At 73.5% G+C, this 57,214-nt stretch carries 51 protein-coding genes, 1 tRNA gene and 1 other RNA gene (1 of these 53 cut by a window edge); 21 read left to right on the top strand and 32 right to left on the bottom strand.

The window, feature by feature from the left end; all coding sequences use genetic code 11:
• Positions 1–7 precede the first annotated feature (7 nt).
• From mptB to E1165_RS04705, 4 genes are all read right to left on the bottom strand, one after another.
• Positions 8–1,408 (bottom strand): polyprenol phosphomannose-dependent alpha 1,6 mannosyltransferase MptB, encoded by a 1,401-nt coding sequence (mptB, locus tag E1165_RS04690; RefSeq protein ID WP_207916572.1) that lies wholly within the window; start codon positions 1,406–1,408, stop codon positions 8–10.
• 186 nt (positions 1,409–1,594) lie between these two features.
• Positions 1,595–2,110, bottom strand: coding sequence for a helix-turn-helix transcriptional regulator (locus tag E1165_RS30625; protein WP_165945137.1), 516 nt, complete (start codon positions 2,108–2,110; stop codon positions 1,595–1,597).
• Positions 2,111–2,839: 729 nt separating this feature from the next.
• Positions 2,840–4,453: a hypothetical protein gene (locus tag E1165_RS04700; RefSeq protein ID WP_132388071.1), complete on the bottom strand. Its 1,614-nt coding sequence runs from the start codon at positions 4,451–4,453 to the stop codon at positions 2,840–2,842.
• A 331-nt stretch (positions 4,454–4,784) separates the two neighbouring features.
• Positions 4,785–5,390 carry a helix-turn-helix domain-containing protein gene (locus tag E1165_RS04705; RefSeq protein WP_132388073.1) on the bottom strand — a complete coding sequence of 202 codons (606 nt, stop codon included), beginning with the start codon at positions 5,388–5,390 and terminating at the stop codon, positions 4,785–4,787.
• A gap of 89 nt (positions 5,391–5,479) precedes the next feature.
• Here E1165_RS04705 and E1165_RS04710 point away from each other — a divergent pair, with 89 nt between their 5' ends.
• Positions 5,480–7,153 (top strand): methyltransferase domain-containing protein, encoded by a 1,674-nt coding sequence (locus E1165_RS04710; protein ID WP_132388075.1) that lies wholly within the window; start codon positions 5,480–5,482, stop codon positions 7,151–7,153.
• A 13-nt stretch (positions 7,154–7,166) separates the two neighbouring features.
• Here the strand turns inward: E1165_RS04710 and E1165_RS04715 are convergent, their stop codons facing one another.
• Entirely contained in the window at positions 7,167–10,193 is a 3,027-nt protein-coding gene (locus tag E1165_RS04715; RefSeq protein WP_132388077.1) for a bifunctional [glutamine synthetase] adenylyltransferase/[glutamine synthetase]-adenylyl-L-tyrosine phosphorylase, read from the bottom strand.
• Position 10,194: 1 nt separating this feature from the next.
• Positions 10,195–10,962, bottom strand: a complete 768-nt coding sequence (locus E1165_RS04720; protein ID WP_132388079.1) for a type 1 glutamine amidotransferase — start codon at positions 10,960–10,962, stop codon at positions 10,195–10,197.
• Between the two features lie 142 nt (positions 10,963–11,104).
• Here E1165_RS04720 and E1165_RS04725 point away from each other — a divergent pair, with 142 nt between their 5' ends.
• Together E1165_RS04725 and E1165_RS04730 are read left to right on the top strand one after the other, a co-directional pair.
• Positions 11,105–11,980: an LD-carboxypeptidase gene (locus E1165_RS04725; protein ID WP_371687302.1), complete on the top strand. Its 876-nt coding sequence runs from the start codon at positions 11,105–11,107 to the stop codon at positions 11,978–11,980.
• 109 nt (positions 11,981–12,089) lie between these two features.
• Positions 12,090–12,542 carry a hypothetical protein gene (locus E1165_RS04730; protein WP_132338884.1) on the top strand — a complete coding sequence of 151 codons (453 nt, stop codon included), beginning with the start codon at positions 12,090–12,092 and terminating at the stop codon, positions 12,540–12,542.
• 103 nt (positions 12,543–12,645) lie between these two features.
• Here E1165_RS04730 and E1165_RS04735 read toward each other — a convergent pair whose 3' ends face one another.
• The 4 genes from E1165_RS04735 to glnA all read right to left on the bottom strand — a co-directional run bounded on the left by E1165_RS04735 (position 12,646) and on the right by glnA (position 15,700).
• Positions 12,646–13,017, bottom strand: coding sequence for a VOC family protein (locus tag E1165_RS04735; RefSeq protein WP_132338882.1), 372 nt, complete (start codon positions 13,015–13,017; stop codon positions 12,646–12,648).
• A gap of 98 nt (positions 13,018–13,115) precedes the next feature.
• The gene (locus E1165_RS04740) at positions 13,116–13,808 is read right to left on the bottom strand and encodes a YafY family protein (RefSeq protein WP_132388083.1); all 693 of its coding nucleotides are present in this window, start codon (positions 13,806–13,808) and stop codon (positions 13,116–13,118) included.
• A gap of 36 nt (positions 13,809–13,844) precedes the next feature.
• Positions 13,845–14,270 carry a DUF350 domain-containing protein gene (locus tag E1165_RS04745; protein ID WP_132388085.1) on the bottom strand — a complete coding sequence of 142 codons (426 nt, stop codon included), beginning with the start codon at positions 14,268–14,270 and terminating at the stop codon, positions 13,845–13,847.
• 80 nt (positions 14,271–14,350) lie between these two features.
• Positions 14,351–15,700: a type I glutamate--ammonia ligase gene (gene glnA, locus E1165_RS04750; protein ID WP_132388087.1), complete on the bottom strand. Its 1,350-nt coding sequence runs from the start codon at positions 15,698–15,700 to the stop codon at positions 14,351–14,353.
• Between the two features lie 213 nt (positions 15,701–15,913).
• Between glnA and E1165_RS04755 the strand changes: the two genes are divergently transcribed.
• The 3 genes from E1165_RS04755 to E1165_RS04765 all read left to right on the top strand — a co-directional run bounded on the left by E1165_RS04755 (position 15,914) and on the right by E1165_RS04765 (position 19,284).
• Positions 15,914–17,674 carry an NAD+ synthase gene (locus E1165_RS04755; protein WP_132388089.1) on the top strand — a complete coding sequence of 587 codons (1,761 nt, stop codon included), beginning with the start codon at positions 15,914–15,916 and terminating at the stop codon, positions 17,672–17,674.
• Between the two features lie 196 nt (positions 17,675–17,870).
• Positions 17,871–18,716 (top strand): 3-methyl-2-oxobutanoate hydroxymethyltransferase, encoded by an 846-nt coding sequence (gene panB / locus E1165_RS04760; RefSeq protein ID WP_132388091.1) that lies wholly within the window; start codon positions 17,871–17,873, stop codon positions 18,714–18,716.
• A gap of 67 nt (positions 18,717–18,783) precedes the next feature.
• Positions 18,784–19,284, top strand: a complete 501-nt coding sequence (locus E1165_RS04765; protein ID WP_132388093.1) for a hypothetical protein — start codon at positions 18,784–18,786, stop codon at positions 19,282–19,284.
• Between the two features lie 107 nt (positions 19,285–19,391).
• On the opposite strand, the gene E1165_RS04770 is transcribed toward E1165_RS04765, so the two are convergent.
• The 3 genes from E1165_RS04770 to E1165_RS04780 all read right to left on the bottom strand — a co-directional run bounded on the left by E1165_RS04770 (position 19,392) and on the right by E1165_RS04780 (position 22,110).
• Positions 19,392–19,835, bottom strand: a complete 444-nt coding sequence (locus tag E1165_RS04770) for a VOC family protein (RefSeq protein WP_132388095.1) — start codon at positions 19,833–19,835, stop codon at positions 19,392–19,394.
• 73 nt (positions 19,836–19,908) lie between these two features.
• Positions 19,909–20,607, bottom strand: coding sequence for an NADPH-dependent F420 reductase (npdG, locus tag E1165_RS04775; RefSeq protein ID WP_132388097.1), 699 nt, complete (start codon positions 20,605–20,607; stop codon positions 19,909–19,911).
• Between the two features lie 69 nt (positions 20,608–20,676).
• A complete protein-coding gene (locus tag E1165_RS04780) occupies positions 20,677–22,110 on the bottom strand; it encodes an RNB domain-containing ribonuclease (RefSeq protein ID WP_132388099.1) in 1,434 nt (477 codons plus the stop codon).
• 72 nt (positions 22,111–22,182) lie between these two features.
• On the opposite strand from E1165_RS04780, the gene E1165_RS28815 reads away from it, so the two are divergent.
• From E1165_RS28815 to E1165_RS04805, 4 genes are all read left to right on the top strand, one after another.
• Positions 22,183–23,214, top strand: a complete 1,032-nt coding sequence (locus tag E1165_RS28815; RefSeq protein ID WP_165945139.1) for a hypothetical protein — start codon at positions 22,183–22,185, stop codon at positions 23,212–23,214.
• A 270-nt stretch (positions 23,215–23,484) separates the two neighbouring features.
• A complete protein-coding gene (locus tag E1165_RS04795) occupies positions 23,485–23,913 on the top strand; it encodes a hypothetical protein (RefSeq protein ID WP_132388103.1) in 429 nt (142 codons plus the stop codon).
• Between the two features lie 629 nt (positions 23,914–24,542).
• Positions 24,543–25,016 (top strand): hypothetical protein, encoded by a 474-nt coding sequence (locus E1165_RS29715; protein WP_243704586.1) that lies wholly within the window; start codon positions 24,543–24,545, stop codon positions 25,014–25,016.
• 52 nt (positions 25,017–25,068) lie between these two features.
• Positions 25,069–25,584, top strand: coding sequence for an NUDIX domain-containing protein (locus E1165_RS04805; protein ID WP_132388105.1), 516 nt, complete (start codon positions 25,069–25,071; stop codon positions 25,582–25,584).
• Between the two features lie 156 nt (positions 25,585–25,740).
• Here E1165_RS04805 and rnpB read toward each other — a convergent pair.
• Positions 25,741–26,158: RNase P RNA component class A (gene rnpB / locus E1165_RS04810), an RNA gene on the bottom strand.
• A 131-nt stretch (positions 26,159–26,289) separates the two neighbouring features.
• Between rnpB and E1165_RS04815 the strand changes: the two genes are divergently transcribed.
• Complete coding sequence (locus E1165_RS04815; protein WP_132388107.1) at positions 26,290–27,051, top strand: sulfite exporter TauE/SafE family protein; 762 nt, start codon at positions 26,290–26,292, stop codon at positions 27,049–27,051.
• Positions 27,052–27,160: 109 nt separating this feature from the next.
• Here the strand turns inward: E1165_RS04815 and mctP are convergent, their stop codons facing one another.
• From mctP to E1165_RS04850, 7 genes are all read right to left on the bottom strand, one after another.
• On the bottom strand, positions 27,161–28,816 hold the full coding sequence (gene mctP / locus E1165_RS04820; protein WP_132388109.1) for a monocarboxylate uptake permease MctP: 1,656 nt from the start codon (positions 28,814–28,816) through the stop codon (positions 27,161–27,163).
• A gap of 58 nt (positions 28,817–28,874) precedes the next feature.
• Positions 28,875–29,147, bottom strand: coding sequence for a DUF3311 domain-containing protein (locus tag E1165_RS04825; protein WP_132388111.1), 273 nt, complete (start codon positions 29,145–29,147; stop codon positions 28,875–28,877).
• Between the two features lie 213 nt (positions 29,148–29,360).
• Positions 29,361–30,497 (bottom strand): bifunctional RNase H/acid phosphatase, encoded by a 1,137-nt coding sequence (locus E1165_RS04830; RefSeq protein WP_132388113.1) that lies wholly within the window; start codon positions 30,495–30,497, stop codon positions 29,361–29,363.
• A 3-nt stretch (positions 30,498–30,500) separates the two neighbouring features.
• Positions 30,501–31,238, bottom strand: coding sequence for a zinc ribbon domain-containing protein (locus E1165_RS04835; RefSeq protein WP_132388115.1), 738 nt, complete (start codon positions 31,236–31,238; stop codon positions 30,501–30,503).
• A complete protein-coding gene (locus tag E1165_RS04840) occupies positions 31,228–32,064 on the bottom strand; it encodes a Nif3-like dinuclear metal center hexameric protein (RefSeq protein WP_371687303.1) in 837 nt (278 codons plus the stop codon). The genes E1165_RS04835 and E1165_RS04840 overlap by 11 nt, the downstream gene beginning before the upstream one ends.
• A gap of 122 nt (positions 32,065–32,186) precedes the next feature.
• Positions 32,187–32,762 carry a flavoprotein gene (locus tag E1165_RS04845; RefSeq protein WP_132388119.1) on the bottom strand — a complete coding sequence of 192 codons (576 nt, stop codon included), beginning with the start codon at positions 32,760–32,762 and terminating at the stop codon, positions 32,187–32,189.
• 16 nt (positions 32,763–32,778) lie between these two features.
• A complete protein-coding gene (locus E1165_RS04850; protein WP_132388121.1) occupies positions 32,779–34,005 on the bottom strand; it encodes a helix-turn-helix domain-containing protein in 1,227 nt (408 codons plus the stop codon).
• Positions 34,006–34,251: 246 nt separating this feature from the next.
• On the opposite strand from E1165_RS04850, the gene E1165_RS04855 reads away from it, so the two are divergent.
• The 3 genes from E1165_RS04855 (at position 34,252) to E1165_RS04865 (ending at position 35,624) form a co-directional block, all read left to right on the top strand.
• Positions 34,252–34,923: a bifunctional DNA primase/polymerase gene (locus tag E1165_RS04855; protein WP_132388123.1), complete on the top strand. Its 672-nt coding sequence runs from the start codon at positions 34,252–34,254 to the stop codon at positions 34,921–34,923.
• 49 nt (positions 34,924–34,972) lie between these two features.
• A complete protein-coding gene (locus tag E1165_RS04860; RefSeq protein ID WP_132388125.1) occupies positions 34,973–35,164 on the top strand; it encodes a hypothetical protein in 192 nt (63 codons plus the stop codon).
• A 202-nt stretch (positions 35,165–35,366) separates the two neighbouring features.
• Positions 35,367–35,624, top strand: a complete 258-nt coding sequence (locus E1165_RS04865; RefSeq protein ID WP_132388127.1) for a DUF3040 domain-containing protein — start codon at positions 35,367–35,369, stop codon at positions 35,622–35,624.
• A gap of 75 nt (positions 35,625–35,699) precedes the next feature.
• On the opposite strand, the gene E1165_RS04870 is transcribed toward E1165_RS04865, so the two are convergent.
• The 3 genes from E1165_RS04870 to E1165_RS04880 form a co-directional block, all read right to left on the bottom strand.
• Positions 35,700–36,662, bottom strand: a complete 963-nt coding sequence (locus E1165_RS04870; RefSeq protein WP_132388129.1) for an SWIM zinc finger family protein — start codon at positions 36,660–36,662, stop codon at positions 35,700–35,702.
• Positions 36,659–39,898 carry a DEAD/DEAH box helicase gene (locus E1165_RS04875; protein WP_132388131.1) on the bottom strand — a complete coding sequence of 1,080 codons (3,240 nt, stop codon included), beginning with the start codon at positions 39,896–39,898 and terminating at the stop codon, positions 36,659–36,661. The genes E1165_RS04870 and E1165_RS04875 overlap by 4 nt, the downstream gene beginning before the upstream one ends.
• Positions 39,899–40,012: 114 nt before the next feature.
• Positions 40,013–40,354 carry a DUF664 domain-containing protein gene (locus E1165_RS04880; RefSeq protein WP_243704587.1) on the bottom strand — a complete coding sequence of 114 codons (342 nt, stop codon included), beginning with the start codon at positions 40,352–40,354 and terminating at the stop codon, positions 40,013–40,015.
• Between the two features lie 149 nt (positions 40,355–40,503).
• Between E1165_RS04880 and E1165_RS04885 the strand changes: the two genes are divergently transcribed.
• The gene (locus E1165_RS04885; protein ID WP_132388133.1) at positions 40,504–40,701 is read left to right on the top strand and encodes a hypothetical protein; all 198 of its coding nucleotides are present in this window, start codon (positions 40,504–40,506) and stop codon (positions 40,699–40,701) included.
• Between the two features lie 33 nt (positions 40,702–40,734).
• On the opposite strand, the gene E1165_RS04890 is transcribed toward E1165_RS04885, so the two are convergent.
• Complete coding sequence (locus E1165_RS04890; RefSeq protein WP_132388135.1) at positions 40,735–41,883, bottom strand: polysaccharide pyruvyl transferase family protein; 1,149 nt, start codon at positions 41,881–41,883, stop codon at positions 40,735–40,737.
• A 447-nt stretch (positions 41,884–42,330) separates the two neighbouring features.
• Between E1165_RS04890 and E1165_RS04895 the strand changes: the two genes are divergently transcribed.
• Together E1165_RS04895 and E1165_RS04900 are read left to right on the top strand one after the other, a co-directional pair.
• Complete coding sequence (locus tag E1165_RS04895) at positions 42,331–43,266, top strand: phosphotransferase (RefSeq protein ID WP_132388137.1); 936 nt, start codon at positions 42,331–42,333, stop codon at positions 43,264–43,266.
• Positions 43,267–43,322: 56 nt separating this feature from the next.
• The gene (locus tag E1165_RS04900) at positions 43,323–44,066 is read left to right on the top strand and encodes a 3-oxoacyl-ACP reductase family protein (RefSeq protein ID WP_132388139.1); all 744 of its coding nucleotides are present in this window, start codon (positions 43,323–43,325) and stop codon (positions 44,064–44,066) included.
• A gap of 96 nt (positions 44,067–44,162) precedes the next feature.
• On the opposite strand, the gene E1165_RS04905 is transcribed toward E1165_RS04900, so the two are convergent.
• The 5 genes from E1165_RS04905 to E1165_RS04925 all read right to left on the bottom strand — a co-directional run bounded on the left by E1165_RS04905 (position 44,163) and on the right by E1165_RS04925 (position 49,094).
• Positions 44,163–44,960 (bottom strand): alpha/beta fold hydrolase, encoded by a 798-nt coding sequence (locus tag E1165_RS04905; RefSeq protein WP_132388141.1) that lies wholly within the window; start codon positions 44,958–44,960, stop codon positions 44,163–44,165.
• A gap of 201 nt (positions 44,961–45,161) precedes the next feature.
• Positions 45,162–45,233, bottom strand: a tRNA-Val gene (locus E1165_RS04910).
• A gap of 83 nt (positions 45,234–45,316) precedes the next feature.
• Positions 45,317–45,784, bottom strand: a complete 468-nt coding sequence (locus E1165_RS04915; protein ID WP_132388143.1) for a peroxiredoxin — start codon at positions 45,782–45,784, stop codon at positions 45,317–45,319.
• 79 nt (positions 45,785–45,863) lie between these two features.
• Complete coding sequence (locus tag E1165_RS04920) at positions 45,864–46,301, bottom strand: DUF3052 domain-containing protein (RefSeq protein WP_132268254.1); 438 nt, start codon at positions 46,299–46,301, stop codon at positions 45,864–45,866.
• 111 nt (positions 46,302–46,412) lie between these two features.
• Positions 46,413–49,094 carry a transketolase C-terminal domain-containing protein gene (locus E1165_RS04925; protein WP_132388145.1) on the bottom strand — a complete coding sequence of 894 codons (2,682 nt, stop codon included), beginning with the start codon at positions 49,092–49,094 and terminating at the stop codon, positions 46,413–46,415.
• Between the two features lie 226 nt (positions 49,095–49,320).
• Between E1165_RS04925 and E1165_RS04930 the strand changes: the two genes are divergently transcribed.
• On the top strand, positions 49,321–50,982 hold the full coding sequence (locus tag E1165_RS04930) for an alkaline phosphatase (protein WP_132388147.1): 1,662 nt from the start codon (positions 49,321–49,323) through the stop codon (positions 50,980–50,982).
• Positions 50,983–51,030: 48 nt separating this feature from the next.
• Here E1165_RS04930 and E1165_RS04935 read toward each other — a convergent pair whose 3' ends face one another.
• Complete coding sequence (locus E1165_RS04935; RefSeq protein WP_132388149.1) at positions 51,031–51,435, bottom strand: YjbQ family protein; 405 nt, start codon at positions 51,433–51,435, stop codon at positions 51,031–51,033.
• 203 nt (positions 51,436–51,638) lie between these two features.
• On the opposite strand from E1165_RS04935, the gene aceE reads away from it, so the two are divergent.
• The 3 genes from aceE to E1165_RS04950 all read left to right on the top strand — a co-directional run bounded on the left by aceE (position 51,639) and on the right by E1165_RS04950 (position 56,856).
• The gene (gene aceE, locus E1165_RS04940; RefSeq protein ID WP_132388151.1) at positions 51,639–54,377 is read left to right on the top strand and encodes a pyruvate dehydrogenase (acetyl-transferring), homodimeric type; all 2,739 of its coding nucleotides are present in this window, start codon (positions 51,639–51,641) and stop codon (positions 54,375–54,377) included.
• A 248-nt stretch (positions 54,378–54,625) separates the two neighbouring features.
• Positions 54,626–55,915 carry a choice-of-anchor B family protein gene (locus tag E1165_RS04945; RefSeq protein ID WP_132388153.1) on the top strand — a complete coding sequence of 430 codons (1,290 nt, stop codon included), beginning with the start codon at positions 54,626–54,628 and terminating at the stop codon, positions 55,913–55,915.
• Positions 55,912–56,856, top strand: coding sequence for a hypothetical protein (locus tag E1165_RS04950; RefSeq protein ID WP_207916568.1), 945 nt, complete (start codon positions 55,912–55,914; stop codon positions 56,854–56,856). The genes E1165_RS04945 and E1165_RS04950 overlap by 4 nt, the downstream gene beginning before the upstream one ends.
• A 120-nt stretch (positions 56,857–56,976) precedes the next feature.
• On the opposite strand, the gene E1165_RS04955 is transcribed toward E1165_RS04950, so the two are convergent.
• Positions 56,977–57,214, bottom strand: the 3' portion of a protein-coding gene (locus E1165_RS04955) for an SRPBCC family protein (RefSeq protein ID WP_132388155.1). The gene runs 209 nt beyond the window's last position; the window shows 238 of its 447 coding nt (coding positions 210–447); the start codon falls outside the window, past its right edge; the stop codon is at positions 56,977–56,979.

Here is a 57,214-nt window from a genome sequence, read left to right on the forward strand (position 1 = left end):
CCTCTCCTCAGTCGGCGGGGGCCGGGCGGCGGGCCGCCCGAGCCGACCGTACCAACCGCACGGCGACCACGATCACCAACAGCGTCATCAGCGGCGCACCGGGAAACTTGGTGTACCGGGCCAGGCCGGTGCCGTCGGCCAGCACCAGGAACGACGAGACCAGCGCCACCAGGCTGAACCAGCCGGTGCGGTGCGCGGTGGCGGCGAGCACGGTCAGCGGCCACATCCAGTACCAGGGATGGAAGAGCGGGGCAAGGGCGACGGTGGCGGCCAGCGCCAGCCCGGCGTGCCACAGCGGGTCCCGGGTCCGGGCCCGCCACCACAGCCTCACCAGGAGCACCGCGAGCACCAGCACGCCGATCGCCCGGGTCACCGGCAGCGCGTCCACGTGTGCGCCGAAGAGCGCGGCGACGTACCCGGCGGTCTGCCCGACCGCCGTCGGCGGCGAGGTCCAGGCGACCACCAGGGCGCCCTGTTCCAGACCGGAGATCCAGCCGAAGTTGAGGCCCGCGGCCAGCGTCGCGCCGACCACCGTGGCGAGCGCGCCGCCGACCACCGGGCCGCCGTCGCGCAGCAGCCCCTTGACCGAGTACGGCCCGGAGATCGCGGCCAGGGCGGCGAACGGCACCGTGACCAGCGCGGTGACCTTCACCCCGCCGGCAAGGCCGAGCAGCACCCCCCCGGCCAGCAGCGGCCAGAAGCGGCCGGGACGGGACACCACCACGGCCAGCCCGGCGACCAGCAGACCCACCATCAGCGCGTCGTTGTGCGCGCCGGAGACCAGGTGCACCCCGACCAGCGGGGAGGCCAGCGCCAGCCAGAGCGCACGGCCGGTGGGCACGCCGCAGCGGCGGGCCAGCACCGGCAGGAACGCGGCGGTCAGCCCGACGCCGACCACCGCGGCGAGCCGGAACAGCGCGATGCTGGCGTACAGCGAACCGGTCGCCCCGACGATCGCGCCGGAGAGCATCACGAACAGCGGCCCGTACGGCGCGGGGGTGTCCCGCCAGATGTGGGAGATGGTGTCCAGCCAGGGGCAGGGCAGCGCCGACACGCCGTGTTCGTACGGGCTGATCCCGGCCGCGTAGCTGGCGCCCTGGCAGGTGTACGCGTACACGTCGCGGCTGCCCAACGGCGGAGCGACCAGCAGTGGGATCAGCCAGAGGCCGGCGGTGACCAGCGCCCACCGGGCCGAGGGCACCCGGTCGCGCAGCGTCCACCAGGCCCAGCCCATCAGCGCGGTTCCGAGCAGCCAGGCGGCGAGGATCAGCGGCCCGTGCCGGCCCTGCCAGATGCTGACCGGGGTGGGGCGCAGGTCCCCGTCGGGCAGCGCACCTCCCAGGTACGCGGCCACGGCGAGCAGGACGGAGCCGGCCAGTCCGACCCAGCGCGAGAGGTGGTGAGGCACATCGGACATGCTGCCAGTACCGTGGTCGCGGACCGGAGGTGGGCCGGTGGCCCTATCGGGTGTTGGCTGAACATCGCCGCACCTGATCTCGGTATGGCCGCGCTGGTACTGATGATCGACGCTAACGCCGTGGTGGCGGCATGCCCCCGTCCGCCGGTCAAGATGCCAGTCCCGTGGCGATCGAAGCTAGGGACTCCTCGTAGCCTCCTCCCACAACGCCACAAGGTCAGGGGTCTCTTCGGCACAGGCGGCAACCAGGTAGAGAAGAGCATGCTTCGGAAGCGGTTCCTGCCCGTTCAGCCATCGCTTCCAAGTGTGGCGACTGAGGTCGGTTATCTCCTCCAAGCGAACCACATCCAGTCCTGATCGGTCGACCAGGCGCCGGACGTGGGCCACCAGCCGACAGGTCTCCCCGGAGAAAGGACGGGACCGCTGACGGGGCGCACTGTTCAGGAGAGCAACAGCAGCCAGGCGTCGTACCCCCGGCCCGGCCGCGTGAGTCCTGACCGCTTCCTTCCACAGCGCAACCAATCGGCCGCTGTCGCCGCCGCAAACGGCACTCATGCTCTCCACCGCCTGCCGCGGCGGCAACTGCTTGCCGTTGAGCCAACGCTCCCAGGATGACCTACTGTAACTGGTCCGTTGACCCAGTCGGGTGAGACTCAATGACGCATTGTCTTTGAGGAACCGCAGCTCAACCACCAGACGCTCCGCCGCTTCCGAAAGACCTGCGGGCAAACTCCTCCACAAATCCCAACCCCCGTTTCACGGTCGGTGCATGAGCTGGCTGGAACACCGCATCCCTCGATGTCCCAAAACTTTCCAAAAGTCTAGCGGGACGACCATGACCACGCCAGACTGTGTCACATCAGCACACTCTGCGGCAATTTTCGGCCATTATTTCTCCCAATAAAGCACCGGGGAATCCCCAGAGTGCGCAGACAAATAACGAGCAGGAAGATTAGGAGACCAGGAATGTTGAGAAGGCATCGTTTCGCCTTGGCAGCCACGGTGTTCGCCGTCCCGTTCGCACTCGCGGCACCCGGTACCGCGCAGGCACATGGGACATGCGTGCCTCTGCCCGACCGGGGGACGGGTTGCGTCAACACCAGCCACACTGCCGCTTCCGCTTGCGATTCAAATGATGAGGGCTGGGGAGTGCGGACGTGGTACAGAACGAGCAACGGCATCACCGACCATGTCGGAGACGCGAACGGCGCCAGTAGTGGCTGTGGCTCCGAGCCTCCCCTGGGCGGCGGATTCATCACCTCGTACCGGGTGTGCGCCGGCCCGAACAACACGGACCGCGAATGTTCCCAGTGGTTCACCGCCTGAGGAACTTATCCGCCGCATGAGCTTTACGCCTGTCGACGAACAGTGTGTTCGTCGACAGGCGCAGCGCCTATCCCTCACCGGCGCGCGCAGCTTCAGTCAGCAGTGGCCCGCCGGCAGAAGGTCGCTAAAGATTGAGAAGTCGCCCGGGGTGCGGACCCGGACCTCCGTCCACCCACCAGGGCCGGGCCGTAGGCATCCGTCCCCACCCGGCAGCGAGAGCCAGCGCGACCACCGTACGCGGACCTGTACGTCTCCGACCCGGTCGCTGGTGAACCGCACCCGGGCCTGATCGGCGGAGACCAGCCGGCCCGGAGCGCTCACCAACGGTGCGGGATCGGACACGACGTACAGCCGCCAATCCGGGTTGCGCCATACCTCGCGCAGGTAGGGCTGGCCGGCGAGGACCAGTTCGGCCTCGTCCCGCGCCCAGCGGTCTGGTGGAGCCTCGGGCGCGACAGCGACGTACTGGACGGCGTTGGCGCGGAGCCACCGCGCGTATGAGTCAGTCGTCAATCGATCCTTGTAGAAAAGGGCGTTGCGGTCGGTGTCGACCTGCCGTTCCCAGCCCCGGGCCAGCGAAACCGTCGGCGGGACGTATGCCGACTCCCAGTGGTCGCGCAGCGGCACCACCTCGACCCGACCCACCGGTTGCCGTCGGGCCAACTCGTCCGTGAGTGGCCGGTAGAACGTGGCGGCGCTCTCCGCGGAGCCGGCGCGCGTCACGTCGCTGACCATCACCGGGTTCTGCCACCAGACGAGGGCGACGAGCAGCCCGGCCAGCCACGGTCCGCGCACCGTGGCGTACCCGGCGAGCAGGGGTAGCCCGAAGAGCATGGGCAGTCGCAGGGCGTTGGAGCCGATCGGGCTGGGCAGGTAGAAAGCGGCGACCAGCAACACCACGGTGAGCAGCGCGCCGATGCGGAGCACCCGGCGTCGTCGGCCCACGAGGACGTACACGAGCACGGCCAGCGCGACGTTGATCCGCATCGACTCGGCCGAGTACGGCTGGGTGCCGCCGTTGCCGAACAGCACGGCCATCGGCGCGAGCGCAAGTGCGGGGGTGAGGCAGAGGACGAGGCCTTCAGCCAGCGGGCGGTCGGCCCGCCAACCGAGCGGCAGCGGCCGTCCCGGGCCGTCACCGCGACGCAGGGCGGCCATCAGCAGCGCGGTGCCGGCCAGTCCGGTGAACAGCCCGGCGACCGGGCTGGCCCAGGTGGTGAGCGCGGCGAGCAGGACGGCCACGGCGAGCCGCATCGGCCGGGTTACGCGGTCCGCGCTCACCACGCAGAGCGCGAGGAATCCGAATGCGAGTCCGACCGCGAAGGTGATCCGGCCGCTGGCCAGATTCCCGACCAGCACCACCGCGCCCAGGATGGCGCCGAGCATGGGCCGTCGGGCCCCGGACCGCGCGAACAGCCACGCCAGCGCCGCCGACGAGACCACCGCGGCCACCGCCCCGAGCGGGCGTACGCCGACTAGCGCGCCGAGCAACTGGGTGTAGAGGCTGTAGCCGAACTGGTGGACTCCGCCGTACCAGGAGAAATCGACGGGAGTAAAACCGTGCCGGGCGGCAAAGCCGGCCCGGGCGACCTGGGCCGACAGGTCGGTCCCCATTGGGGGGGCGAGCAGGAACGCGACGGCGAGCACCACCGACACCGCCAGCGCCGTGAGAACGGGACGCGCGGGCTGCTCACGGCTGGTCGTCGGCACCGAGCATTCGTACCACGGTTCGCGTGGGAGCCCACACCGACCCGGTGCCGCTGGTCGCCGCGCCCGGGGGCCTGACGCCCCGGACGGGTCGCCGACGCAGCAGGCCGAACATCTGTTGAGCAGCCTGTGGCACTTGAGTACGAATGCGGGTCAACAAGCTGCTGCCGGCAGGCAAAGTCCTGAGCACAAGCTATCCGCAGCGCAACGCCATCCACCGGTGACGCACATCTGTACTCAAGTGCTGTAGCGACTACCAATGCCCACCGGCCGACGTCGACCGGTCGGCAAAGGGCGGCATCCGGCTGGCGGAATGCGACGAGGGCGGCGGCGATCAGGCGGGCGAGGAGCGGGCGCGGACGTGCAGCCGTTCGCCCTGTGGTCCGAAGAGGCTGAGGATCTCCAGCGGCGTGTCGAACGGGTTGCCGAACCAGTGCGGCGTGCGGGTGTCGAACTCGGCCACCTCCCCCGCCTCCAGAGTCAGTTCGTGCCGACCGAGCATCAACCGGCACCGACCGGAGAGCACGTAGAACCATTCGTACCCCTCGTGCACCTGCTGTTCCGGCTCCCGGGTGGCCGACCGCGGCGGGTAGATCATCTTGTACGCCTGGACGCCGCCGGGCCGGCGGGTCAGCGGCAGGATGGTCACCTGCCCCCGGCGCACCGGCCGGGGCCGGACCCGGGGATCTCCGGTCTCCGGCGCGCCCACCAGGTCGTCCAGCGGCACGCGATGGAACCGGGCCAGCGCCAACAGCAGCTCCAGGGTGGGCCGGCGGCCCCCGGACTCCAGCCTCGACAGGGTGCTGACCGAGATCCCGGTGGCCGCCGAGAGTTGGGCCAGGGTCACGTTCCGCTGCTGGCGCAGCGCCCGCAGCCGTGGCCCGACGGCCGTCAGGACCTCGTCCGGGGCATCCGGGGTGGGGAAAGCGTCCTCCGTCATCCCGTGAGTTTGCCATCCCGGCAACATTTCTTGTCACCACGGCCGGCGACCCGGACGATCCGGAGCACCGAACGGAAGTGGAGACGACGATGACAGACCTGTACGACGTGGTGGTGGTTGGCGGCGGAGCCGCCGGGCTGAGCGGAGCCCTGGCCCTGGGCCGCTCCCGCCGGTCGGTGCTGGTGGTGGACGGCGGCGCACCCCGCAACGCCCCCTCCGCCCAGGTGCACAATCTGCTGACCAGCGACGGGGTGCCCCCGGCCGAGCTGTACGCGAGGGGCCGCGCCGAACTCGCCCGGTACGGCGTCGAGGTGACCGACGGCACGGTGGCCACGGCCCGCCCGTCGGACGCCCCGGACGGCCTCCGGTTCCTCGTGGAGCTGGCCGACGGACGACGGGTGCTCGCGCGCCGGCTGCTGGTGACCACCGGGCTGGTCGACGAGCTGCCCGAGGTCGCCGGGCTCGCCGCACGGTGGGGCCGGGACGTGCTGCACTGCCCGTACTGCCACGGGTGGGAGGTCCGCGACCAGGCCGTCGGCGTGCTCGCCAGCGGTCCCACCGCCGTCCACCAGGCTCTGCTGTTCCGCCAGCTCACCGACGACGTGGTGCTGTTCGCGCACACCGGGCCGGCGTTGCCACCCGAGCAGGCGGAGCAGCTCGCCGCGCGGGGGGTGCGGGTCGTCGAGGGCGAGGTGACGGCGGTGGAGGTGACCGACGACCGGCTCACCGGCGTGCGGCTCGCCTCCGGCGCGGTGGTACCCCGGCAGGCGCTGGCGGTGGCGCCCCGCGTGCGGGCACGGGCCGACCTGCTCGCCGGGCTCGGCCTCGCAACGCAGGAGTTCGTGGTGGCCGGGGCGGTGATCGGCGACCACGTCCCGGCGGATCCGCAGGGCGCGACGACCGTGCCGGGGGTACGGGTCGCGGGCAACGTGACCAACCCGATGGCCACCGTGCCCGTCGCCATGGCAGCGGGTATGCAGGCCGGCGCGGCGCTCAACGCCGAACTGGTCACCGAAGAGACCGACCGGGCGGTCGCCGCCCGCCGCGCGGCCACGGCCGCCGGGCCTACCGCCGAGGCGACGGACGGCGGACGGAGCGCCGAGGCTACGGCCGGTGACCCGGCGGCACCGGCGGACGGGCTGATCGACGCGGAGACCGCCCGGCACTGGGACAAGCTCTACGCCGAGCGGGAGCGGCGGTGGAGCGGCCGGCCCAACGTCCGGCTCGTCGAGGTCGCCGAGGCGCTGCCGTCCGGCACCGCGCTGGACCTGGGGTGCGGGGAGGGCGCCGACGCGATCTGGCTGGCGCGGCGGGGCTGGCGGGTGACCGCGGTCGACGTCTCCCGTACCGCGCTGGACCGCGCGGCGGCCGAGGCCGCCGCGGCCGGGGTGGCCGACCGGATCGACTTCCGGCAGCACGACCTGGCCCGGACCTTCCCGGCGGGCAGTTACGACCTGGTCTCCGCCCAGTTCCTCCAGTCGATGATCGAGTTCCCCCGGACCGAGGTGCTGCGGGCCGCGGCCCGGGCGGTGGCACCGGGCGGCCGACTCCTCATCGTCGAGCACGGCGCCCCGCCGTCGTGGTCCCGGACGATCCCGCCGCACGTGCGGTTCGCCACCCCGGAGGAAACCCTGGCCACGCTCGACCTGGACCACGACGGCTGGCACCCCGAACGGCTGGACGCGCCGGTGCGGGAGGTGACCGGGCCGGACGGGCAACCGGCCACCCTGGTCGACCACCTGGTGCTGGTACGCCGCCGCTGACAGCGTGTGCGGGTCAGGACTCCATGACCCGCCGCATCGCCGCCCGGGACCGGCGGCCGGTGCGCAGGTACTCGTCGAGGAACGCGCCGGGGTCGTCGCGGCCGAGCAGCCGCACCGCCCCGGCCAGCTCCACGCCGTGTCGGGGCAGTTGGTCACCGGCCCGGCCCCGGACCAGCATCAGCGCGTTGCGGACCTGCGCGGCCAGGGTCCAGCCGGCGGCCATCTCCGCGGCGTCGGTCGGGTCGACCAGGCCGGCGTCGCGGGCCGCCGCGAGCGCGTCGAGGGTACGCGTGCCGCGCAGTCCCGGGTGCGCTCCGGCGTACCGGAGCTGGAGCAGCTGCACCGCCCACTCGACGTCGGCCAGGCCACCCCGGCCGAGCTTGGTGTGGGTGGCCGGGTCGGCGCCCCGGGGCAGCCGCTCGGTCTCCACCCTGGCCTTGATCCGGCGGATCTCCACCACCTGCTCGTGGGTCAGCCCACCGGCCGGGTAGCGGATCGGGTCGACCATCGCCTGGAACTCGGCGCCCAGGTCGGCGTCGCCGCAGACGAACCGGGCCCGCAGCAGCGCCTGCGCCTCCCACACCTTGGACCAGCGGGCGTAGTACTGGGCGTACGCGGCGAGGCTGCGCACCAGCGGCCCCTGGCGGCCCTCGGGCCGCAGGTCGGCGTCGACGCCGAGCGGTGGATCGGGGGCGGGCATGCCGAGCAGCCGGCGTAGCTCCTCGGCGACGCCGTGCGCGGCGGCGCTGGCCGCGCTCTCGTCCGCCCCGGGGGGCGGGTCGTAGACGAAGAGCACGTCGGCGTCGGACAGGTAGTTGGACTCGTAGCCGCCGAGGCGGCCCATGCCGATGACCGCGAAGCGCAGGCCGGGCAGCGCGGCTTGGGCGGCCCTGGCGGTTCGCAGCGCGGCGGCCAGGGTGGCGTCGGTGACGTCGGCCAGCGCGGTGCCCACGGCGGTCACGTCGGCCAGTGGCGCGGCCGGCGCGCCTCGCTCGGGGCGGGGGGCGAGCCCACCGGCCCGGCTGAGCACGTCGGCGCAGGCGATCCGGACCAGTTCCCGGCGGCGCAGCGCACGGATGGCGCGGGTGGCCTCGACCGGGTCGTCGTGCCGGGCGGCGGCGGCCGCGAAGCCGTCGCAGAGCACCTCCCGGGGGCGCGGCGCCAACTCGCTCTCCTCGGCCAGCAGCCGCAGCGCCTCCGGTTCCCGGGCCAGCAGGTCGGCGGCGTACCGGGAGGAGGAGAGTACCCGGGCCAGCCGGCGGGCCACCGGGCCGGAGTCGCGCAACACCCTCAGGTACCAGGGGGTGGAACCGAGCTTGTCGGAGACCTGCCGGTAGTTGAGCAGGCCCCGGTCCGGCTCGGGGGCGTCGGCGAACTCGCTGAGCAGCACCGGCAGGAGGGTGCGTTGGATGGCGGCGGTGCGGCTGACCCCGCCGGTGAGGGCCTGGAGGTGACGCAGCGCCCCGGCCGGGTCGGCGAAGCCGAGAATCTCCAGCCGGTGGCGGGCCGCCTCCGGGGTCAGCCGCAACCCGTCGGCCGGCACCCGGGCCACCGCCTCCAGCAGGGGCCGGTAGAGCAGCTTGGCGTGCAGCCGGCGTACCTCGGTGGCGTGCGCGACCCAGTCGGCGCGGAAGCTCTCCACGGTGCTGCGGCCCGGTGTGGCGGTGTACCCGAGCGCGGCGGCGAGCCAGCGCAGCGCGGCCGGCTCGGTCGGCACGGTGTGGGTCCGGCGCAGGCCCTGCAGCTGGAGGCGGTGCTCGACGCCGCGCAGGAAGCGGTACCCGCGCAGCAGCGCCTCCCCGTCGGCGCGCCCGACGTAGCCGCCGGCCACCAGGGCGCGCAGCGCCGGCAGGGTGCCGGCGACCCGCAGCGACTCGTCGCCGCGGCCGTGCACCAGTTGCAGCAGCTGGACGGCGAACTCGATGTCGCGCAGCCCGCCGGGGCCGCGTTTGATCTCGCGTTCCAGCTCCTTGGGCGGGATGTTGTCGATGATCTTGCGGCGCATGGCGCGGACGTCCTCGACCGCCTCGGGCCGCTCGGCGGCCCGCCAGACCAGCGGGGCCAGCGCGTCGATCCACGCCCGGGCCAGGTCGAGGTCACCGGCGGCCGGCCGGGCCTTGAGCAGCGCCTGGAACTCCCAGGTGCGGGCCCAGCGCTGGTAGTAGGCGAGGTGGCTGGCGAGGGTACGCACCAGCGGCCCCCGGTTGCCCTCGGGGCGCAGCGCGGCATCGACCGGCCAGGCGACCAGCCCGCACACGCCGATCAGCCGGGCGGCGACCCGGGTGGCGACGGCCAGGTCGGCGTCGTCGGCGGCCACGAAGATCACGTCGACGTCGGAGACGTAGTTCAGCTCGTCGCCGCCGCACTTGCCCATCGCCACCACCGCCAGCGGGGGCCGGGGGGTCCCGTCCGGCAGTTCGCCGACGGCGAGTTCGTACGCGGCGGCGAGGGTGGCGTCGGCCAGCGCGGAGAGCGCCCCCATGGTCTGCTCCAGCCCTCGCCCGCCGGTCAGGTCGGCCGCCGCGATCCGCAGCAGCGCCAGCCGGTACGCCTGCCGCAGCACCGCCACCGGCTGGGTGGACGCGGTGAGCCGCCCGGCGAGGTCGAGGTCGAGCCGCCCCTCGGCGATCGGGGCCAGCCCGTCCGGGGCGGTGGCCAACACGGTCCACTGTTGCGGGTTGGCCACCAGGTGGTCGCCGAGGGCCGACGAGGCGCCGAGCACGGCGAGCAGCCGGCGGCGCAGCCCCGGGTCGGCGTGCAGCGCGTCCAGCAGCGCCGGCCGGGCGGTGTCGTGGTCCGGGGCTCCGTTGCCCCGGCGTTCCGCCTCGACCATGCGGTGGAGCTGACGTAACGCCAGGTCGGGGTCGGCGGCCCGGGACAGCGCGGCGAGCAGCTCGGTGGCGGGCTCGTCGACCGGTTCCTGCTCGTCGGTGCGCCACAGCCCCAGCCCGTCCGGGCCGAGCAGGTCCGCCGCCCGCGCCCCGCCGTCGCCCTCGGCGAACCCGTAGCGGGCCAGCCGTCCCCTGGTCGGTCGGGTCATCTCAATGCCCGAGCAGGGGCAGGCTGGGGCGGACGGTGGCGTCGTCCAGCTCGCCCAGGGCCAGGGCGGCGAACCGGATCGCGAACGGCTGCCAGACCTCCTCGACGTCGGCCATCACCCGGTCGCAGGCCGCCACCACCAGTTCCGGGTCGTAGCCCAGCTCCGCCAGGAGCGTCGAGTCGCGGGCCCAGTGGGCGATCATGGCGGTGTCGCACTCGATGTGGAACTGCAGGCCCCAGGCCCGGTCGCCGAGGCGGAACGCCTGGTGCGGGTGGCGGGTGGAGGCGGCCAGCAGGGTCGCTCCCCGGGGCAGTTCGGTGATCTCGTCGACGTGCCACTGGAGCACGTCGGGAATCAGCGGCACGTAGCGGAAGAGCGGGTCGTGCTCGGCGGCGTCCCGCTTGCCGACCACGCCGGGGCCCACCTCGGGGCCGGAGGGGCTGCGCTCGACCTGGCCGGCGTGCGCGGTGGCCAGCAGCTGCGCGCCGAGACAGACGCCGAGGGTGGGCACCCGGTGCCGGACGGCCTTGCGCAGCAGCCCTTCGAGGGCCGGGAACCAGGGCGCGCCCGGCGTGCCGTCCGGCAGCGGGTACGCCCGCTGGTCGCCGCCGAGCACCACCAGCGCGGCGTACCCGGTCAGGTCGGCGGGGAGCGCGTCGCCGGAGTGCGGGCGCAGCACCCGCAGGTCGAGACCTCCCTCGGTCAGCCACTCCCCCAGCCGGCGGAGGTCGTCGGTCGGGTCGTTCTCGATCACCAACGCGGTCGCCACGACGTCGAGGCTAGCCGGTGGCCCCGGACGGGTGCGCCGCGCAGTACGCCGACCGGTGAGCCGCCCTCGGCGGCTAGGCTCTGCCGTTGTGCCCACCGACGACTGCGTACGCCCGCCGGTCCTGCGTCCCGGTGACACGGTGATGCTGGTGTCGCCGTCCGGTCCGACCCGCCCGGAGCGGGTGGCCCGGGGAGTCGAGCTGCTCACCGGCTGGGGGCTGCGCCCGGTGCCGGCGCCGAACGCGTACGCCCGGCGCGGCTACCTGGCCGGTGACGACGCGCTGCGCGCCGCCGACCTGAACACCGCGTTCGCCGATCCACGGGTACGCGGGGTGGTCTGCACCCGGGGCGGCTACGGCGCGCAGCGGATCGTCGACCTGATCGACATGGCCGCGGTCCGTCGGGACCCGAAGGTGGTGGCCGGGTTCTCGGACATCACCGCCCTGCAGTTCGCGCTCTGGCGGGGGGCCCGGCTGGCCGGCGTACACGGGCCGGGAGCGGCCTGGCGGGACGACCGCACCCCGCTGCGTTCGGCGGAGTCCCTGCACGCCGCGCTGATGACCACGAATCCGGTGACGGTGCGGGCGGTCGCCGAGGAGGAAACCTACCGGGTACGGATTCCGGGGCGGGCGGAGGGGACGCTGCTCGGCGGCAACCTCTGCCTGATCACCGCCTCGATCGGCACCCACGACCTGCCGGACCTGCGCGGGGCGGTGCTGCTACTGGAGGAGGTGCAGGAGCCGCCGTACAAGGTCGACCGGATGCTCACCCAGCTGCGCCGGGCCGGCGCGCTGGACGGGCTCGCCGGGGTGGCGGTCGGCCAGTTCACGGAGTGCGCCGACGGCTGGGACACCACGGTCGTCGACGTGTTGACCGAGCGCCTGAGCGACCTGGGTGTCCCGGTCCTCGGCGGCCTGCCGATCGGTCACGGCCTGGGCCAGCTCACCGTCCCCGTCGGCACCCCGGCCGTCCTGGACGCCGATGCCCGCACCCTCACCGTCTCCCCCGCCGTCCACTGACGCCCTTGGGTGGATTCTCAGCTGGGTGACAGGGTGGGCACGGGCACAGTTCAGCAAGCGGAGTCACTGTCGGTCACGGCATCGCACACCGATCACATGGAGGAACCGGATGGCCCGCACGATCTCGAAGAAACACCTGCTGGCCGGGCTGGCCGCCGCTGGCGTGCTCGGCGTGGGCATCGCCGTGCCGACCGTGGCGTTCGCGGAGAACCCGACGCCGTCGCCGAGCGCCAGCAGCGGCGAGAAGGACAGCGGCCGGCAGGAGCGCCGGGCGCAGCGGCAGGCCGAGTTCGCCGAGGCGCTGGCCAAGGAACTGGGCGTGCCGACCGAGAAGGTGACCGCCGCGTTGGAGAAGCTCCGCGAGCAGCACAAGGCGGACCGGCCGCAACGCCCCTCCGCCGAGGAGCGGCAGGCCAGGCTCAAGGAGCGGCTCGCCCAGGCTGTCAAGGACGGCAAGCTGACCCAGGAGCAGGCCGACGCGATCACCAAGGCCGTCGAGGCAGGCGTCTTCCCCGGCGGCGGCGGTCACGGTCCGGGCGGCCGGGGCCTCGCCGGCAAGTAATCTCCCTCCCCTCCCCTCGCGTCCGGTCCCGCCCCTGCGGCGGGACCGGACGCCCCCTCGGCTGACCGGACTCGGGGCCGGCAAGGTGGCCGGTCACTGCCGGTCAGGCGGTTACCGGCGGGGTGAAGACGCCGAGATGGTTGCCGGCCGGGTCGAGCAGGTGCGCGAAGCGGAGCCCGCTCGGCGCCGTGCGCACCGGCATCAGCACCTTCCCACCGGCCGCCTCGGCCCGGCGGCAGGTTTCCGCCACGTCGGCCACCTCCGCGTAGAACACCGCGTAGTTCGGCGAGCCGTCCTCGGTGGCCCGGATCGCCCCGCCGATCCCCTGCTTGCCACCGGCCCCGGTCACCCGGTACGACCGGCCCGGCGCGCCCTGCTCCTCGAACGTCCAGCCGAACAACTCACCGTAGAAGCGCTCCGCCTCGTCCGCGCGGTCGGTGCCGATCTCGAACCAGGTGACGGGCGTGGTGGACATGTGCGACCTCCTGTCTGGGCACCGGCCGGGCGGCCGGCGTCGTCAGACAGCCTCGGGGTGGCCGGCGACACCGTCCTGTCGGTGTTTACCGGCGGATGTCAGAGCAGGCTCAGCGACCGGACCCGCTCGGTGGGGATGTCCAGGTCCGCCGGGCGCCACCGGCGGGTGACCGGCTCCGGAAGCGGCGTCACGGCCAGGATCCGGTCGGTACGGAAGCAGCGCAGCGCGTCGCGCAGCCGGCACCAGGCGAGCAGGTACCAGTGCGTGGGGTTGCCGAGATAGCCCAGTGGCTCGACCTCGCGCACCGAGTCGGTGCCGGCACGATCGGCGTACCGCAGGCGCAGCACGCGGCGCGCGGTGACCGCGTCGGCGACGGCGGCCGGGACGGGCGTGGCCGGCCCGCCGCCGACCAGATGGACCCGGCCGGCGAGCCGGTGCGCCTCGGCCGCGTCGGCGGCCGGCAACACCGCGAGCAGCTTGCGCAGCGCGCTGGCGCCCGCCGCGGCGAACGGGGTGCCGCCGAGGCGGTGCAGCGCGAGGGCCATCGCCACCGTCTCACCGGCGGTGAGGTTGACCGGCGGCAGGGTACGGGCACGGTCGACGACGTAGCCGCCGGTGCGGCCGGGCTCGGCCCAGATCGGCACACCGCCGGCCTGCAGGGCGGCGATGTCCCGCTCGATGGTGCGGGTGCTCACCTCGAAACGCGCGGCCAGCCAGCGGGCGCTGCGCGGCCGGGGCGACACCGCCCGCAGCTCCTCCACCAGGGCGTAGAGACGGTCGGTCCGGTTCACCCCGGGCAGGCTAGACCCGGGGTACGACAGCCGGCGTCAGGCGATGCAGGCGCAGACGATCAGCGCGGCACCGAAGTGCGTGGCGGCACTGACCCAGGCCGCCGGGTGCGGCTCGTCCGAGCAGACGATCTCACCGAGCCGCCCGGGGGTGAGCAGGTCGAGCACGAAGAACGCCAACGCCATGATCAGTAGGCCGACCAGCCCGAAGATCACCGTGGAGGCGAGCCCCTTGGCGAAGTCGCTGTAGCTGGTGAGGATCGCCGTGAAGACGATCCCGGCGATGCCGAGCTGGTTGGCGGCCAGCAGCAGCGCCGCGTTGCCGTTGCGCCGCACCCAGATCAGCTCGCGCAGCTTCCCCGGGGTCAGCACGTCCACCAGCAGGAACCCGGCGGCCATCAGGATCACCCCGACGACCCCGTAGACCACGCTCTGCCACGCTCCGCTGAGCAGATCCTCCAGCACCTGACCGCCTCCGCCCGTCCACCGGCCGGCGGGGTGCCGGCACGGTGAACGAGACGATAGTCCTCCGACGCAAGGATGATCTAGAGCGAGAGGTAGCGCTGCCGCTCGTACGGGGTGACCTCGCGGCGGTACTGCTCCCACTCGGCGCGCTTGTTGCGCAGGAAGAAGTCGAAGACGTGCTCGCCGAGCACCTCGGCGACCAGTTCGGACCCGGCCATCACGTCGATCGCCTCGGCCAGGTTCTCCGGCAGGGCCTCGTACCCCATGGCCCGGCGCTCGGCGCTGGACAGCGACCAGACGTCGTCCTCGGCGCCCGGCGGCAGCTCGTAGCCCTCCTCGATGCCCTTGAGGCCGGCGCCGAGCATGACCGCGAAGGCCAGGTAGGGGTTGGTCGCCGAGTCCAGCGAGCGGACCTCCACCCGGGCCGAGTTCGGCTTGCCGTACGCGGGCACCCGCACCAGCGCCGAGCGGTTGAGGTGCCCCCAGCAGACGTACGCCGGGCTCTCGGTGATCCGGTCCGGCAGCGCCTGCGGGAAGAGCCGCTTGTAGGAGTTGACCCACTGGTTGGTGACGGCGGTGTACTCGCGGGCGTGGGCGAGCAGGCCCGCGATGAACGACTTGGCCACCTTGGAGAGCTTCATCGGGTCGCCGGCGTCGTGGAACGCGTTGCGCTCCCCCTCGAACAGCGACAGGTGGGTGTGCATGCCGCTGCCCGGCTGGTCGGTGAAGGGCTTCGGCATGAAGGTGGCCTGCACCCCGGTGGAGAGCGCCACCTCCTTGACCACGTGCCGGAAGGTCATGATGTTGTCGGCGGTGGTCAGCGCGTCGGCGTAGCGCAGGTCGATCTCCTGCTGGCCGGGGGCGACCTCGTGGTGGCTGAACTCCACCGAGATGCCGATCCGCTCCAGGGCCAGCACGGCCTGGCGGCGGAAGTCCCGCGCCACGGCGTGCGTGGTGTGCTCGAAGTACCCGCCGGTGTCCACCGGCACCGGCACCGAGCCGTCCTGCGGGCCGTTCTCCAGCAGGAAGAACTCGATCTCCGGGTGGGTGTAGAAGGTGAAGCCCTTCTCGGCGGCCTTGGAGAGCATCCGGCGCAGCACGTGGCGCGGGTCGGCCCAGGACGGGCTGCCGTCGGGCAGCAGGATGTCGCAGAACATCCGGGCGCTCTCGCCGCTGACCCCGCCCTCGAAGGGGAAGACCTGGAAGGTGGTCGGGTCGGGCATGGCGACCATGTCGGACTCGAAGACCCGGGCGAAGCCCTCGATCGCCGAGCCGTCGAAACCGATGCCCTCCTCGAAGGCCGCCTCCAGCTCGGCGGGGGCCACCGACACGCTCTTGAGCGTGCCGAGCACGTCGGTGAACCACAGCCGGACGAACCGGATGTCCCGCTCTTCCAGCGTACGGAGGACGAACTCCTGCTGACGGTCCACTTCCCCAACCTCTCACGACGTACGTCCGGTGCCGGCCCGGTCTGATCGCCCAGTCTCCACCGGCCTGGTTAAGCAGACGTTACGCGACCTGCCGGCGCGCGTCCTGCGGTGTCCCGCCCGGCGGATCATGCCCGGCCACCCGCCCCCGCCGGGTGGCCGTCGTCTCGTCCGCCGCCGCTGATTGGCGCGGGCCGGCTGGGGCAAGATGAACACATGCCCACCCTGCGTCTCGCCCTGTCCCAGGTCAACCCGACCGTCGGGGACCTCGCCGGCAACGCCGCGCTGGTCCGCGCCTGGACCCGTAAGGCCGCCGACGCCGGCGCCCAGCTCGTCGCCTTCCCGGAGATGATGCTGACCGGCTACCCCGTCGAGGATCTGGTCTTCCGCCGCTCGTTCGTGGCGGCGTCGAAGGCCGCGCTGGACCGGCTCGCCGCCGACCTGGCCGGCGACGGTCTGGGCGACCTGCCGGTGGTGGTCGGCTACCTCGACGCCGACGGCCCGCCCCAGGTCGCCGGGGACGCCCAGCCGGGCCGGGGGGCCCGCAACGCCGCCGCGCTGCTGCATGGCGGCGCGGTGGTGACCACCTACTTCAAGCACCACCTGCCCAACTACGGCGTCTTCGACGAGGACCGCTACTTCGTCCCGGGAGACGCGTTGACCGTGGTGCGGGTCGGCGGCGTGGACGTCGCGTTGACCATCTGCGAGGACCTCTGGCAGGCCGGTGGCCCGTTCGCGGTGGCCGGGCAGGCCGGCGTCGGCCTGGTGGTCAACATCAACGGCTCGCCGTACGAGCTGAACAAGGACGACATCCGGCTGCCGCTGGTACGCCGCCGGGCCGCGGAGGCCGGCGCCACCATCGCGTACGTCAACATGATCGGCGGGCAGGACGAGCTGGTCTTCGAGGGCGACTCGATGGTCGTGGCCGCCGACGGCACGCTGCTGGCCCGCGCCCCGCAGTTCGTCGAACACCTGCTGGTCCACGACGTCGAGCTGCCCGAGGCGGGCCCGCCCGGCCCGGAGGCCGAGGAACTCGCCGACGGGATGCGGGTGCTGCGGCGTACCGTCGCGGCGATCCCGCCTGCCCCGGTGGGCCCGGCGGCCGACGGTGGGACGATGGCGCCGGTCGCCGACGAGGCCGAGGTGTGGCAGGCGTTGGTGCTCGGCCTGCGTGACTACGTCAACAAGAACCACTTCCCCTCCGTGGTGCTCGGCCTCTCCGGCGGCATCGACTCGGCGGTGGTGGCGGCGCTCGCCGTCGACGCGCTCGGGCCCGACCGGGTGGTGGGCGTCTCCCTGCCCAGCCAGCACTCCTCGGAGCACTCCCGGGTCGACGCGGAGGAACTGGCCAAGCGGACCGGGCTGGACTACCGGATCGAGCCGATCCAGCCGATGGTGGACACGTTCCTGGCCAACCTGTCGTTGGCCGGGGTGGCGGTGGAGAACCTCCAGGCCCGGGTGCGGGGCGTGGTCCTGATGGCGCTGTCGAACCAGGAGGGGCACCTGGTCCTCACCACCGGCAACAAGAGCGAGCTGGCGGTGGGCTACTCCACCCTCTACGGCGACTCGGTCGGCGGCTTCAACCCGGTCAAGGACGTCTGGAAGACGCTGATCTGGCGGCTGGCGAAGTGGCGCAACGCCGACGCCGCCGCCCGGGGCGAGACCCCGCCGATCCCGGAGAACTCCATCGGCAAGCCGCCGTCGGCCGAGCTGAGCCCCGGCCAGCTCGACAGCGACAGCCTTCCCGAGTACGACGTGCTCGACCCGATCCTGATCGGCTACGTCGACGGCGACCTGGGCCGGGACGGGCTGGTCTCCTCCGGGCACGACCCGGCGGTGGTGGACAAGGTGCTCCGGCTGGTGGACATCGCCGAGTACAAGCGCCGCCAGTCCGCCCCGGGCACGAAGATCTCCATGAAGGCGTTCGGGCGGGACCGCCGGCTGCCGATCACCAACCGCTGGCGGGAGAACGGCTGACTTCTCCCGGCTGCGCGACCCACCGGTGGCCGCCGACGGGTTCGTGGTCGTGGCGGGGTCCGGCACCCGGGCCCCGCCCCGGCACGTCCGGGAGTGACATCCTGCACTGCACCCTGCCCGGAGGGGGTCGCCCGGTGCGACGATCGCGGCAGGTACCCGGGGACCGCGACAGCGGCCTCGAGGAGAGGAGACAGTCATGGTGGAGTCCACCCCGACCGAGGTGACCGCCCTCTACGGCGGCCCGGCGACCCGACGGGTCCGCACCCGCGACCTGATCGCCGCCAAGGAACGCGGCGAGCGCTGGGCCATGCTCACCTCGTACGACCAGTACACCGCCGGTGTCTTCGACGCCGCCGGCATCCCGGTGCTGCTGGTCGGCGACTCGGCGGCGAACAACGTGTTCGGCTACGAGACGACCCTGCCGGTGACCGCCGAGGAGCTGCTGCCGCTGGTGCGGGCCGTGGTGCGGGCGACCCGGCAGTCGCTGGTCGTCGGCGACCTGCCGTTCGGCTCGTACGAGGAGGGGCCGGCGCAGGCGCTGCGCACCGCGGTGCGGTTCATGAAGGAGGGCGGCTGCCACGCGGTGAAGCTGGAGGGCGGACGGCGGTGCGCCGCGCAGATCGCCGCGATCGTGGGCGCCGGCATCCCGGTGATGGCGCACATCGGCTTCACCCCACAGAGTGAGCACACCCTGGGCGGCTACCGGGTGCAGGGGCGCGGTGACGCGGCCGACGACGTGCTGGCCGACGCCCGGGCGGTGGCCGAGGCGGGCGCGTTCGCGGTGGTGCTGGAGATGGTGCCGGGCGAGGTGGCCAAGCGGATCACCGCCGAGCTGGACATCCCGACCGTCGGCATCGGCGCCGGGCCCGACACCGACGCGCAGGTGCTGGTCTGGCAGGACATGGCGGGCCTGCGCACCGGGCGGGCGCCCCGGTTCGTCAAGCGGTACGCCGACCTGGCCGGGGCGCTGGCCGACGCGACCCGCCGCTTCGCCGACGAGGTACGCGGCGGCGAGTTCCCGGCCGCCGAGCACACCTTCTGACCGCCACGGGCCGGGACGACGGGGACGGGTACGCACGGACCGGGGCAAACCGCTAGGGTGCCCGTCCGTGACTCGTGCTCGTTTCTCAACTGTTGTCCTGACCTCTGTTTCCCTGCTGACGCTCGCGGCGTGCGGCGGGGAGGAGCCGTCGACGACGGCCGCTCCCACGCCGTCCACCACCACCTCCGCCACCGCGGACACCCCCTCCGCCACCGGGTCCTCGGCTGCCGCCGCGGACCCGGCGAGCGACAAGAAGCTCTGCGAGGCGGCGAAGAAGATCGGCGACGAGTCGAAGGCGGCCGTCGTGAAGGCCGTGTCGTCGGGTCAGGACCCGACGCCGTTGATGAAGAAGGCCTACACCGACATGGCCGAGGGGATGGTGGCGACGGCCGCGACCGGCGGTTCCGGCAGCGAGGTGGCGACTGCCCTGGCCGCGTTCGGCACGGAGGCCGGCAAGGTGGCGGGCGCCGCGGACATGACCGCCGCCGCGGACGGCGCCGGCCTGAGAAAGGCCAGTGCGGACGCCAACGCCGCCTGCAAGCAGGTCGGCGTCAACGTCAACTTCTGATCCCGGGCCCCGCCGGTCGCGGCGTGCCGACAGGTCGGCCCGCCGCGCGACCGGCGGGGCCCGCCCACTGCGGCGCTCTCCCCGCGTCCCGGCCCGCCGATCAGGGATCAGCTGACGCAGAACTCGTTGCCCTCCGGATCGGCGAGCTGCACCGAGTAGTAGTCGTTCGTCGGATCGTCCATCGCCCCGAGCACCCGCGCCCCGAGCACCACCAACCGGTCCACCTCGGCGTCGACCCGGGCCCGCCGCTCGGGCAGCGGCACCGTCCGGCCGCCGCCGGGCCGAAGGTCGATGTGGAGCCGGTTCTTCACCGACTTGGCCTCGGGCACCGGCTGGAACCAGATGGGCGGCCCCCCGCCGGCGGGATCCTCGATCCGATCCTGGCAGTCACCCTCGGGCAGCTCCGCCGCGGGCACCCCCACCGACAGGTACCACGCCCGCCAGGTCGGGAAGCCGCTCGGCGGAGGCTGCGGACGGTACCTCAGCGCCGCCGCCCAGAACCCGACCAGCCGGGACGCGTCCCGGCAGTCAACCGTCAGTTGCCACGTCATGCGAACACCCTGACATCCACCTACGACAGCGGTTCTCGCACGGATCCGGGCAGGATCCGCGCGGCGTCGGTCATCAGAGATCGGTGACGCGGATGCCGGCGTGTGCCTTGTAGCGCTTGTTGATGGCGATCAGGTTGGCGGTGAACGCCTCGATCTGGTGGGCGTTGCGCAACCGGCCGGCGTAGATGCCGCGCATGCCGGGGATCCGGGCGGCCAACGCCCCGACGATGTCGACCAGTTCCCGGTCCTCGGTGCAGATCAGCACGTCGAGCTCGATGCGGTCGATCTCCGGGTCGGCCAGCAACGGGGCGCTGACGTGGTTGAACGCGGCGCAGACCCGCGAGTCGGGCAGCAGGGCGGCGGCCTGCTGCACGGCGCTGCCCTCCGCCACCGGCAACGCGTACGGGCCCTGCTTGTCGAAGCCGAGCGGGTTGACACAGTCGACCACGATCGTGCCGGCGAGCGGTTCGGCCAGAGCGGCGACGGTGGCGGCGTGCCCGTCCCACGGCACCGCGATGACGGCCACGTCGCTGCGGCGGGCGACCTCCTCGTTGCCCGCCCCGGTCACCTCGGTCCCGGCCGGCACCCCCGGCAGGGCCGCGATCTCGGCGGCGGCCTCGGCGGCGCGCTCGGCGGAACGGGAACCGATCAGCACCGTCTGCCCGGCCCGGGCGAACCGGTAGGCGAGACCCCGCCCCTGGTCGCCGGTGCCACCGATGATGCCGACGGTCAGCCCGGAGACGTCGGGCAGCGTGGTCGCGTCGTAAGCCATACGATCATCCTCGCAAACGGTCCCGCCGGGCAGCAGCGCCCGTCACTGTGACAAACCCCGCCCCGAGGGTCAGTCGTGGGCGAAGATCACCGTGCGTCGGGCCGGGTCGGCGGTGACCAGTCGGACCTGGATCCGCTCGCCCAGCGGCAGGTGGCCGACGCACCGGGCGCGCACCGGCGGGTCGTCCAACGCCACCGTGCCGCCGGGCTGCCGGCCCGGCCTCGACTGCCCGTTGGGCGGGGCGTCCACGTCGAGCACGGCGGCGGCGAAGGTCTCCCCCACCCGGTGCGCGAGCAGCACCGCCTCGGCCAGCTCGATCGCGCCCCGGGTGGCGGCGCCGGCCGTGCGGTCGGTCGCGGCCATCACCTCGGGCAGCCGGGGCAGCGCCGCCCTGGCCCAGTCGGGCACCGGCCGGCCCTCGTGCAGGGCCAGGCAGACCTCCGTCGCGTACCGGTCGGCCAGCCGCCGCAGCGGGGCCGTGACGTGGGCGTACGCGGCGGCGACGCCGCCGTGCTCCGGCTGCTCGGGCGGCTCTCCGTCGAAGGCCGTGTACGCGGCCCCGCGCATCAGCTCGGCCGCCTGGTCGACGAAGGCGGCGGCCCGGGACCGGGTGGTGTCCAGCCCCGCCAGCAGCTCGCCGATGCTGGTCCCGTTCAACCAGGGCACGCCCAGCGCCGTCGCCGCGGCACGAAGCCGGGCCACCGCCTCGGGCTTCGGCGGCGGCATGGTCCGTAGCAGGCCGATCCCGCCGGCGAGCATGATGTCGGCGGCGGCCATCCCGGTGAGCAGGGAGATCTGGGCGTTGTGGTCCTCCATCGGCACCGGGGGGCGCAGCACCAGCCGCCAGCCGTCACCGTCGGGTTCGACGTCCTGCTCGGGCAACGGCAGGTTGACCGCGCCCCGGCGCAGTCCCCGGGCGGTGAGCAGAGCGCCGATCTCGGGCAGCAGGGCGATCGGCTCGGGCAGCGTCCCGGTCTCGGCGGCGGCCTGCACCCCGACGTAGTCGAGCTTGGCGCGGCTGCGTACCCGGGCGCGTTCCAGCGCGACGGCGACGGTGTCACCGTCGGCGTCGAGGTCGAGGGTCCACACCACCGCCGCCCGGTCGACGTCGGGCAGCAGGCTGGCCGCGCCCTCGCTGAGTGTGTGCGGGTGCAGCGGCACGTTGCCGTCGGGAAGGTAGACGGTCTGCCCACGCCGCCAGGTCTCCGCCTCCAGCGGACCGCCGGGGCGGACGTGGGCGGCGACGTCGGCGATGGCGTACCGCACCCGGAAGCCGCCGCCGGGGCGGCGGCTCAGGTGCATCGCCTGGTCGAGGTCACGGGAGGTCGCCGGGTCGACCGTGACGAAGGGCACGTCGGTGCGGTCGACCCGGTCGGGCGGCGGGGCGGCGGCCGCCTCGTCCGCCTCGCGCTGCGCCGCGGCCGGGAAACCGTCCGGCAGTCCCAGCTCGCGGCGCAGCGCACCGAAGTCGATGCGGGGCGCCAACACACGTCGGATGACCACGGGTCAATCCTGGCAGCCCCGCCGATGATCCGCTCTCCGGCACAGGGGCGGTCGTCTCCGTACGGTCAGCCGGTGGCCTTCCGGGCGCGCGAGCGGGTACCGGTCGGCGCGGCGGCGCGGGCGGCTGCGGTACGCGACGGGGCCTTGCGGGCGGTGGTCTTCTTCGCGGGCGTGGTCTTCGCCGCCGCCTTACGGGCGGTGGTCGACGACGTGGCGGTCGCCCTCTTCGCCGGCGCCTTCCCGGCGGTGGTCTTCGTCGCCGGCGCCTTCCTGGTGGTGGTCTTCGTCACCGGCGCCTTCTTCGCCGCCGTGGTGGTCTTCTTCGCGGCGGCCGTGGTCGTCTTCTTCGCCGTGCCGGCGCTCCTGCGGACCGCGGCGGTGGCCTTCCTGCCGGTGGAGGTCACCTTCCGGGCGGCCGCGGTGGACTTCGCGGTGGTGGTCTTCTTCGCCGCGCCGGTGGTCTTCCGGGCGGCGGTGCCGGCCTTCTTCGCCGTCGCCGTGGTCTTCTTCGCCCCGGCGGTGGTCCTGGTGACGGCCTTCTTGGCCGGAGCCTTCTTCGCCGTCGTCCTGGTCGCCGGGGCCTTCTTCACGGCGGTCTTCGTCGCCGCCGTGGTCCTCTTCGTCGCCGGCGCCTTCGTCGCCGCCGTGGTTCTCTTCGCCGCCGTGGTTCTCTTCGCCGCCGTGGTCCTCTTCGCCGCCGTGGTCTTCTTCGCCGCCGTGGTCTTCTTCGCGGCGGTCGCCGTGCTCGCCGGGGCACGCCCGGTCCCAGCACCCGCGGCGCTCGGTGACGTCTTGCCGGCCGGCGCCCTCCGGGCCGTCACGGTGGCCGGTACGGACCGGCGTGCCACGGTGGTGCCGGCGCGCCGCTCCGCCGCGGCGGACTTCCTGGCGGCCGGGCGGGTGGTGGCCTGTTGTGCTTCGGCCATCTCGGTTCCCTCCTTGGGGACATGCGCTCGCGTGCCTCGCCTGGAGGCACGGAGTTCCTCGACGCGGGCTGTCCCGCGCCGCCTATCTGCCCTCCCCGGCCCAGCGGGCGTCCTCGGCCTCCCACGCTTCGTTACGCTCCCGCACCTTCTGCAGGGCGTTCTCCGCGTCGGCGGCTGAGGCGTACGGCCCGAGAACGTGCCGGGCGGGACACACGTCGGCATCGGTCTCGACCCGGTGGTGTCGCGTGCACCAGTAGTAGTGCCCGCCACGTCCGCTGTCGTTCATGAGATCACTGTGCACCGAGAGCAGCCCGGCCGCCACCGGATCGGACAAATACGCGCCGGCTTCCACATTAGACCTGCTCACGGGCCTGCGGGCGGGAACAACGGAACCGGCCCGCGGAGGACGGGGCAGCCGGGAAGCCGGTCGGTGACGCAGAATCCCGGGGTGCGTTTCGGGGGAGGAAGATCGGCGTGGACGCGACACGGCCTGATCGCCGGGGCTGTCGCGGTGGTGCTGACCGCGGTCGGGACGGTGGCGACGCCCCTGCTGCGGGACCGCTCGCAGCAACGCTTGGAGCAGCGGGCCGCCCGCGAGGTGATCGCGACCGCCCAGTGGACGCGCACGCAGTTGCTGGCCGACCCGGCGGCCGGGCAGGCGACGCTGCGCGGGATCGCCGACCGCGCCGACGGCGTCGAGGTGCTCACCCTGGAGACCGGCGCCGCCGGCGTCCGGCTGGTTTTCCGGGTTCGCGTGGCGAAGACCGCGTCGAGCGTCTTCGGGTGGCAGCGGGCCACCGCGTACGGCTGCTTCGCGCAGGTGGTGGGCTCGGGCCCCGGTCCGGCGGCGCTGGAACGGGTGCCGTGCCCGTCGTGACCGGCTCCGCTGAACGGCCGGTACCACGGCGCAGCCGGCACCGGCAGGATCGGCGGTCGTGACCAGGACGACGGCCGGGACGGGATCCTGTCCGCGCTGCGGTGCGACGACCGTTTCGGTGCGCGAGGCGTTGCCCTGGTGCGCCCGCTGCGAGTGGAACCTGGACGGCTACGACCAGGACCGGCAGGCGCCGGAGTTCGGCTGGTCGTGGGCCGACCGGCTGACCCGGCAGCAGTACGCCGCGCTCGTGGATCGCCCGCTGGACGCGACCGGGCTGGGGGTGGCCGGGGTCATCACCGCGTTCGTCTCGCTGCTGCTGGCCGCCGGAGTGGTGGCGATGGCGGCGGCGCTGCTCTTCGCGTACCCCTTCCCGAACCTCGCCGTCGTCGCCGGGCTGGCGTTGCTCGGTCTGGCGGTGGTGCTACGGCCCCGCCTCGGGCGGTTGGACCGGGAGAGGGAGGTGCTCTCGCGGGATCAGGCACCGCAACTGCACGCCCTGGTCGAGGAGGTGGCGGCGGCGATCGGCGCACCGGTGCCGCACGTGGTCGGCGTCGACGGGAGCATCAACGCGTACGCGACGTCGATGGGGCTGCGCCGGCGACGGGTGCTCTGCCTGGGACTGCCGCCAGATGCTGTCGTGGCTGTTGTCCCGGCTGCTCTTCGCCGGTCACCTGCTCCTGGTGGTGACGGCGCTGCGGGACAGCCAGCGGGCCGAGTACCTGGCCGACGAGATGTCGGCCAGGGCCGCCGGCACCGCCGGAGCGACCGGCCTGCTCGACGTCCTGCTCAGCGGCGAGTCGGTGGCGTTGGTCGTCCGTCAGGCATCGCGCGCCGGGCACGGACCGGCGACGTGGCGGGCGGGCGTGGCGAGGTCGCTGGCCGGAGCCGGCGAGCGACTGCCCCTGCTGCGCCAGCTCTCCCTGCGCGAGCAGGTGTCGCTCTTCGCGTCCCACCCGCCCGCCGGTCTGCGGCACCGGATGCTCACCGCCCGCGCCGGGCAGCACCCTCGGGTGGTGGTCACCGAGACCCGCGCGGAGCGGATCGACGCGGAGTTGGCCCGGCACTACCAACGGGTGAGCCGCGACCTGGCCTGGTCCGGCTGACACCCCGCCGCCTGCCGACACAGGGCGCGACCGCGGGGGCTAGGGTCGCCGGATGGGCGTACCGGACTACATCCGTCGGATGCGCAGGCACGTCGGCCACGATCTGCTCTTGCTGCCGAGCGTGAGCGCCGTGGTGTGCGACGACCGCGGCGCGCTGCTGCTCGGCAGGCGGACCGACGACGGCCGCTGGTCGGTGGTGAGCGGGATCGTCGAGCCGGGTGAGCAGCCCGCCACCGCCGTGGTGCGGGAGGTGGCGGAGGAGACCGGGCTGCGCGTCGAGCCGATCCGGCTGAGCAGCGTGGTCTCGCACCCGCACACCTATCCGAACGGGGACCGCTGCGAGTACCTCAACCTCGGCTTCCACTGCCGGCTGATCTCCGGCACCGCGCGTGTCAACGACGACGAGTCGCTGGCGGTGGAGTGGTTCCCGCCGGACCGGCTGCCCGAGTTGGACGCGCACGCCCGCCTGGTCGTCGCCCACGCCCTCGGGGCCGGATCGGCCACCTGGTACCTGCCCGCCGGCTCCACCTGGGACGAGGTGGCGGTCGGTCAGTCGATGAGCCAGTAGCAGCTCGCAGTCCAGGATCAGGCCGCTCCCAGGCCGTCGGGGCCGTCACGTCACCAGGGCGTCGGACGCCGGCCCGAAGATGATTGATGATGACCGGCAATGCCCGAAGAAACACCAGGCCAACCGTCACTTGGTGGCGGCTGGCCTGGTGGGCGACGGACGAGTCGACCTGTACGCCGGATTCTGTGCCCGGCGCGTACCCCTCGCGGGGCCCGCGCCGGCGGCGGTCATCCATCTCGGCCTGCCGTCGCCGACAGGCTCGTGCGGCCTACCCGCAGACATCGGGCGGGCAGCCCTCGAGCGTCTGCGCCGGGCCGTCATCTTGCGGTGACGGCCCTTTCTTGGCCTTGCTCCGGGTGGGGTTTACCGAGCCACCCCGGTCACCCGGGGTGCTGGTGGGCTCTTACCCCACCGTTTCACCCTTACCGTCCCGTTACGGACCGGCGGTCTGTTTTCTGTGGCACTGTCCCGCGGGTCACCCCGGGTTGCCGTTAGCAACCACCCTGCCCTGTGGAGTCCGGACGTTCCTCGGCGGCGGGCCGTGGCCCGCCGACGCGACCGCCCGGTCGACTCGTCCGTCGCGTCCTCATCCTAACGACGGGACAGGCAGCCCGGATTCCACCCCGGGCCGAGAGGAGCGAAGCACAACGGGGGTGGCGGTGCGGCGGATCGGTCAGGTCGGGCGGGTACTAGCCTCGGGGCATCATGGATCTCTCCGACGCCACCCTCCTGCTCACCGCCGGCCTCGCCGCCGGTGCGGTGAACGCGGTGGCCGGCGGCGGCTCCCTGATCACCTTTCCGGCGTTGATCGCGATCGGGCTGCCGCCGGTGCCGGCGAACGTCAGCAACTCGGTGGCGGTCTTCCCCGGGTACGTCGCCAGCGTGGCCGGCAGCCGGACGGACCTGCCGCCCGGCCGGTCGCTGTGGGCGCTGCTGCCCACCGCCGTGGTGGGCTCGGTGGCCGGCTGCCTGCTACTGCTGGCCACCCCGGCCCGGGCGTTCGAGCTGGTGGTGCCGTTCCTGGTGCTCGCCGCCACGGCCATGCTCGCCTTCCAGGATCCACTACGCCGCATGGTCGGGCACCCGGCCGACCTCGGCCCGCGCCGCCGTACCGTCACCGTGCACGCCATGGTCGCGGTCGGCACAACGTACGGCGGTTACTTCGGCGCGGCGCTCGGCGTGATGCTGGTGGCCAGCCTGGCCCTGGTGCTGGACGCGACGCTGGCCCGGGTGCTGGCCGTGAAGAACCTGCTCTCCGCCGTGGTCGGGCTGACCACGCTGGTGGTCTTCGCGCTCTTCGGCCCGGTGAACTGGGCGGCGGTCGCGGTGGTGGCCCCCGCGACGCTGCTCGGCGGGTACGCGGGCGCGCGGCTGGTCCGCCGACTGCCGCCGGTGGTGCTCAGGACCCTGATCGTCGTCTTCGGCACGGTCGTCGGCCTGTACCTGCTCTGGAGCGCGCTGCGCTGAGCGGCACCCCGTTCGCGGAGCCAGCACCCGCGACGGGCGACGCGGCCGGCACCGGGGCCGGCCGCGAACGCCCGTCGCGGGTGCGCCGGTGAGACCCGGCGGGCACCGGTCAGGCGACCGGTTCGCGGGCCGGGTCGGCGTCGCCTGCGGCACCGGGGGTGACCCGTGGGTCCCCCTCGTCGGCGAAGTAGTCGTCCGGCTCGGTGCCGTCGGCCCCGTCGGCGACCTTCGCCGCCCGCAACGCCAGCGTCACCAGCGCCGCCACCGCCAGGTTCACCAGTACGGCCACGATGCCCACGTAGATGGTCTTCTTCGTGTCGAACCCGAAGTCGGCCAGCGGGAACGCCGAGCCGCCGAAGTGTTTCCGCCCGGTCGCCGCGTTCGGGATCTGGTACAGCATCCACATGCCCAGGCCCATGCCGGCCACCCAGCCGGTGACCAACGCGCCCCGGTGCAGCCAGCGGGTGTACAGGCCCAGCGCCACCGCCGGCAGGGTCTGCAGGATGATCACGCCGCCGATCAGCTGGAGGTCGATGGAGAACTGCGGGTCGAGGAAGACGATGCAGGCCACCGCGCCGACCTTCACCACCAGCGAGGTGATCTTCGAGACATTGGCCTCCTGCGCCGGGGTGGCGTCCCGCTTCAGGTACTCCTTGTAGATGTTGCGGGTGAACAGGTTCGCGGCCGCGATCGACATGATCGCCGCCGGCACCAGCGCGCCGATACCGATGGCGGCGTACGCGACACCGGCGAACCAGTCGGGGAACTGCTGGTCGAACAGGACCGGCACCACCGTGTTGCTGTCCACCGTGCCCTCCCGGGCCCCGGGCAGCGGCTTCACCCCCGCCGCGACGGCCATGAACCCGAGCAGCGCGATCAGGCCGAGCAGCAGGCTGTACGCCGGCAACGCCGACATGTTCCGCTTGATCACGTCGCGGTTCCGGCTGGCCAGCACGCCGGTGATGCTGTGCGGGTAGAGAAACAGCGCCAGCGCCGAACCGAACGCCAGGGTCACGTACTGGAGTTGGTTGTCGGCGCTCAGCAGCACCCCGTCGTTCGGGTTCGGCGAGGCGGCGAACTTCGCGTCGGCGGCGTCGAAGATCGCCCCCCAGCCGCCCAACCGCTGCGGCAGCCAGAGCACCGCCACCAGGATCACCACGTAGATCAGGCTGTCCTTCACGAACGCGATCAACGCCGGCGCCCGCAGCCCGGACTGGTACGTGTACGCGGCCAGGATCGCGAAGGCGATGATGATCGGCAGGTGCCGGGCGAGAGCGGTGTCCCCGGTTACCCCCATCGTCTTCAGCACCGCCTCGATACCGACCAACTGCAACGCGATGTACGGCATGGTGGCGACGATGCCGGTGACCGCCACCAGCAGCGCCAGCACCGGCGAGTCGAACCGGCGACGCACGAAGTCGGCCGGGGTGACGAAGCCGTGCCGGTGCGAGACCGACCAGAGCCGGCACAGTACCAGGAACACCAGCGGGTAGATGACGATCGTGTACGGCACCGCGAAGAAGCCGGCCGCGCCGGCGCCGAACATCAGCGCCGGAACCGCGACGAAGGTGTACGCGGTGTAGAGGTCGCCGCCGACCAGGAACCAGGTGATCCAGCCGCCGAAGTTGCGCCCGCCCAGTCCCCACTCGTCGAGATGCGCCATGTCCCTGGGCGCGCGCCACCGGGCCGCGACGAACCCCATCGCGCTGACCAGCAGGAACAACCCGGTGAAGATGATGATCTCGGTCAGGTGGTCACGCCACACCAGCGAACCTCCTTCGTTCGCGACCACGGGGCTCGCCGGCCCGGTTCGCTCCTCGCGCTCACCGGTCACCCCGGTTCTTCGTCATCTGGTAGACCAGCGTCGTCGTGGCCACCCCGAGCAGGATGTAGGCCAGTTGCAGCCAGTAGAAACGCGGGAAGCCGAGGAACCGGGGCGAGTCCGCGTTGAACAGGGCCGGGATCAGGGGCACCACGATCGGGACGAAGAGCAACCAGTTCCAGGGACTGTGGTCCTTGGCCCTGGACGACGTCGTCGGGTCCGTCGTCGTGGCGTCGGACCCTGACCGGGCCGGCGGCGTTACGGGATCACTCATCTGCCCTCTCCGAAGGTCGCGGTCTGCTGCGATCGGGCGGAGAGTAGCCGTACGGTCACCCGGCCCACCGGGTCGGCCGATGCAGGGTGCGCCGAACGGCGATCCCGCTGCGCCGAACGACGTACGGATCCGGCAGGACTGCGGAGCAGATCGCCCGGCCGGCACGACCGGCTCTCCCGCTGCGACGGGGAACGGCCGGAGGGCGCAGCCGGGTCAGCGGGCCGCGAGGTGCGCGGTGTCGTTGACCGACCGGACCGCGACGCCACCGTCGGGCCACATGTCGAACACGGAGATCCCGGCCGCGTCCAGGTAGAGCCGGTGCAGGAAGGCGTCACCGGCGGCGAGGGCGTCGCGCAGCGCCAGCTTGATCGGCGAGACGTGCGAGACGACCACCACGGTCTCCCCCGGGTACGCGCGACCCAGCTCCGCCACGGCCTTCGTCACCCGGGCACCCACCGTGGCGAACGACTCGCCGCCGGGCGGGGCGACCCGGGTGGAGGCGAGCCAGGCGTCCAGTTCGCCCGGCCAGCCCTCGCGTACCTCGGCGAAGGTCCGGCCGTCCCAGTCGCCGAAGTCGCACTCGATCCAGTCGTCCTGCCGCCGCACCGGGAGGTCGCCGAGGGCCGCGGCGATCGCCTCGGCGGTGGCCGTACACCGGGACAGCGGCGAGCTGAGCACGGCCGCGACGGACGGGGCGAGCTGGGCCACCCGGGCGGCGGTGGCCCGCGCCTGCGCCCGGCCGGCCTCGGAGAGGGGGACGTCGGCGCGGCCGGCGTAGCGTTGCTGGACGGTCCACTCGGTCTCGCCGTGCCGGACCAGGATCAGCCGGGTGGCCGTGAAGCTGGGCCGCGGCTCCCAGGACGGCTTGGCGGTCGCCGGGTCGCTGCCGGTGGTCCGGGCGGCCGCCGTGCCGGTGGCCGGTTCGGTCACCGCCGTGCCGGCGGCCGCGTCCATCGCCGCGTTGGCCAGTGCGTCGGCGTGCCGGTTACGTTCCCGGGGAATCCAGCTGAACCGGACCCGGTCGAACCGGTCGACCAGCGCGGCGGCCTGCGCCGCCAGCGGGCGCAGGCCCGGATGCTTGATCTGCCAGCGGCCACACATCTGCTCGACCACCAGCTTGGAGTCCATCCGGGCCTCGACGTCGACCGCGCCCAGCTCGGCGGCGGCCTCCAGACCGGCGATCAGCCCCCGGTACTCGGCGACGTTGTTGGTGGTCGTCCCGATCGCCTCGGACCGTTCCGCCAGCACCTCGCCGGAGTCCCGGTCGCGGACCACCGCGCCGTAACCGGCCGGCCCCGGGTTGCCCCGGGATCCGCCGTCGGCCTCGACGACGACCGCGCGCACCGCCACCGGCTACAGCCCCGACTCGTTGGTACGCACCATGATCCGACGGCACTCCTCGCAGCGGACCACCTCGTCCGGAGCCGTCTTACGGATCCGGGCGAGGTCCGCGCCGGAGAGGTCCAGCCGGCAACCGCCACACCGCCCGGCGGTGAGCAGCGCCGCGCCCAGCCCGCTGTCCTCGCGGATCCGGTCGTAGAGGGCGACCAGGTCGGCGGGGAGGTCGGCGACGAGCGGCCGGCGCGCGGACTTCTTGAAGTCCTCCTCCCTGGCGATCTCGGCCAGGCTGTCGTCCCGGCGCCGCTCGGCCACCGCGCGCCGCTCGCGCGCGGCGGCCAGCTTGGCCTCGATCCCGTCGAGTACGCCCTGCGCGGTCTCCCGCTGCTCCATCAGCTCCAGCTCGGCGTCCTCCAGGTCGCCCTGGCGGCGGTTGAGCGAGACCAGCTCGTGCTGGAGCGCCTCCAACTCCCGGGCCGGCCCGGTGCCGGCGGCGAGCCGGTCCTCGTCCTTGGTCTTGCGGGCCCGGACCTGGTCGATGTCCTTCTCCAGCCGGGCGATGTCCCGGTCCAGGTCGTCGACGGCGACCTGGGCGCGGACCCGCTCGTCCTCCAGCGCGGACAGCTCACGCGCGAGGGCCTCCAGCTCGGCCCGCTCCGGCAGCGTCCGGCGGCGGTGGGCCAGCTGGGCGAGGGCGGTGTCGATGGCCTGCAGGTCGAGCAGGCGGCGCTGGACCTGGGGTTCAGCCTTCACGGTGGAGCTCCTTGTCGTCCGGTGCGGGCGCGGCGGCGTGCAGGGTCCAGGGATCGGTGTCCAGATCGGACACGAAGGTCTCGACGCCGAGCTCGGCCCGCAGGTGGGCGGCCAGGTCGTCCAACCAGGGTCGTTCGGTCGCCCAGTGGGCGGCGTCCAGCAGCGCCGGGCCACCGGCGGCGAGGTGTTCGCCGGCCGGGTGGTGCCGCAGGTCGGCGGTGAGGAAGGCGTCCACCCCGGCGGCGGTCGCCGCGGCCAGGAAGGAATCGCCGGAGCCGCCGCTGACGGCCAGCGTACGCACCAGCCGCCTCGGGTCGCCGGCGGCGCGGACGCCCCACGCGGTGGCGGGCAGCACGGCGGCGGCGTGCCGGGTCAGCTCCGCCAGGGTCATCGGGGTGGGCAGCTCACCGACCCGGCCGATGCCCCGGCCCTTCCCCTCGGCCGGGGAGCCCGGGGCCGGCCGGTGCAGCGGACGAAGCCCGGTCAGCCCGAACCGGGCGGCGAGGGCGTCGGAGACACCCGGGTCGGCGACGTCGGCGTTGGTGTGCGCGACGTACAGGGCCACGTCGGCGCGGATCAGGTCGTGCACGATCCGCCCCTTGTACGTGGTCGGGGCGACCGAGGAGACGCCGCGCAGCAACAGCGGATGGTGCGCCACGATCAGATCGGCCCCGGCGGTGAGCGCCTCGGCGACCGTCTCGGCCACCACGTCGACCACGCACGCCACCCGGCGGACGACGGCGGCGGGCTCGCCGAGCACCAGGCCGACCCGGTCCCACTCCTCGGCCCAGGCTGACGGGTAACGGCGCTCCAGCGCCGCCACCACGTCGGCGACGGTCGGCGTTGTTGCGCTTGTGCTCACGGCCGGTCAGCTTACCGGCGAGGGCCGGGAGTACCGTCACGCCCACCGCCCGTGTTCCCCGGCACGGCCGCGTGCCGGAGAGCCGGTCAGGCTGCGGCGCTGCCCCACCGGTCGGGCAGCGCCGCCACCGCGGCCTCCCACGGGAAGGCGTGCAGGTGTCGTTCGGCCGCGCCCGGCGGGTGCAGCGGGAAGACGTGGTCGCCGAAGAGCACCGTCGTGCCCCACTCCCGTAGCCGGGACAGCCCGGCCTGGAACGCCGGATGGGCGGCCATCGCCGTGTTGGTGAACGGGACGACCACCACGGGCAGACCCTTACCCTGCCCCTCGACCAGCAGGCCCAGGGCCAGAGTGTCGGTGATCCCGGCCGCCCACTTGTTGACCGTGTTGACCGTCGCCGGGCAGACGATCATCGCGTCGGCCGGGGGCAGCAGGTCGGGATCGCCGGCGTTCTTGTAGTGGGCGCGTACCGGGTGACCGGTCAGCCGCGCCAACGCCGCCCGGTCGACGAACTTCGCGCCGTCGGGCGTGGTGACCACGCAGACGTCCCAGCCGACCTGCTGGGCCAGCTCCACCAGGCGTCCGACGTGCCGGGCCAGCGGCGAACCGCAGGCGATGACGTAGAGCACCGGCAGGTGCTCGCTTCGAGGGTGCGGACCGTTCATCCGGCCGGCACCGCGCTCATACTCCAACTCCCATGTGCTCAGCCAACTCGGCAATCGGCGGAGGCGGCGCACCACGTGTGCGACGCAGCACGTCCGACATCACCTCGTGGGCGATCGGCCGGCACCGGATCTCCGAGGGGGCGAGCCGGTCGCCACGCAGCAGCATATCGCCGGCGTTGGCCACGTCGCCGATCTGGGCGTACCCGCGGGCGATGTCGAGCAGGTGGTGCGCCCGGCGCTCCGGCAGCAGCGCGTTGAAGGCCGGTTCCGGGATGCCTTGGTGGATCTCCACCGCCCGGCCGCCGTCGCCCAGCTCGACGGCGGCGGCGGCGCGGTGCAGTTCGAGGTTGGTCGGGCCGAACGACGTCCAGTAGTGGTTCTGGTCGCCGCCGAGCAGCGTTGCCGCCTCGTGGGCGCCGTTGAACAGGTCGTCCACGGTCGCCGAGTCGCCGATGCGGGCCGCCGCCATCGCGCCCTGGAGCAGCAGCATCCCGTACACGGAGAGGCGGTCCGGTTCCGCGTCGTGCGGGCCGCCGGGGGCCAGCCGGTTGGCGATCGTGACGTTCAGCTCCAGGGCGGGACGGGCCCGGCCCATCGCCACCAGGGCGTTGCAGACCCGGGTGGTGGCGATCCCGGCCAGCAGCTGGTCGTCGGCGCGCTGGGCGACCGCCATCGACCGGTCCGCGGCCAGCCAGGCCAGCTCGCACTCGCCCAGCTTGCGCAGCACCGAGGAGGCGATCTGGTAGACCTGCCCGAGCAGGTGCGCCGCCTCCTTCGCCTGGTCGCCGCCGTAGCCGGCGTCGGCCGCCTGGGCGTCACGCAGCAGCTTCGGCAGGGCCCGGGTGAGCATCCCGTAGCGGCCGTACTGGTAGGTGAGCCAGGCGTGGTTGACGGCCTTGCGCATGTCGACCAGCGGCGGCGGGTACGGCGCGGCGTCGAAGTAGGCGCTCATCGAGTCGTACCGCTCCAGGGCGGCCCGGATCTCCTGCACCTCGATCTGGTCGATGCAGTTGAGCGCGTCGGTCCGCCGCTCCGGATCCTTGCCGAGCAGTAGCTGCACGTCGACCTGGAGGATGTCGGCTATCTCGTAGAGGACGGAGAACTTGTCGAGCCGGCGCACGCCACGCTCGACCTTGTCGACCCAGCTCTTGGACTTGCCCAGCCGGTCGGCGAAGACCTGTTGGGACATCTTGCGCCGCGCGCGCCAGTAGGCGACCCGCCGACCTATGGGTAGCTCGTCCATCCCCTTCTCCTCCCCCTCGTCCGTCCGGTGGACCCGGACGCTCCCCCCGTCGGCGCGACGATCCGCCCGTCTCAGGTTTTCGCTGGTCGCACAGGTTGTACGTCGGCCATACGGCCAGTCCTCGTACCTTTCGTGCAAGTTGCACGAGCCGTTCGACAGCTCAACGATCGCGGGTCATGGCAGTGACGGTGCTCGACATGTCGCCTGGTGGGACGTCCGGGTCGGGGCGAGGGGAGATCACGGAGAATGTGGAGGAACGTCGGACCACGGGTCGCTCAACTGCCGTCGATCGAGCGGGTCCGGTTGCGCCGGATCGCCGTGCGGTACGCCATCCACGGCTGGCCGGTGACCCCCGGCGCCTGTCTGGCCAGGAGCCGCTTCGTCTGCGGCCGGGCCGGCTGCCCGACCGTCGGTTGCCATCCGGCGTTGGAGGACTGGGAACACGCCGCCAGCGCCGACCCCGCCCGGGTGGCCAACTGGTGGCGCAGCCGGCCGCACGGCGTGCTGCTTCCCACCGGCCGGGCCTTCGACGTGCTGGAGGTGGCGGCCCACCTGGGCCGGCACGTCCTCGACGCGATCCCGAGGCATCCGGCCGGCGCCGGTGTCCGCGGCCCGGTGCTGGTCACCCCGACCGGGCGATGGATGTTCCTGGTCCGCCCCGGCGACCCGCTGCGACCCGAACTCGACCACTGCTTCCAGGTGGTCCGCCACGGGCCCGGCTCGTGGATCGCCGCGCCGCCGACCCGGCTGCCGGAGGGGCCGGTGCGCTGGGCGGTCGCCCCGGAGCAGGCACAGTGGCGGCTGCCCGACTCGTACCTGGTACAGAACGCCCTCATCGGCGCGCTGCGGGCCTCCGGGGTGACGCTCACCCCGGAGCTGCTGCCCGGCCAGCTCCCGCTGCCCCGTCGCGGTCACTGATCCGACCGTCCGGGCGGCGTCCCCCGGCGACGGCGAGGTCGTTGAACCGGTGACGGACGATCGGGCGGAGCGGGGGTACGAGATGGCCAGGGACGACGCGGCACGGCACACCGGCGGCACCGAACCGCCGCCGCACCACCGGCGGCCCTACCGCTGGTCGGGCACCCGTCCGGGCGGCTCCCGCCCGGAACGCGCCCGACCGGCCGGCGGGCCGTCCGGCAGCCGCCGCCCCGCCCGCTGACCCCGCGAGGGCGCAAACCGGACAGGCGACGCGACGTACGGCGTACCGCGGTGTCAGGTGACCCGGACGCCCCGGTTCGCACCGTCGTGCGAACATCGCGATCCCCGACCTGGCGGGAAAGTAGCAGCGGCAGGAGGGCGTGAGTCGCCGCCACAGCGGGTAAGCCGCCGGACCGCTGAAGCCGTGAGGGGAAGGCATCGCCATGCTCAGCAAAGAGGATCAGCGCAGATTCGAACAGATCACCCGGCAGCTCCGGGAGAGCGACCCGAAGTTCTTCGCGAGACTCGACCATCGGGCTCGGGCCCGGCGCGGGCGCTGGCTGATGCTGCTGACGATCGTGCTCTGGGCGTCGCTGCCGGCCATGACCGTGCTGGCCGGACGGTTGGCCGGCGTGATCTGCGCCCTGGTGCTGACCGTCAACGCCGCCCTGATGTGGCGCTTCCGCCGCCGCTGGCTGTGACGGCGGCAGGCCGGGAGGCCGGACACCGGCGTCCACGCCGGACCTGATCGTCCACGATCCCGCACGGGCCACAGGTCAGGCGTCGCCGAAGGCCCGGTACGCGCGGCGCAGCCGCTCCAGCAGGCCGGGGCCGCCGATCGCCGGGCCGGGTGCGCCGAGCTGCCGCAGCAGCAGTTCCGGACCGGTGGCCAGGGTGGGCGGACGGTCCGGCAGCGGCACCGGCGGCAGCCAGAACCGGTCCACCGAGTCGGTCAACGGGGTCGCGGGCAGGCCGGCCAGCACGCGGAAGGCACCGGCCGCGGCCTGGTCGTACCCGGTCGCGGCGTCCGGCGCGCTGGCCTGCCGCGCACCTGCGGGTGCCGGCGCGGCACCGGCACCGTCCGGGTGCGACGGTGCGGTGGCGCGGGCGCGCAGCGCACGCAGCCGGTCGAGCAGGGCCGCCCGGCTGCGACCACGCCAGTGCAGCAGCTCGAACGGATCGGCGTCGAACGCCTCGGCGAGCAGGTAGAAGGCCGCCGCCAGGTGCTTGCACGGCACCGCGGCGTCGGGGCAGTCGCACCGCTGGGCCAGCTCCCGCACGCCACCGGGGAAGAGCGGGGCGCCCGCGTCGGCGAAGACCTGCTCCAACTCGGCCGGGAGGTCGCCGGCGAGCAACCGGGCACTGAAGAACGCCTGCGCGGCGAGATCCCGCTCGACCCGTTCCCAGAGCGCTGCCGGGAAGGTCGGCAGCTCGATGGTGACCCGGTACGGCGCGGCCCGGGAGCCCTGCACGGTCGCCTCGACCCGGCCGGGTGCCACGTCGAGGCGGAGCACCTGGCCCCGGCGCGCGTACGCCCGGCCGCGGGTGAGCCGGGTGCCGAGCGCGAACGACTCCAGCACCTCCAGGAAGCGACGTGACCACCAGGAGACGCCGATCGCTCCCCGGGTGCTGCGTGCCCTCAGTCCACCGTCGACGCGGCGTGGTCGGCCGAAGTCGGCGAACCGACCCGCTCCGGGCGGCGCGCCGGAGGGGCGAGGCGTCTCCCCCTGGCGGCTCACTCGGCCACCGCCCCGGCCTCCAGGGCGAACAGTTCGCGTAGCTGGGCGGTGGAGAGTTCGGTGATCCACTGCTCGCCGCTGCCCACCACCGAGGTGGCCAGGGCGCGCTTGTCGGCGATCATCGCGGCCACCTTCTCCTCCACCGTGCCCGCGCTGACGAACTTACGGACCTGTACCCGGCGGCGTTGGCCGATCCGGAACGCCCGGTCGGTGGCCTGGTCCTCCACCGCCGGGTTCCACCAGCGGTCCACGTGCACCACGTGGTTGGCGGCGGTGAGGGTGAGCCCGGTGCCGCCGGCCTTCAGCGACAGCACGAAGACGGCCGGGCCGTCCGGGGACTGGAACCGGGTGACCATGGCGTCCCGGTCGGCCTTGCCGACCCCACCGTGCAGGAAGAGCACCTCCCGGCCGAACCGGGCGGACAGGTGGCCGCGGAGCATCCCGCCGAACTCGGCGTACTGGGTGAAGAGCAGGGCCTTCTCCCCGGCGGCGAGCACCTCGTCGAGGATCTCCTCCAGCCGTTCCAGCTTGCCGGAACGGCCGGGCAGGGCGGAACCGTCGCGCAGCAGTTGGGCGGGGTGGTTGCAGACCTGCTTGAGTCGGGTCATGGTGGCCAGCACCAGCCCGCGGCGCTCCATCCCGTCGCTGGACTCGATCCGCGCCAGCATGTCGTCGACGATCGCCTGGTACAGCGAGGCCTGTTCGGCGGTGAGGTTGCAGAGCACCTCCATCTCCAGCTTCTCCGGCAGGTCCGAGATGATCGAGGAGTCGGTCTTGAGCCGGCGCAGTACGAACGGGCCGGTCATCCGGCGCAGCCGGGCGGCGGTGGCGGCGTCGCCGTGCCGCTCGATCGGCACCGCGTACGACTGCCTGAAGCTGGACGCCGGGCCCAGCAGCCCCGGGTTGGCGAACTGCATGATCGACCAGAGGTCGGCGAGGCGGTTCTCCACCGGGGTGCCGGTGACGGCGATCCGGTGCCGCGCGGGCAGCGACCGGACCGCCTCGGCCTGCCGGGTCGAGGCGTTCTTGATCGCCTGTGCCTCGTCGACCACCACCCGGTGCCAGGCGACGGAGGCGAGCGCGACGGCGTCGCGGGCGGCCACCGAGTACGTGGTGAGGACCAGATCGGCGGCGTGCACCGCGTCCTCGAACTCCGCGCCCCGGGCCCGGTCCGCGCCGTGGTGCACGTGCACCCGCAGGCCGGGGGTGAACCTCGCGGCCTCCCGCTGCCAGTTGCCGACCAGCGACATCGGGCAGACCAGCAGCGTCGGACCGGCGTCCGGCGGATCCCCGGCGAAGAGGGCGAGCATCTGCACCGTCTTGCCCAGACCCATGTCGTCGGCGAGGATCCCGCCCAGGCCGAGGGACTGGAGGAAGGCCAGCCAGGCCAGCCCACGCCGCTGGTACGGCCGCAGTGTTCCCTTGAAGGCGGGCGGTGGGTCGAGCGGGGTGAGTCGCCGCTCGGCCTCCCCGGCGAGCAGGTCGCCGAGCGGCCCGTCGGCGGTGACCTCCAGCACCGGCAGCGCGTCCGGCCGGTCGCTCCCGGCGAGGCCGAGCCGGAGCAGGTCGGCGACGGTCAGCTCGCCGGAGGAGCGCAGCAGTCGCAGCCCGGCGGCGAGCCGCTTCGGGTCCAGCTCCACCCAGCGTCCGCGCAGCCGCACCAGCGGTGTCTTCAGCGCGGCGAGGGCGGCCAACTCGTCGGCGTCGACGGTCTCGTCGCCGAGCGCCACCTCCCACCGGTAGTCGACCAGCGCGTCCAGGCCGAGGCCGCCGGAATTGGCGGCCACCGTGCCCGGGGCGGTCCGGCCGCGTGCCCGCAACCGGGCGCCGAGCCGCGCCGACGGGCGTCGCCACCAGGACGGCAGCAGCACCCCGAAGCCGGCGGCGTGCAGCACCGGGGCACCGTCGCGCAGGAACCGGTGGGCGCCCTCGGCGTCCAGTTCCAGCTCCTCCGGTGTCGCGGTGCGCAGCGCGGCGTCCAGCTCCGGCCAGAGCCGGCCGGCCCGGCCCAGCTCGGCCAGCAGGGTCTCCTGCGGGCTGTCCAGCGGCCCGGCCAGCGCGGGGACGGTCTCCGGTGCCCGCCACACCTGCCCGGCGTCGACGTGCAGGCCCGGCTCGTCGGCGGCCTGGAGGCCGAACTGGATCCGCCAGCGGCCGTCGGTGCGGACCACCGTGGCCGGGTCCGCCGGCACCACCACGAGCGGATCGGTGATCTCCTCGGGCTCGGGCTCGACCAGGCGGAAACTGGCCCGCACCGCCCCTCCGGCGGCGTCCCGCTGCCAGGCGTCCAGCTCGGCGCGGAGGGTGCCCAGCGCGTCCGGGGTGGCGGTGAACCCCCGCTGCGGGCCGCTCAGCGCGGTCAGCCAGCAGCCGGCCGCGGTGTCGCGCCGCCCACCCCGGGCCAGGTCGGCGTCGGCGAGGACGATCCGGGCGGCGGCGTCGGTCAGGGCGTCCAACGCGTCGGCGACCAGTGTGCCGGGATCGGGCGGTTCGCCGCCGGGTGCGGCGGCGCGGGCGGCCGGGGGCAGCGCCAGGGCCAGCGAGCGGGTCCAGGCGGCGTCGGCGCCGGTGAGCAGTGGCCGCCACGTCGCCCAGGCCGGCAGCCGGCCGTCGGCGACGCCGGGCCGCCGCCACGGCCCGGTCGCCGGGTCACCGGCCGACCGGTTCCGGCCACGCCCGGTCGGGGGCCCGACCGGCCCGTCCATCCGGTGCGGGGCCGCGCCGCCGGGCGTGGCGGGGTTGGCGCCGAGCAGGGTGGCCGGCGGGGTCGGCGGCCGGTCGGCGAGGCTCGGCAGCAGCCGGCCCCGGGCCACCAGGTCGACCGCGAAGTCGGCCAGTTCGGCGAGGTGGCGCAGGGTCGCGCCGGGCACGGCGGCGAGGTCGCCGAGGGTACGCAGCACCGCCAGCGCGGCGTCCGGGTCGTACGCCAGCACGGGAGCGCGCCACCCGGCGAGGGTGACCGGGCCGCGTACCGGCTCGGCGACGGCGGTCCGGACCAGCTCGGGCGAGTCCAGCGGCGAGCCGGCGCGGGTGGGCAGGGTGAGCAGCACGGAGCCGGCCACGGCCGGCCCGTCACCGAGCGCGGCGGCCAGCGTGGCGTGGCCGGCGGCGAACGGATGCCGGCGCTCGCGCGGCGCCCGGCCGGGCCGGCGGGGCACGCTGGCCGGCAGGGAGGTGTCCTCGGCCCAGACGGCGAGGCCGACGCCGACCAGCCACACCCCGTGGATGACCAGCACACGCTCCCCCTCGTCGACGCCCCGGGCCAGGATAGGCGGCGCGGACCGGCCATCGTCGGCGGCGCTGCCGACCGCACCCGCGACGACCCGTCGGGGTCGGCTGCCGCCACCGCCTCAGAGAGCCCCGGTCTCGCCGTCGGTCAGCTCGCGGAGGATGTCGGCGTGACCGGCGTGCCGGGCGGTTTCCTCGATTATGTGGATCAGGCCAGCCAGCGTCTCCCCCCGGTCAGGGCGAAGTTCGCCCGCCGTGTCCTGCTCGGCGGTCGGGAACCGGTCGCCGGGGGCGGGGGCGAGCAGCACCTGGAACCAGCTCCGCTCGACAACGGCGAGGTGTCTCACCAGGCCCGCGAGGGTGGTCGCGGACGGCACCAGCCGATCGGCCGCGTCCGCGTCGGTCAGGTTACGCACCTTGCGCAGCACGACGGCCCGGTCGAAGTCGAGGAACGCCCCGAGCACGGCCGCTCGTCGCCGATGCGGGCCAGCACCGGCCCGAGGGTACGGTCGATCGGAATCTGGGCCATCTTCCGGACCCTGGTCGGGTGTACGCGGGACCGCTGCCCCGGCAAACCCTGCGGAGCGGCGGCACGGCGGGCAGGATGGGCGGCATGGCATCAACGGTGAGGATTCCCCTGGTGGACGGCCCGGCCGACGGCGAGACGGTCGACGCCGAGCTGGACAGCAACCACCGTCCGCCGTTGACCCACCACCACCTGGGCGAGGAGGGGCTGGTCGACGCCCAGATCTACGAGCTGGAGTCGGCCGGTGACGGGTGGTGCTACCGATGGCGCGGCCCGGCCGTGTGACCGCTTGCGCCCCCGGTGGGCGGGAGTGCCGGGTCAGGCGGCCATCCGGGCCAGCGTCCGGTTCCGCAGACTCTCCAGCACCGCCCGGGTGACCTGCGAGGTGCCCCGGGCCTGGTCGCAGACCTCGGCGACCCGTCGTGCGGTCTCCTCGGCACGGGACTCCCGCTCGTCCCACAGCCGGTCGACCTCCGCCAGCAGCGGGCCCTCCACCTCCCGTTCCACGCCCCGCAGCGCCGGCACCCCGAGCCGCTGGGCCAGGTCGAAGACCTTCCCGGCGTACGGCAGCGGCAGGAACGGCGTGCCCACCATCGCGGCGAAGATCAGGAAGTGCAGCCGCATGCCCACCACCAGGTCGAAGTGCTTCATCAGGCCGAGTACCTGCCGGGGCGAGTAGTCGCCGTGCAGGATGCGTCCCCGCTCGGCGGCGACCATGTGCGACAGCACGCCGTGCGAGTGTCGGATGTCGTCGCGTTCCATCGGGACGAAGAGCACGTACGCGTCGATCCGCTGCACCAGGAAGTCGCCGATCTGGGCGATCAGCCGGTGGTACGCGTCGACGTCGAGGCGTTCCGCCGCCCGCCCGGGCTCGCGGACGCTGAGGCCGACCAGGCGCCGCCCGGAGGGGACGCCCTCCTCGCGCAGCAGCCGGGCGGGGAACTCCTCCGGTTCCAGCAGGAACGCCGGGTCGGCGGTGACGGTGATCGGGTTGACCAGACCCGCTTCCTCCAGCACCATCCGGGACTCCTGGTCCCGCACGGTCACCTCGGTGGCTCCGGCCAGGGTTTCCCGGACCATGCCGGTGTCCACCCCGTCGCTGAGCGGCCCGACGCCGACCGCGTACGTGAGCAGCGGCAGGCCCCGCTCCTGGGCGACCCGGACGACCCGCAGGTAGCGCCGGGCCTCCTTGTCGTACAGGATGCCGCCGCCGCCGAGGATCAGCAGGTCGAGCCGGGCCAGCACCTCGGCGGAGTCGACCCGGCTGACCCCCTCCCAGGGCACCGCCTCCACGTCCGGGTGGGCGACGGCGGTGTGGGCGGGGTTACGGGAGAAGACGATGATCCGGGCGTTGGGCTCCTGCTGACGCAGGTCGGCCAGGAGGCCGCTGAGGATGGCCTCGTCGCCGAGATTCCGGCCGCCGTACGAGCCGAGCACACCGATGGTCAGTCCGGTGCCGTGTCGCATCCGCCACTCCTCCCCGGGTACGTCGGGGCCGGTTTCCCGTTGCGACCTGGGCCATACCTGGCCATCCGGGCAGCCCTCCTGCCGCCCACCCGCGTCGGCCGCTGCCGGCCGCCCACCGAGGGCCGCTGTCGGCCGCTCATACACGCCAGCTAGCGGTGTCCCGGGTGACAGACACCCCGCCTTGCCGCAAACGACGTCGTCTCGCCGTTGGCGCGACGGTCGGCGGGCCGGGGGATCAGTCGGGACACGAGGTCCGGAACCACCTCGTCGATGTCGAATCCGGCGTCCTACCCGCACCGGTTCCGTCTGGTCGAGACCCGCTGCTTCGACAGTGGAGTGGTCTTCCTGCGCCACCTGGCCCGACGAACGCCGGCGGACCGATCCCCGGCAGGAAGAACGCCGGTGATGCCCTTGCCACGGCGCTCCGACCCGGGCAACCGTGTACGTATGGACAGCCCGAGAAAGAACCGGATCGGCTGGGACGACCTGCCCGGGCACGTCCGGTCGGCCGTGGAGGACATCCTCGGCGACCGGGTGGTGGAGGCGGTCTCCCAGCCGGGTGGGTACTCTCCTGGCACCGCCGACCGGATCCGCACGGCGACCGGCCGGCGAGCCTTCGTCAAGGCGGCCAGCCCGGCGGTGAACCGGGACACCCCGGCGATGCACCGCAACGAGGCGCGGGTGAGCGCCGCCCTTCCCGCGTACGCGCCCACGCCCCGCCTGCTGGGCTGCCACGACGACGGCGAGTGGGTGGCGTTGGTGCTCACCGACGTCGACGGCAGGCATCCGGCGACGCCGTGGCGTCCCGACGACCTCGACGCGGCGCTGGGAGCCCTGGCGGCCATGTCCGCCACGCTCACTCCGAGCCCGATCGAGCAGGTGCCGACCGCCGCCGAGCGGTTGAGGTACGACTTCACCGGCTGGCGGCGGATCGCGGCCGACCCGCCCGACGGTCTCGACCCGTGGGCCCGGGCCCACCTGGACGAGCTCTGCGACCTGGCGGAGCGGGGCATCGCGGCGCTCGTCGGCGACACGCTGTGCCACCTCGATGTACGGGCGGACAACCTGTTGGTCGACGCCGCGGGCACGATGACCGTGGTCGACTGGCCGTGGGCCTGCCGGGGTCCGGCCTGGCTGGACACCGCCCTGCTGCTGATCAACGTACGGCTGCACGGTGGCCACGACACTGAGGCGCTGCTGCGCCGGCTACCGCTCACCGCCGACGTCGACCCCGTTGCCCTCACCGGCGTGTACGCCGGCATGGCCGCGTTCTTCACCGACGCGGCGCGGCGGCCCCCGCCGCCGGGCATCCCGACCCTCCGCACGTTTCAGCAGGCCCAGGCCGACGCCGTGCTGCCCTGGATCGTCCAGCGGCTGCGTTGAACGCCCCGTCCGATGACCGCCAGACCCTCCCGCCGCTGTCGACGAGGCTGGTTGCCATGACGACGACACTTCTCGGCAAGGTGGCCCTGGTGACCGGCGGCAGCCGGGGCATCGGGGCCGCGACCGCGCTGCGGCTGGCCGCCGACGGCGCCGACGTGGCGCTGACCTGGCAGCAGGACGCCGAACAGGCGGCGACGGTGGTGAAACAGATCGAGGCGATCGGCCGGCGGGCGCTCGCCCTGCGCGCGGACAGCGCCGACCAGACGGCCGTGCGCGAGGCGGTCGACCGGACCGCGGACGAGTTGGGCCGGCTCGACATCCTGGTGAACAACGCGGCGGTGTTCCTGCTCGGCACAGTCGACGGGTTCGACGCCGCGGACCTGGACCGCACCATCGCGGTCAACGTCCGGGCGCCCTTCGTCGCCGCGCAGGCCGCGACCCGGCACCTGGGCGCCGGCGGCCGGATCATCTCGATCGGCAGCAACGTCGCCGAGCGGACGGTCTTTCCCGGGCTGGCCGCGTACGCGATGAGCAAGACCGCCCTGGTCGGCATGACCAAGGGGTTCGCCCGGGACCTCGGGCCGCGCGGCGTCACGGTCAACCTGGTCGTACCCGGGCCGACCGACACGGACGCCAACCCGGCGGACGGGCCGAACGCCGAGGCGATCCGCGGTTTCACCGCCCTCGGCCGGTACGCCACCCCGGACGAGATCGCGGCCACGGTCGCCCACCTCGCCGGCCCGGAGGCCGGGTACATCACCGGCGCGACGATCACCGTCGACGGTGGTTTCACCGTCTGATCCGCATCGGCGGGTGCGGAGGGAAGGCGCCTTCCGCACCCGCGCCCGACCATCCGCGCCGGATCCGCCTCGGCGACGTGCGGGGGCCGGCGTCGGTCACCGCGGGGCGTGCACCTGGTGGGTGAGGAATGGCAGGACGGCGGCGGGCAGAGCCGGCGAGGTGACGATGTCGTGGTGGGTCAGGCCGGGCAGCACCGCCAGCCGGGAGGCGGGCCGGTTCGCGCCGTCCCCGCCGGCGTCACGGTGACCGCCGCCGAGCAGGCCGAAGAACTCCGCCATGTGGGTCACCGGAATCGAGTCGGCGTCGGCGTAGACCAGCAGGGTGGGCACGGTGAGGGCGGCCACCTCCGCCGACCAGTCGTACTCGCGGCGCAGCAGGTCACCGGTCTTGGCCCAGAGCCGGGGCCAGTCCTCGGGGCGGGGGGCGACCCGGGCGTACCGCTCGTGGGCGGGCGTGCCACGCATCCGCTCGCCGAACCGCTCGTCCTGGGCTGCCATCGCCGCCAGCACCTCCGGGTACCAGCCCCGCCGCCGGCAGGGGGTGGAGACCAGCACCAGCCGTCGGAGCAGGCCGGGGTGCTGGATGGCGGCCCGTACCGCCACCCCGCCGCCGAGGGAGTAGCCCAGCACGTCGGCCTCGGCCAGGTCGAGGTGACGCAGCAGCCCGGCGACGTCGTCGGCCATCGACTCGTACCGCAGTGGACGGTCGATGTCGGCGGTGCGGCCGTGCCCCTGGAGGTCGACGGCGATCACCCGGCGTCGGGTGGTGAGCGCGGGCAGAATCGGGGCGAACATCCCCGTCGTGCCGTACCCGCCGTGCAGCAGCACCAGCGGACGGCCGGCGCCGTGCACCTCGTACCAGAGGCGCAGGCCGTTGACCTTCGCGTAGCCCACCCCGCTGCCTCCCGTTCCGCCACGGCCCGCCGGAGACACCTACCGGCTGTGGTTGTCATCGCGCGAACGTCACGTCGGGTGACCGGCGCGCCGAGTGAGTGGGTACCACCCCTCCTCGGCGACCTACCCCCTTGACGGATGGTATGCCGGAGCGGGTGTCCGCTGATCCCGTCGGCAAGGGTCTGAACCGGTGGTGAAGGGTGGGCGCGGCAGGTTTCGAACCTGCGACCCCTCGCTTGTAAGGCGAGTGCTCTCCCACTGAGCTACGCGCCCGGAACGCCCGTACGGCGGGCCGGAGGGTGGCAAGCTTACCTGCCGGCCTCCGGCCCGGCGCAACAGTGTGCCCGGTAGGAACGTCAGCCGGCGACGGCCTCGGCGAGGGCCTTGCGCCAGCCCTGCTGGTCGCGGGCCTCGCCCGGCATGTTCATCTCGGCGAACCGGACGACGCCGGCCTTGTCGATGACGAAGGTGCCCCGGTTGGCGATGCCGGCCACCTCGTTGAAGACACCGTACGCCTGGGCGACCGCGCCGTGCGGCCAGAAGTCGGCCAGCAGGGGGAACTGGTAGCCCTCCTGGTCGGCCCAGATCTTGTGGGCGTAGACCGAGTCGACGCTGACGGTGAGCACCTGGACATCGTCGTTGACGTAGTCGTTGAGGTTGTCCCGTACCTCGCAGAGTTCGCCCTGGCAGATGCCGGTGAAGGCGAGCGGGTAGAAGACCAGCAGCACCGTTCGCCTGCCGCGGAAGTCCGAGAGCCGGACCTCCTGGTTGTTCTGGTCCTTGAGGAGGAAGTCGGGCGCCTCGGCGCCAACCTCGATCGGCATGCGAGCTCCTTGGGTCGATTCTGGAGGTGGCACCAGCCTGCCACACCCGGCGGCGACCGCCGCCGGCCCGGCTGCCGGGTTACTTCTTGCCCTTGGACCCGCGTCGCAGCACGAGGCGGGCACCGCTCCAGTCCCGACCGGCGTTGACGGTGGAGGTCTGCTGGAGACCCGCGGTCTGCGCGGACTCGGCGACCTCGCTCGGCTCGACGTGCCCGTCGCGCCCGGCCTTGGGGGTCAGCAGCCACACGACACCGGCGTCGGCCAGCGGGCCGAGGGCGTCGACGAGGAGCTCGAAGAGGTCACCGTCGCCGTCGCGGTACCAGACCAGCACCGCGTCGACCACCTCGTCGGTGTCCTCGTCGACCAGCTCTCCACAGCGGTCGGTAAGGGCGTCGCGGAGATCCTGGTCGACGTCGTCGTCGTACCCCATCTCCATGACGACCATCCCCGGTTCGATCCCGAACCGGTCCGCCAGGCTGCGTACCCCGTCGGCGGCCTGACCAGCGGTCGCGCTCACTGTCGCGTGCCTCCTCATCTCATCCCTGCTCGCGGCGTCGTGCGACACCGTCGGGCCAAGTCCACACAGTTGCGGCTCGCCGCGCAAGTGGCGCACCGGGTGGAACGGAATTTACCGTGCCAGCAGCGTACGGGCACCCTCGGTAATGGCTTCCTCCGAGACCAGAACCTGGCGTGCCGCCGGACCCAATGGTACAAACGCGTCAACTCCGGCAACCCTCCGCACGGCGCCGACAAAACCGCCGTCGACCAGCGCCGCGATGACCCCCTCCGCCACCCCGCCGGAGCGGCGCGTCTCGTCCACGACCAGCACCCGACCGGTCGCCGAGGCCTCCCGGAGGATGTCCGCCACGGGCAACGGGGCCAGCCACCGCAGGTCCACCACCCGGGTACCGATCCCCTCGTCGGCGAGGGTGGCCGCCGCCCGCAGCGACATCCGCACGCCGTTACCGAACGTGAGGATGGTGACGTCCTCGGCCGACCCGACGCCGTAGACCCGGGCCCGACCGATGGGCACGTGCCCGGCCGCCCACGCGCCGGGCTCGGCGTACCGGCCCAGCCACTCGCCGTCGCCGGGCTCGTAGAGATCCCGCACGTGGTAGAGCGCGACCGGCTCCAGGAACACGCTGACCGTGCCGTCCACCGCGGCGGCGGCCAGGCAGGTCCGCAACAGGGGCGCGGCGTCGTCCGGCCGCGCCGGCACCGCGATCACCAGGCCGGGCACATCCCGCAGTACGGCCACCGAGTTGTCGTGGGGGACGTGCCCGCCGGACCCCTCCTGGTGGGCCAGCCCCGGCACCCGCACCACCATCGGGTTGCGGAACGCCCCCTGCGAGAGGAACTGCATGGTGGCCGCCTCACCGCGCAACTGGTCCTCGGCGTGGTGCAGGTACGCCAGGTGCTGGATCTCCGGCACCGGCAGCATCCCGGCCAGCCCCGCGCCCAGGCCGAGCCCCAGCACCGAGGTCTCGTCGAGCAGCGTGTCGAAGACCCGGGCCGCGCCGAACCGTTCCCGCAGCCCCGTCGTCACCCCGTGGACGCCACCCCTGGCAGCCACGTCCTGGCCGAAGACGGCCATGCCGGGGTGGGCCAGCATCCCGTCGGTGAGGGCGGCGTTGACGCTCTGCGCGAGCGTGAGCGGGCCGGCCAGCTCCGGCAGCCGGCCGCCGAACGCCTCGACCCGCTCCCCGGCGCCGGGCCCGGCGGCTCGGGCGGCCACCTCGGTCACCACGGCGGCGACCCGGGACGGGCGGCGGGGCGCCAGCGGGGCGACCACCTCGGCGACGCTGCCCAGCTTCGGTTCCTCCAGCGCCTCCTCGGCGATCCGGCGGACCTGCCAGCCCCGCTCGTCGTACCGGGTGAGCAGTTCCTCCCCACCGGCCACGCCGGCCTCCACGAGCAGCCGGGCGGTGGCCAGCACCGGATCCCGCGTCTCGTCGGCGGCGATCTCGGCAGCGCTGCGGTACGCGGTCTCCGCGTCGTCCCCGGCGTGCCCCATCAGCCGTACCGTGCGCAGGTGCAGCACCGCGGGCCGCCGGTGCCGGCGTACCCACGCCGCCGCCTCGGCGGCGACCGTGTACGTGCCGACCGGATCCTCGCCGTCGGCGGCGAAGTAGCGCACCCCCGGTCGGGCCCGCAGGGCCCGCTCCACCCAGCCCTCGGGCGAGCGGACGCTGATGCCCAGGCCGTTGTCCTCGCAGACGAAGAGCACCGGGATGCGCAGGCCGGTGTGGTCGTACCAGCCCGCCGTGTTGAGCGCGGCGGTGGCGCTGGCGTGGTTGACCGAGGCGTCGCCGAAGGAGCAGACCACGATGGCGTCCCGGGGCCACGGCGAGCGCAGCGGGGCCTCGTCGCCGCGCCGCCCGGCGGCCTCCACCCGGCGCAGTCGTTCCAGGGCGAGACCGAGGCCGACCGCCCGGGGCAGGTGCGAGGCGATGGTGGCGGTGGTGGGCACGACGGCCAGGTCGGCCCGGCCGAAGACCTTGTGCCGGCCGCCGGCGATCGGCTCCCGGGCCGAGGCGACCATGCCGCGCAGGACGTCCCGCGCCGCCGCCGCGTAGGCGTCCCCGGCGGAGCCGGTGGCGTCGCTCCCGGCGGGCGGGCCGGCGGCGGCCTCGGTGGCGGGCGGCAAGCCGGTCGGGCCGGTGACGACCGCCTCGGTGACGCCGTCCGCGCCGACCCGGTAGGCGGCGGTCACGCTCACCGCGGTGGCGGGCCGCTCGGCGGGGTGCGGGCCACCGGGCGCGGGCGGCTCGGTGGCGTCGGGACCGGTGGCGCCGTCCCTGGCCACCCGGTCCGGGCCGATGGGTTCAGATTCGCCACCGGCGGCGGAACCGCCCTCGTGTGCCGGGTCACCGGAGGTCGGGGAAGCGCTGGCGGGGAGGCGGTGATCCGGATCTCCGCCGGGGGTCGGCGTGCCGTCGGCGGCGGCCGGAGCGGGGAACTCCCCGGCGGCCTGCGCGGCCCGGGCGCAGTAGAAGGCCCCGGACCGGTAGTGCAGGAGCGCGGGGTCGGTCGGGCGCAGCGCGGCGGCCACGGCGGCGTTGGCCTCGTGACCGGCGGAGCCGACGGTGTGGTAGCCCTCGTCGAAGCTGTGCAGCCAGCGCCCGGCCAGGTCGAGCTGGCGGCTGGTGACCTGGGCGTCGAAGAGGGCGAGCAGCTGCCGCCCGGTCAGCGTGGCGCCGTCGCGCACGGGTTCGGCCGGGTCACGCCGCCGCTCGGGCTCGGGCAGCGCGCCCAGGCTCTCCCGGAACCGGTCGTCGAGATCTTGCGGGGTGGTCACGTCGCTCAGCATTACCGACGGAGGCCAGGGTCGCCCAGTCAGACACGATCCGCCCGGACCGGCTGCACTCCAGTCTGTCGACCAGCGCGCGACGTTGGCCGCCCCCACCAGGTACGCCGGACGCCACGCCTGCTGTTCCCGCGCCGGTGACGGCACGGGGCACCGACCGTCACCTGACGGTCATCCACGCTCGCGACGCTGCCCAGGTCGGCCCGGAACCGGACCCTGGGGAGGAAACGTGGCACTGTCCCGACGTGCTGTCCTGATCAGCGGCGCGGCGCTCGGCGTGACCGGCGCGGCGGCCGGCCCGCTCACGGCCAGCGCCGGCACGGTCCGGCCCGGGCCGGCCGGCACGGCCGCCTACCGGCGGCTGGCCTGGCCGTTCACCCTCGGGGTGGCCTCCGGCGACCCCGACCACCAGGGTTTCGTGCTCTGGACCCGGCTGGCCCCGCAGCCGCTGGCCGAGGACGGTCTCGGCGGAATGCCCCGCCGCGTCGTCGAGGTGCGCTGGGAGGTGGCCGCCGACGAACTGTTCCGGCGGGTGGTCCGGCGTGGGACGCAGGACGCCCGGCCCGGGTCGGCGCACAGCGTCCATGTGGAGCTGGACGGGCTGCTGCCCGGACGCGAGTACTTCTACCGCTTCCACGCCGAGGGGCACACCTCGCCGGTCGGGCGCACCCGGACCGCACCCGCGCCGTGGACCATGCCGGCCACGCTGGCCATGGCCTTCGCCTCCTGCTCGCACTTCGAGCAGGGCTGGTTCACCGCGTACCGGCGGCTGGCCGAGACGGAGCCGGAGCTGATCCTGCACCTGGGCGACTACCAGTACGAGTACGCCCGGGAGGTCGGGCCGACCCGGCCGCGCGGCCACGAGGGGCCGGAGACCCGCACGCTGGCCAACTACCGGCAGCGGCACGCCCAGTACAAGACCGACGCCGACCTCCAGGCGGCACACGCCGTCGCGCCGTGGCTGGTGGTCTTCGACGACCACGAGGTCGAGAACAACTGGGCCGACGAGGTGCCCGAGGAACCGGACCCGGACTTCCTCGCCCGGCGGGCCGCGGCGTTCCAGGCGTACTACGAGAACATGCCGCTGCGGCGCACGTCGGTGCCGCGCGGCATCGACATGCAGCTCTACCGGCGGGTGCGGTGGGGGCGGCTGGCCAACTTCCACCTGCTCGACACCCGGCAGTACCGCGACGACCAGGCCTGCGGCGACGGGTACCGGAGTTGCGCCGCCGCCGCCGAGCCGACCCGGTCGATCACCGGCGCGCAGCAGGAGGCGTGGCTGCTGGACGGCTTCCGCCGCTCGGAGGCCCGCTGGGATCTCCTCGGTCAGCAGGTCTTCTTCGCCCAGCGGGACCGCGACGCCGGGCCGCTCACCGTCACCAGCATGGACGCCTGGGACGGGTACCTCGCCTCCCGGGAGCGGATCACCCGGGGCTGGGTGGCCGCCGGGGTACGCAACCCGGTGGTGCTCACCGGTGACGTGCACGCGCACTGGGCCAGCGACCTCAAGCTCGACTACAGCGACCCGACCTCCCGCACGGTCGGCAGCGAACTGGTCTGCTCGTCGGTCACCTCGGGCGGCGACGGCTTCGACTCCGCCAGCGGCTCGCACCCGTGGCTGAGGACGAACCCGCACCTGCGCTTCCAGAACAACCTGCGCGGCTTCGTCCGGACCACGATCACCCCGGCGCGGCTCACCGCCGACTTCGCGGTGCTGCCGTACGTGACCCGACCGGACGCCCCCGCGCACGTGCGCGCGTCGTTCGCGATCGAGGACCGGGTTCCTGGCCTGCACCAGACGTACGACCGGCCGCCGGTGGCCGCCCGCGGCCTGGCAGGCGAGGTCGACCAGGACCGCCACACCGTCGAGACGGAGACCTCGGGCCGCTGACCCGGGCGGCGGGGTGTCGGGCCCGGCCGGGGAGGGCCTCCGGCCGGGTCAGCCCGGGAGGAAGGAGAAGCGGACCTGGCGGCTCACGTTGTCGCCGTTGGTGTCGACCAGGCAGACCGACTGCCAGGTGCCGAGCTGCAACCGCCCGCCCAGCACGGGCAGCGTCGCGTACGGCGGGACGACGGCGGGCAGCACGTGGTCGCGGCCGTGGCCGGGCGAGCCGTGCCGGTGCCGCCACCGGTCGTCGGTGGGGAGCAGGTCGTCGAGGGCGCGCAGCAGGTCGTCGTCCGACCCGGCCCCGGTCTCGATGATCGCCAGGCCGGCGGTGGCGTGCGGGACGAAGACGTGCAGCAGCCCGTCGCCCTGCCCGGCGACGAACCGCTCGGCCTCGGCGGTGATGTCCAGGACGGTCGGCCGGGATCCGGTCCTAACGGTGATCACCTCACTGCGCACAGAGGCATTCTGCCGCACCGGCCAACCCGCCGCCCCCGCCGCCGCTGTCCCCGCCGCGGTGGGCGGCCCCGCCGACCGCGCAAAGTTACTGGTCGGTACCTGTGTCGAGCGTCGCGTCTCCTGCCGGTGGACGTGACGGCGGGTACCACCAGAGGGCAGGATGGCGGCAGAGACCTATCCCACACACAACCGAGGGAACGCCTGTGGCTACGGAACGCAAGCGCCCGGTGATCACCGCTGGTCTGCCGAGCCAGCTTCCGGACATCGACCCAGAAGAGACCGGCGAATGGGTCGAGTCGCTCGACGGTGTCATCGACGAGCGCGGGACAAAGCGCGCCCGCTACGTCATGCTGCGCCTGCTGGAGCGGGCCCGCGAGCGCCAGGTCGGGGTGCCGTCGCTGACCACCACCGACTACATCAACACCATTCCGCCGGAACGCGAGCCGTGGTTCCCGGGTGACGAGCACGTCGAGCGGCGGATCCGGGCGTACGTCCGGTGGAACGCGGCGATGCTGGTGCACCGGGCGCAGCGCCCGGAGATCGGCGTCGGCGGGCACATCTCCACCTTCGCCAGCTCCGCCTCGCTCTACGAGGTGGGCTTCAACCACTTCTTCCGGGGCAAGAACCACCCCGGCGGCGGCGACCACATCTTCTACCAGGGCCACGCCTCCCCCGGCATGTACGCGCGGGCGTTCCTGGAGGGCCGGCTGACCGAGGACCAGCTCGACGGCTTCCGGCAGGAGCTGTCCCACCCGGGCGGCGGGCTGCCGTCGTACCCGCACCCCCGGCTGATGCCGGACTTCTGGGAGTTCCCCACCGTCTCCATGGGGCTGGGCGGCCTCAACGCCATCTACCAGGCGCGGTTCAACCGTTACCTGCACCACCGGGGCATCAAGGACACCTCCCAGCAGCATGTCTGGGCGTTCCTCGGCGACGGCGAGATGGACGAGCCGGAGACCCTCGGCGCGATCGGGGTGGCCGCCCGCGAGGAGCTGGACAACCTCACCTTCGTGATCAACTGCAACCTGCAGCGGCTGGACGGCCCGGTCCGGGGCAACGGCAAGGTCATGCAGGAGCTGGAGGCGTTCTTCCGGGGCGCCGGCTGGAACGTCATCAAGGTGGTCTGGGGTCGGGAGTGGGATCCGCTGCTGGCCGCCGACACCGACGGCGCGCTGGTCAACCTGATGAACACCACGCCCGACGGTGACTACCAGACCTACAAGGCGGAGTCCGGGGCGTACGTGCGGGAGCACTTCTTCGGCCGTGACCCGCGCACCCGCAAGATGGTCGAGGACCTGTCCGACGACGAGATCTGGAACCTCAAGCGGGGCGGCCACGACTACCGCAAGCTGTACGCGGCGTACAAGGCGGCGACCGAGCACACCGGTCAGCCGACGGTCATCCTCGCCAAGACCATCAAGGGCTGGACGCTGGGCTCGCACTTCGAGGGCCGCAACGCCACCCACCAGATGAAGAAGCTGACGCTGGAGGACCTCAAGCTCTTCCGCGACCGGCTCTACCTGGACATCCCGGACAAGGTGCTGGAGGAGAACCCGTACCTCCCGCCGTACCTGAACCCGGGTGAGAAGTCCGACGAGATCGCGTACCTCAAGGAGCGGCGCCAGCAGCTCGGCGGATACCTGCCGACCCGGCGCACGACCCACAGGTCGCTGGCCATTCCCGGCTCGGAGAAGTTCTCCGACATCAAGCGCGGCTCGGGCAAGCAGAAGGTGGCCACCACGATGGCCTTCGTCCGCCTGCTCAAGGACCTCATGAAGGACAAGGAGTTCGGCAAGCGCTGGGTGCCGATCATCCCGGACGAGGCCCGCACCTTCGGCCTGGACTCCATCTTCCCGACCGCCAAGATCTACTCGCCGCACGGTCAGCGGTACACCTCGGTCGACCGGGAGCTGTTCCTGTCGTACAAGGAGTCGACCGTCGGGCAGATCCTGCACGAGGGGATCAACGAGGCCGGCTCGGTCGCCTCGTTCACCGCCGCCGGCACCTCGTACGCCACGCACGACGAGCCGATGATCCCGATGTACATCTTCTACTCGATGTTCGGGTTCCAGCGCACCGGCGACGGTTTCTGGGCCGCGGCGGACCAGATGACCCGTGGCTTCGTGCTCGGCGCCACCGCCGGCCGGACCACGCTCAACGGTGAGGGTCTCCAGCACGAGGACGGCCACTCGCTGCTGCTGGCGGCCACCAACCCGGCGGTGGTCGCGTACGACCCGGCGTTCGCGTTCGAGATCGCGCACATCGTGGAGAACGGCCTGCACCGGATGTACGGCCAGGAGCAGGAGAACATCTTCTACTACCTCACCGTCTACAACGAGCCGATCCACCAGCCGGCCGAGCCGGCGCAGGTGGACGTCGAGGGCCTGCTCAAGGGCATCTACCGCTACTCGCCGGCCCCCCAGGTCGACGGCCCGAAGGCCAACATCCTGGCCTCCGGCACGGGCATGCAGTGGGCGCTCAAGGCGCAGCAGTTGCTCGCCCAGGACTGGGGAGTCGCCGCCGACGTCTGGTCGGTGACCTCCTGGACGGAGCTGCGCCGCGACGCGGTGGAGTGCGAGGAGCACAACCTGCTGAACCCGGGCGGCGAGCCGCGGGTGCCGTACGTGCAGCGGAAGCTGGCCGACGCCGACGGGCCGAAGGTCGCGGTCAGCGACTGGATGCGCGCGGTGCCGGATCTGATCGCCCGCTGGGTGCCCGGTGACTACACCTCGCTCGGCACCGACGGCTTCGGCCTGTCGGACACCCGGCACGCGTTGCGCCGGCACTTCCACGTCGACGCCGAGTCGGTGGCGGTCGCCACGCTGCGGCAGCTCGCGCTGCGCGGCGCGGTGCCGGCGAACGTGCCGGCCGAGGCGGCCAAGAAGTACGCCATCGACGACGTGAACGCCGCCCCGGTCGGCGAGACCGGCGGCGACAGCTGATCCACCCCAGTACGACGCAGGGGCCCGGCGCGGTGCGCCGGGCCCCTGTTCGTCCGGCGGTTACGCGAGCGATGTTCACTGTCCATCTTGTCAAGAACCGGTGGGCCGTTCACAATCCTCGATAAATGTCGGCGCGTTCAGGGCGTCGCGCCATAAGCGCGATGCCTGGGCCGGTGGGCCACTCCGTCGCGCCGGTCCACCAACGATCGCGGCACCGACCCCGGTCGGCGCGACGGTGGGGAGGCGACATGCGAGTCGTCCGGATCGGAATCGCCCTGGCGATCGGCACACTGACGGTGTCGATGCTGGGGCCAGGGGCAGCATCGGTGGCGCACTCGCCGGACACGCCCGCCGGGCGCGCCTCGGCGCAGGAGTTCATGGCGCAACGCGAGCCGACCCAGCGGATGGCCGCCGCCGCCGAGGTGACCTGCGCCAACGGCCAGGCGGCGGGCTACCCGTGCCGCAACGTGGACCTGCTGTCGTTCATGCCGCTGGCGAACATGGGCGGCAGCCAGGCCAACGACATCTGGGGCTGGACCGACAGCGCCACCGGCAAGGAGTACGCGCTGGTCGGCCGCCGCAACGGCACCTCGTTCGTGGACGTGTCCAACCCGACCGCCCCGGTCTACCTGGGCAACCTGCCCGCCCACCAGAACCGCACCGCGATCTGGCGGGACATCAAGGTCTACAAGAACCACGCCTACGTGGTGGCCGACGTCTCCGGCCACGGGATGCAGGTCTTCGACCTGACCCGGCTGCGGGGCGTCACCACGCCGCGGACCTGGACGGCGGACGTGCACTACGCCCGCTTCGGCAACTCCCACAACATCGCGATCAACGAGGAGACCGGGTACGCCTACGCGGTGGGCTCGAACACCTGCTCCGGCGGGTTGCACATGGTGGACATCCGCACCCCGAAGTCGCCCACCCAGGCCGGCTGCGTCAGCAACGACGGGTACACCCACGACACCCAGTGCGTCGTCTACCGGGGCCCGGACACCACGTACACCGGGCGGGAGATCTGTGTGAACTCCAACGAGGACACGGTGACCGTGGTGGACGTGACGACCAAGTCGGCGCCGCGCCAGCTCTCCCGGATCGGGTACGCCGGCCACGCCTACACCCACCAGGGGTGGTTCACCGAGAACCAGCGGTACTTCCTGCTCGACGACGAGCTGGACGAGTCCCGGCGCGGGGTCAACACCCAGACGTACATCTGGGACCTGGCCGATCTGGACGCGCCCCGGCACATCGGCACCTACAGCGCGCCCTCCGGCGTCAAGGCCACCGACCACAACCAGTACGTCAAGGGCAACTACAGCTACCAGGCCAACTACCGGGCCGGGCTGCGCATCCTGGACCTTCGTGAGGTGACGGCCGGCCGGGCGACGGAGGCCGGGTACTTCGACATCTACCCGTCCAGCGACAGCAGCTCGATGAACGGGGCGTGGAGCGTCTACCCGTACTTCCCGAGCGGCGTCGTCGTGGTCAGCGGCATCGAGCAGGGACTCTTCGTCCTGCGGCCCCGGTTGTCGTGACCGCGACCAGCGACCCCCCGGTAGCGCCGGCCGACGTCGAGGGGGCGCCCCGGCCGGGGCGCCCCCTCCCGGCCGACGCGGGCGACGGCCGGACGAACGCGGCGTCCGGCCGGTGGTCCCGGTACCTGGCCACCGGGCTGGTGCTGGGGTTGACGCTGGCGCTCGGCTTCGTGGCTGGGCGGCTCGACGCCGGGCCCGCCCCGGCCCGGTCGGCGGCGCCCCAGCCGGCCGCCCACGCCGCCCACGCCCCCGGTGGCCTCCAGGTGTCGCAGGACGGCTACACCCTCGCCCTGGACCCTCCCGCGCTGAGCGCGGGCCGCGCCGGCGAGTTGGCCTTCCGGATCGTCGACGCCACGGGCGCGCCGGTGACCCGGTTCCGGACCACCCACGAGCGGTTGATGCACCTGGTCCTGGTCGGCCGGGACCTGACCGGCTACCGGCACGTGCACCCGGAGCTGTCCCCCGACGGGGTCTGGCGGGTGCGGGTCACCCCGGAGGCGCCCGGCCCGTTGCGGGCGATCGCCGACTTCTGGCCCGCCGACGCCGACCGGGCGGTCACCCTCGGCGTCGACGTGCCGGTCCCCGGCCGGTACGCGCCCCGGCCGCCGGCCGAGCCGCAGGAGACGATCGTCGTGGACGGCTACACGGTCACCCTCGACGGCGGCCTGCGCCCGGGCGAGTCGAACCAGGTGCTGGTCTGGTTGGGCCGGGACGGCAAACCGGTCGACGACCTGCAACCGCACCTGGGAGCGTACGGGCACCTGGTGGCGTTGCGCCACGGCGACCTGGCCTACCTGCACGTCCATCCGGCGGCGGCGAGCCGGCCCGAGTCGGTGGTGGCGTTCGGCGTGACGGTGCCGTCGGCGGGCACCTACCGGCTGTTCTTCGAGTTCCGGCACCGCGACGTGGTGCATGTCGCGGAGTTCACCGTGACCGCCTGAGCCAGCCGGCCGGCGACGTGGCCGGCCCGCGTCCCCCGCAGCAGCCGGCGGTGGTCCGGCCGCCCCTGGTGGTGACGCCGGGCCACCGCCGTCGCGGGGACGCCGCAGGACGTGACCTGCTCAGCCGACGGCGGCCAGATCGGTGAGCCGGGCCAGCGACTCCTCCAGGTCGGCGCCGACCCGACGCAGCCCGAGCCGGAGCAGGGCCGCCTTGACCGGACCGGCCGGCCACCGTACGACGATGAGCCGCACGACCGTCCCGCCCTCCTCCTCGTCGGGAGTGAGCTGGACGTAGATCTCGGTGCGTGCCTCCGCCCGGGCGCCGGCGCCCTTGGCCCGCTCCCGCCAGCCGATCAGG

The sequence above is a fragment of the Micromonospora sp. KC723 genome, assembly GCF_004348595.1.
GTDB lineage: Bacteria > Actinomycetota > Actinomycetes > Mycobacteriales > Micromonosporaceae > Micromonospora.

What these genes read in the sequence shown, in the direction of transcription:
- E1165_RS04705 (WP_132388073.1), bottom strand. Translation starts at nt 5,390, where the DNA reads ATGACGGAGGACGCTTTCCCCACCCCGGATGCCCCGGACGAGGTCCTG.
- E1165_RS04710 (WP_132388075.1), top strand. Translation starts at nt 5,480, where the DNA reads ATGACAGACCTGTACGACGTGGTGGTGGTTGGCGGCGGAGCCGCCGGG.
- E1165_RS04715 (WP_132388077.1), bottom strand. Translation starts at nt 10,193, where the DNA reads ATGACCCGACCGACCAGGGGACGGCTGGCCCGCTACGGGTTCGCCGAG.
- E1165_RS04725 (WP_371687302.1), top strand. Translation starts at nt 11,105, where the DNA reads ATGCTGGTGTCGCCGTCCGGTCCGACCCGCCCGGAGCGGGTGGCCCGG.
- E1165_RS04730 (WP_132338884.1), top strand. Translation starts at nt 12,090, where the DNA reads ATGGCCCGCACGATCTCGAAGAAACACCTGCTGGCCGGGCTGGCCGCC.
- E1165_RS04735 (WP_132338882.1), bottom strand. Translation starts at nt 13,017, where the DNA reads ATGTCCACCACGCCCGTCACCTGGTTCGAGATCGGCACCGACCGCGCG.
- E1165_RS04755 (WP_132388089.1), top strand. Translation starts at nt 15,914, where the DNA reads ATGCCCACCCTGCGTCTCGCCCTGTCCCAGGTCAACCCGACCGTCGGG.
- panB (WP_132388091.1), top strand. Translation starts at nt 17,871, where the DNA reads ATGGTGGAGTCCACCCCGACCGAGGTGACCGCCCTCTACGGCGGCCCG.
- E1165_RS04770 (WP_132388095.1), bottom strand. Translation starts at nt 19,835, where the DNA reads ATGACGTGGCAACTGACGGTTGACTGCCGGGACGCGTCCCGGCTGGTC.
- npdG (WP_132388097.1), bottom strand. Translation starts at nt 20,607, where the DNA reads ATGGCTTACGACGCGACCACGCTGCCCGACGTCTCCGGGCTGACCGTC.
- E1165_RS29715 (WP_243704586.1), top strand. Translation starts at nt 24,543, where the DNA reads ATGCTGTCGTGGCTGTTGTCCCGGCTGCTCTTCGCCGGTCACCTGCTC.
- E1165_RS04805 (WP_132388105.1), top strand. Translation starts at nt 25,069, where the DNA reads ATGGGCGTACCGGACTACATCCGTCGGATGCGCAGGCACGTCGGCCAC.
- E1165_RS04815 (WP_132388107.1), top strand. Translation starts at nt 26,290, where the DNA reads ATGGATCTCTCCGACGCCACCCTCCTGCTCACCGCCGGCCTCGCCGCC.
- E1165_RS04825 (WP_132388111.1), bottom strand. Translation starts at nt 29,147, where the DNA reads ATGAGTGATCCCGTAACGCCGCCGGCCCGGTCAGGGTCCGACGCCACG.
- E1165_RS04845 (WP_132388119.1), bottom strand. Translation starts at nt 32,762, where the DNA reads ATGAACGGTCCGCACCCTCGAAGCGAGCACCTGCCGGTGCTCTACGTC.
- E1165_RS04850 (WP_132388121.1), bottom strand. Translation starts at nt 34,005, where the DNA reads ATGGACGAGCTACCCATAGGTCGGCGGGTCGCCTACTGGCGCGCGCGG.
- E1165_RS04855 (WP_132388123.1), top strand. Translation starts at nt 34,252, where the DNA reads ATGTGGAGGAACGTCGGACCACGGGTCGCTCAACTGCCGTCGATCGAG.
- E1165_RS04865 (WP_132388127.1), top strand. Translation starts at nt 35,367, where the DNA reads ATGCTCAGCAAAGAGGATCAGCGCAGATTCGAACAGATCACCCGGCAG.
- E1165_RS04885 (WP_132388133.1), top strand. Translation starts at nt 40,504, where the DNA reads ATGGCATCAACGGTGAGGATTCCCCTGGTGGACGGCCCGGCCGACGGC.
- E1165_RS04890 (WP_132388135.1), bottom strand. Translation starts at nt 41,883, where the DNA reads ATGCGACACGGCACCGGACTGACCATCGGTGTGCTCGGCTCGTACGGC.
- E1165_RS04895 (WP_132388137.1), top strand. Translation starts at nt 42,331, where the DNA reads ATGGACAGCCCGAGAAAGAACCGGATCGGCTGGGACGACCTGCCCGGG.
- E1165_RS04900 (WP_132388139.1), top strand. Translation starts at nt 43,323, where the DNA reads ATGACGACGACACTTCTCGGCAAGGTGGCCCTGGTGACCGGCGGCAGC.
- E1165_RS04915 (WP_132388143.1), bottom strand. Translation starts at nt 45,784, where the DNA reads ATGCCGATCGAGGTTGGCGCCGAGGCGCCCGACTTCCTCCTCAAGGAC.
- E1165_RS04925 (WP_132388145.1), bottom strand. Translation starts at nt 49,094, where the DNA reads ATGCTGAGCGACGTGACCACCCCGCAAGATCTCGACGACCGGTTCCGG.
- E1165_RS04945 (WP_132388153.1), top strand. Translation starts at nt 54,626, where the DNA reads ATGCGAGTCGTCCGGATCGGAATCGCCCTGGCGATCGGCACACTGACG.